The following is a 46,960-nucleotide window of genomic DNA, read 5'->3' as shown; positions in this document are numbered from 1 at the left end:
TTGAGTGCCCACACAGATTGTCTGATAAATTGTTAAAGAGCAGTTGCGACGCGGCTTACAGCTCACCGTCGCGAGGTCACGTATATTACGTTTTCCTCATTCAGAGTCAAGCATTTATTTTTGCTTTTCTCTGTTGGTGTTCATCTCTGAACCCCGCTAACCCGGCGGCTTGTAAGCCGTTGTTCCGTGTCAGTGGAGGCGCATTATAGGGAGTTCTCAGAGGTTGACAACCCCTCTTTTAAAAAAAACGTTCAACCGTCTCTTTTTTGCTCAAAATCGTGCTACAGCGCCAGTTTTTCGAGCGTTTCAAAGCCATAACGGCGTAAAACGGGCAAAAGTTGCTCGGTCTCGTTGGTGATGGCCATACAAAAAGCGATGTTTGCATCGGCAGATTTTGCATCCGGGGCTTCATGTTCCAGCAACCAGGCCGTACGTCGGGCTATAGCCGCCCCCGAATCCACCAGCCGCGTGCCCTCAGGCAGAACTTCTAATAACTCTTCCTGTAATAGAGGGAAATGGGTACACCCCAGCACAACGGTGTCCGGTGGCTCCGGCATCCGCAGCCACGGGCGGAGAATACGGCGCAACTCTTCAAGCGGCACTGCCTTTCCGTGCAGCTTCGCTTCGGCGATCTCGACCAGTTCCGCCGAACCGAGCATCGCAATCTGGCATTCGTTGGCAAAGCGGTCGATTAACTCGCGCGTATAAGGACGCTTCACCGTGCCTCGCGTTGCCAGTAAACCAACAATGCCATTTGCCGTCAGACGTGCGGCAGGCTTTATTGCAGGAACAACGCCTACAACCGGGAACTGGAATTTTTCGCGCAATGCAGGAAGCGATACTGTACTGGCCGTGTTACAGGCGATGACCGCCAGCGAGAGGGGATAACGCTTTTGTACCGCGGTGACGATTTCAACCACACGCTCAACAATAAAGTCTTCACTCTTTTCCCCATACGGGAACGCGACGTTATCAAAGGCGTAAATGTAATGGAGATCCGGCAGAAGATGTCGGATCTCATCATAGACCGAAAGCCCACCGACACCGGAATCAAATACCAGCACGGTGGGACGCGGATTAGAAGGTGTAGCTGCCAGACAAGGTGTATTCCCGTCCTGCAGTTTGGTAGCCATAAACTGTCTCGTAATCTTTGTCGAACAGGTTGGCTATTTTACCACGAACTGTAAGGTGAGAGGTGACAGGATATGAAACTGCGACATCCCACAGGCTTACGCCGCCCATTTTCACCTTTTCAGACGGGTAGGTACCAAAGTCAGTGTCGTAACGTGTTCCCAGGTAGTGGTAAGTCAGGCTCCAGTCGAATTCATAGACCTGCGTATCAAGCTGATACTTCACCTGCTGCTTAGCCCGGCGATCCAATAGCTGGTTTGTTGCCGCATTGCGTGCATCCACGTAATCGTAACCGACCGTATGAGTTAGTGGACCTGTATCAAAGGACGCTGTGGCTTCAACCCCTTTAATACGCGCCTTGCCTACGTTGTAGTATTCCTGAAGGTTGTTATTAAAGTCGATCAGGTTATCAACGTCATTGCGATAGGCCGATACGCGCCAGTTTACGCCAGCCGTCAGGCCTTCGAACGCGCCTTCCCACTGTTTACTCTCCTCAGGATCAAGATGGTCGTTGCCATAGAAACCATATAACTGCCCGAGGTTGGGTGCTTTATAGGCAGTGCCATACGAGGCAATGAATCGATAACCTTCAATGAACTCCCAGCCCGCACTGCTCTGCCAGGTGCCATGGCGACCAAACTGAGAGTTATCGTCGCTACGCGCTGCCCCTTCCAGGGTAAAGTCGCCAAACTGCTGCAGCGCAGTCAGGTAGACGCCGGTGTTACGCAGGTCATAGCCGTTTGTGACATAGCTTGTTCCTGGTTCGGTGCTCTGCTTCTGCCAGTCGACGCCTGCGCCAATATTGCCATGGCCCACCTCAACGGAGTTGGTCCACTGCACGTTGTACTGTTTGATCTCATCCAGCGTGGCATTGGAATCATAACGTCCCAGATGCGGGTCGTAGTTATAATCTTTGCTGTGGCTGTAGCTGGTGAGAAGTTGTGAATGGACGATGTCATTATTAAAGCGCAGCCCAGCGTCCCAGGTCTGGCTATAGAGCTGGCGAGTATCAACCAAAACATCAGGCGTAAATGAACTGTAATAGCCGTCATAGGCGGTACGGTTGCTGTAGCCATAACCGCGAACGAACCCGCTCCACTGATCAGAGAAAGCATGCTCCAGCGCACCGTAGAGGGTTTTATTCATAAAGCCGTCACGATCGGTCTGGGCCAGACCACCGTTGTTGCCATCCGCGACCACGTCAAAGCCTTTGGTATAGGTATAATCACCCGCCAGCGTCACGCGCGTGCTGTCACCCAGGGTTTGCTGGGTGCTACCACCGTAATTTTGGTAGCCATGCGAGCCTACGCCCGCATTCAACGTCGTGCCGTCCTTCGCGCGGGTAGTAATAATGTTCACTACGCCACCAATCGCATCAGAACCATAGACTGCAGAGCGTGGCCCGCGAATATATTCAATGCGCTGCACCAGGGCGATCGGGAACTGACTGAGATCGGACGACCCCGTTACCCCAGCCTGGTTAAGACGGATCCCGTCGACAAGAATAAGAACATGACTGGAATTAGTTCCCCGAATAAAAAGAGAGGAAAGTTGCCCCATTCCGCCGTTTTGGGCGGTATCCACGCCAGGCAAGCGACGCATAACGTCAATGACGGTGTTTGCCTGCCAGCGATCAATATCCTCGCGCGTCACCACAGACGTTGGTGCAAGGACGGTATTAACAGGTTGCTCAAAACGGTTTGCTGTCACTACCAACGAGTCGGCGCTATCCTGCGCCCAGCCCGAAAATGCCGTGACGGACAACGCCGTCAACAGCGATACTTTTTTAATCATTGTTAAAGCATCCACAATATAAGAAGGATGCCGCAGGCTTCATCTATAGCACGCGATGACGAAACCAAATGCGACGTGATCCCGGCAGGTCTTCGGGCTAGGTGGCGTTTTGCGGATGAAGACTTCCCATTTTCACAGTGTCTACAATTCTCATCCCGCCAGTCTTTACCGCTGCGCGTCAGCTCCAGATTTTCACTGGATTCCCTTTTCACTCTCAGGAGACCGGAAACAGAATGCTACAATTAGACACGTATAGATGTCCAGATAGCTATTGGCCATTAAATCTGGACATCCACTGCACAATCCCTACAATCCCCGCGTAATTCTTTATCACTCAGGACGCATCATGACCCCCGAACACCTCCCAACAGAACAGTACGACGCACAGCTGGCAGAGAAAGTTGTCCGCCTGCAAAGTATGATGACGCCTTTCAACGCGCCCGTTCCTGAGGTGTTCCGCTCGCCCGTTAGCCACTACCGCATGCGTGCGGAGTTCCGCATCTGGCACGACGGTGACGACCTGTACCACATCATTTTCGATCAGCAGACGAAGTCCCGCATTCGGGTCGACAGCTTCCCGGCGGCGAGTGAACTCATCAACCAGCTCATGACGCTGATGATCGACGGCGTACGCAACAACCCTGTGCTGCGTCACAAGCTGTTCCAGATTGATTATCTGACCACACAAAGCAACCAGGCGATCGTCTCTCTGCTGTATCACAAAGCGCTGAATGATGAATGGCGCGAGCAGGCAGAAGCGCTGCGCGATGCCCTGCGCGCGCAGAACATCAATGTTCACCTGATTGGTCGTGCAACAAAAACCAAAATCATGCTGGATCAGGATTTCATCGACGAACGTCTGTCGGTAGCGGGAAAAGAGATGGTGTACCGCCAGGTTGAGAACAGCTTTACCCAGCCAAACGCAGCAATGAACGTACAGATGCTGGACTGGGCGCTGAAGGCGACCGAAGGGTCAAAGGGCGATCTGCTAGAGCTGTACTGCGGGAACGGCAACTTCTCCCTGGCGCTGGCGCGTAACTTTGAGCGCGTCCTGGCGACGGAGATTGCCAAGCCGTCCGTTGCCGCTGCACAGTACAACATTGCCGCCAATCACATCGACAATGTGCAGATCATTCGTATGTCTGCAGAAGAGTTCACGCAGGCCATGAATGGTGTACGTCAGTTTAATCGCCTGGAGGGGATCGATCTGAAGAGTTACCAGTGTGAGACGATTTTTGTCGATCCGCCGCGCAGTGGCCTGGACAGCGAAACCGAGAAGATGGTGCAGGCGTACCCGCGTATTTTGTACATTTCCTGTAACCCGGAAACGCTGTGCAAGAATCTCGAAACATTAAGCCAGACGCACAATATTGAACGTCTGGCTCTCTTCGATCAGTTCCCGTATACGCACCATATGGAGTGCGGCGTACTTCTTACCGCGAAGTAACGTGATGGCAGGCAGGTCAACCTGCCTGCAACCCCACTCTCTTACTCCGGCAGCTCGTGCTTGCGGCTACGCATGCGCGAGCCAATCCAGAACACCAGTGCCACAGAAAGTACCGCCGGCAGGAAGTTAGAACCGATATCCGGATACTCTGCACGCACCACAGTGCTATACAGCAACACGCCAAGAATAAAGCAGGCCGCGGCCAACCCAGGCAACCCGACCGGCATGGTGCGGTTCAGGTAACGCTGATGCAGACAGTACACCGTCAGCACCAGCGCAATAAGCGGGAAAATAGAAAATGGAACGATCGAGCTGAACACAGCCGCAAACGTGCCATTAATTGATAAGCCAGCGATCAATGCCAGCAACAGCGTACCCTTATCCTGACCTGACTGTTTCATTACTCACCTTCACTCTTCGGTTTGATGTGCCAGTTTCTCTTGTTCACGGCGATACCAGTAGTACGCGCCTTTGGAGATCATCCTGAGCTGTAATACCAGTCGCTCTTCGAGCTGCTTGCGTTGTTCGATGCTGACATCCAGCGCTTCGGCACCCGCGCTGAAAACAATCGTCACCATCGCCTCAGCCTGTGCTTCAGTGAACGCACGCGGCATATGGTTTTCGAGTTCAAGATAGTCGGCAAGTTCCGCGATAAAATGCTGAATTTCACGCGCCACAGCGGCACGGAACGCGGCTGATGTTCCGGAACGTTCCCGCAACAGCAGGCGAAACGCGTTGGGGTTATTGCCAATAAATTCCATAAAGGTCGACACAGAGGTGCGGATCACGCTCCCCCCTTTAGCGATACGCTGCCGCGCCTGGCGCATAAGCTGACGCAGCATCAGCCCGCTCTCGTCGACCATGGTCAGACCCAGTTCATCCACATCACGGAAATGACGATAGAAGGACGTTGGCGCAATCCCGGCCTCGCGCGCAACTTCACGCAGGCTTAAACTGGCAAAACTACGCTCGGCACTCAGTTGACTGAATGCGGCTTCCACCAGCGAACGCCGGGTTTTCTCTTTTTGTTGTGCTCTTACGCCCATCACGATAGTTGAATCCTTCCAAAGGCCTGATGGCACTATACCAGAGAATAAAATTAATCTGTTTGCCTGGCTTTGTGAATGATTGTTTACGTACGGTTTGTGCTCCACTGCCGGAAAAAAGCACAACGATAATTGGGTTACTCGGGCAATGATGTTATGATTCTGTTGCTTTTATGTATAAGAACAGGTAAGCCTTACCATGCCACATTCCTACGATTACGACGCAATTGTGATAGGTTCCGGCCCCGGCGGCGAAGGCGCTGCTATGGGACTGGTGAAACAGGGAGCCAGAGTAGCGGTGATAGAGCGCTACCATAACGTTGGCGGCGGTTGCACCCATTGGGGCACCATCCCTTCCAAAGCCCTCCGCCATGCCGTTAGCCGCATTATTGAATTTAACCAGAACCCTCTTTACAGCGACCACTCCCGACTTCTTCGTTCCTCCTTTGCTGACATCCTGAATCATGCGGATACCGTTATTAACCAGCAGACACGGATGCGCCAGGGGTTTTATGAGCGTAACCACTGTGAAATTTTGCAGGGCAATGCGCACTTTGTTGATGAACACACCCTGGCGCTCGAATGCCACGACGGGTCAGTCGAAACCATCACGGCGGAAAAATTTGTCATCGCCTGTGGTTCACGCCCGTACCATCCGGCAGACGTGGACTTCTCCCACCCGCGCATTTACGACAGCGATTCCATCCTGAGCCTGCACCACGAACCCCGTCATGTGATTATCTATGGCGCAGGGGTGATTGGCTGCGAATATGCGTCGATCTTCCGGGGTATGGACGTGAAAGTTGATCTGATCAACACCCGCGACCGCCTGCTGGCCTTCCTCGATCAGGAAATGTCAGACTCGCTCTCTTACCACTTCTGGAACAGTGGCGTGGTGATTCGCCACAACGAAGAGTACGAGAAAATTGAAGGCTGCGACGATGGTGTGATCATGCATCTGAAATCGGGCAAGAAGCTGAAAGCAGACTGCCTGCTGTACGCCAACGGCCGTACCGGTAACACTGATTCTCTGGCTCTGGAAAATATCGGGCTCGAAACCGACAGCCGCGGTCAGCTGAAGGTGAACAGCATGTACCAGACAGCCCTGCCGCATGTGTATGCTGTCGGTGATGTTATCGGTTATCCAAGCCTGGCTTCTGCAGCATACGATCAGGGACGCATCGCGGCGCAGGCGCTGGTGAAAGGCGAAGCGACGGCACATCTGATCGAAGATATTCCGACAGGTATTTATACTATCCCGGAAATCAGCTCCGTCGGGAAAACCGAGCAGCAGCTGACGTCAATGAAGGTGCCTTACGAGGTGGGTCGCGCACAGTTTAAACATCTGGCGAGGGCACAAATCGTGGGAATGAGCGTGGGTACGCTGAAGATCCTGTTCCATCGCGAGACGAAAGAGATCCTCGGTATTCACTGCTTTGGTGAACGCGCGGCGGAGATTATTCATATCGGCCAGGCGATCATGGAGCAAAAAGGTGGTGGTAACACCATCGAGTACTTCGTTAACACCACCTTCAACTACCCGACCATGGCGGAAGCCTATCGGGTCGCGGCACTGAACGGCTTAAACCGCCTGTTTTAACGCATTGTCAAAATGGCCATCCATCGAACCACGGATGGCCTCTGCCAGCTGCTCATAGCGGCTGCGCAGCGGTGAACCCGGACGATAAACCAGACCAATGGTACGACGTGGCTCTGGTTTAATGCATGGCAGATAAACCACGCCGTCTCGTTTACGTTCGCGCGGCACGGCCAGTGCCGGCAGCAATGTGATCCCACTGCCCGCCGCCACCATATTCCGCAGCGTTTCAAGGCTGGTTGCGCGGAAATGGGTATCCTCGTCAGCACCCGCTTCGAAGCAGAAGCCCATCGCCTGATCGCGCAGGCAGTGACCATCTTCCAGCATCAGCAGTTTTTCACCGGCCAGATCGGCCATCGGCACGCGATCGCGGTTCGCCCACGGGTGATCTTCATAGATCGCCAGCATCATGGGCTCATCAAACAGCGGCACTTCGATAAAAGCTTCGCTCTCTTTGACCAGCGCCAGAATGGCACAGTCGAGCTTGCCGCTGTCTAACTGCGCCAGCAGCTGATGGGTTTGCGCTTCATGCAGATACATTTCGAGTTTCGGGAACGTCTGATGCAGCATTGGAATGATGTGCGGCAACAGGTACGGGCCAACGGTTGGGATCAGGCCAATATGCAACGGGCCGGACATCGCCTCCCCCTGCTGGCTTGCCATTTCCTTGAGCACTTTGACCTCGCGCAGCACGGTGCGCGCCTGATCCACCAGCAGCAGACCTGCCTGGGTGAACAGTACCTTACGACTGGTGCGCTCCAGCAGCATCACGCCCAGCTCGTCTTCCAGCTTGCGGATCTGGCCGCTCAGGGTAGGCTGGCTGACGTGGCAGGAATCTGCCGCGCGGCGAAAATGGCGGTGCTCGGCTAGCGCTACCAGGTATTCAAGATCACGAATATTCATTATTCATCCTCCGTCGCCACGATAGTTCATGGCGATAGATAGCATAGCAACGAACGATTATCCCTATCAAGCATTCTGTTGAATAATACACCACATAGACGAGGCGGCACGTGTTTGACCCTTGACGTCCCCGCACCGTCAGCGAGTTTCTCTCAAAACTCGAACAACTAAAGCCAACGTGAACTTTTGCGGACCCCGTGGTCCGCTTTTTTTTTGCGTAAAAAAGCCCGGGGATAAAAGCAAAATGGCAACCGAAGTTGCCATTTTTAGTGTTTACGCCCTCTCCCTGTGGGAGAGGCCCGGGATGAGGGCACCAGCCCGCACTCATCAAACCAGCCGGTTTTTCGCATCCGCAATCGCCTGCGCGACCTGCTTCGGTGACACGCCGCCTTTCGCTGCACGCTTATCCAGACAAGACTGCAACGCCAGAATCGGATACACATCATCACCGATAACCGCACTGAATTTCTGCAGGTCGGTCAGCGGCAACGCTTCCAGCGCCTTACCCTGACGAATAGCTTCAACCACCGCTTCACCGACAATATGGTGCGCTTCACGGAACGGTACACCTTTCGCCACCAGGTAATCGGCAAGCTCGGTCGAGTTTGCATAGCCCTGCTGCGCCGCTTCCTGGCAACGCGGGCGTTTCACCTGAATGCCATCCAGCACCAGCGCGCCCATATGCAGGCAGTCCAGCCAGGTATCGAGCGCGTCGAACAGCCCTTCTTTGTCTTCCTGCATATCTTTGTTATACGCCAGCGGCAGCCCTTTCAGGGTCATCATCATGCCGGTCAGCGCGCCCTGCACACGGCCACACTTACCGCGGATAAGCTCCAGCGCATCCGGGTTTTTCTTCTGTGGCATCAGGGAGGAGCCTGACGTCACGCGGTCAGACAGCTCAACAAACCCGGCTTCACCGGAGTTGAAGAAAATCAGGTCTTCGGCAAAGCGCGACAGATGCACCATGCCGATAGACGCATTGGAAAGCAGCTCCAGCACGTGATCACGGTCAGAGACGCTGTCCAGGCTGTTACGGGTGGCTGAAGCAAAGCCCAGCCAGCCTGCCAGCTGGTCACGGTCGATTTCATAGGCCGTCCCTGCCAGCGCACCGCTGCCCAGCGGGCTCACGTCCAGACGCTTCAGGGTATCCTGCAGACGGCTTTCATCACGCGCCAGCATCTCAACGTAGGCCAGACACCAGTGCGCAAAGGTTACCGGCTGCGCACGCTGCAGGTGGGTATAACCCGGCATCACCGCGTCCTGGTTGTTCTGCGCGGTTTCCACCAGCGCGCCCTGCAGCTGACGGTTGGCTGCCAGCAGTTCACCAACGGTATCTTTACACCACAATTTCAGATCAGTCGCGACCTGGTCGTTACGGCTACGCCCGGTATGCAGTTTTTTACCCAGCTGGCCGACTTTATCGATGAGTTTCCCTTCCACCCAGCTGTGAATATCTTCCGCATCGCTGGCGAGGATCTGCTGCGGGTCCAGACGCACCTCTTCCAGCAGGTTATTCAGCGCCTCTTCCAGCTGCAGCTGTTCGTCTGCGGTCAGAACGCCCACGGTGACCAGCGCTTTGGACCAGGCCACAGAGCCGACGATATCCTGCTCGGCCAGGCGGTAGTCGAAGCGCAAAGAGTCGTTGAACTGTTTGAACCGTTGATCCGCTGCCTGTGTAAAACGCCCACCCCAAAGTGCCATAACATGCTTCCTTAATATCTTTGAATTTCATTGCCCGGCTGCGCTGCGCTGACCGGGCCTGCAGAATCGGTAAATTGCTTACGCCAGAATACGCGTGCCAATCGGCGTGCCGTTAAACAACGCCGGGAGTTGCTCCGCGTGGCGCCAGGAGGCGATGTCCACCGGACGTCCGAGCGTACGTGCGGCATCCAGCGCCGCATTGACTTTGACGATCATGCCGTCGGTAATAATGCCCTGCTCGATAAGCTGTTCGGCTTTCGCTGCGGTCATTTCCGCAATACGCTGGCCTTTGCCGTCGAGAATACCGCTTACGTCAGAGAGCAAAATCAGGTCCGCGCCCAGCGTAGCCGCCAGAGCCGTTGCCGCCTGGTCTGCATTGACGTTCATCAGTTCGCCCTCTTCGGTCACCCCGATAGAGCTCACCACCGGCAGGAATCCTCCTTCCAGCAGCATGTTAATCAGCTTAGGCGAACCAGGCTGTGCCAGTCCAACGTGTCCGAGTTCTTCGTCGAGCTGGGTCACTTTTACGCTGTCACCATCACCCAGGCACAGACCGACTGAGGCGATATGGTGTTTCTTCGCCCACGCCAGCAGCGTTTTGTTCGCCGTCCCCGCCAGGGCACCGGTTATAATGTCAATCTGGTCAGCAGGCGTGACGCGCAGGCCATTTTTCTTTTTCACCGGCAGGTTGAGCCCTTTCATCAGCTCATCAACCACGCAGCCGCCACCGTGCACAATCACCAGCGGACGTTGGTGTGATTCGCGATAGTTCACCAGCGCGGTAAAAAGACGCTCCAGCGCTTCTTCGCTGTCCAGCAGTACACCACCGAGTTTGATAATTAATGGGTTCATCATCACACCTTAAATAAGAGCCTGGGTTTCCGGGAAACCGAAACGAATATTTGCACACTGCATTGCCTGTGCGGCAGCGCCTTTAAGTAAGTTATCTTCCGCAGCCACCACAATCAGGTGCTCACCCTGCACGGCAAAGCCGATGTCGCAGAATGGCAGGCCAACCACGTTTTTCAGCGCCGGCACGCCTTTGTCGTACAGACGCACCAGCGGTTTATCCGCATAGGCCTGCGTAAAGGCTTCGCTCACCTGTTCGTGGGTCACGCCGGGTTTCAGGCGGCAGGTGATGGTTTCGAGGATCCCACGCGGGAAGCTGCCCAGATGCGGTGTGAAGATGACATCCGCACCCAGATGCGTCGTGATTTCAGGGTGATGGCGGTGATTGAACACGCCATACGGCTGAAGGCTCACTTCGCAGAAGCTGTTAGCGATAGCGGCTTTACGCCCCGCGCCGCTGACACCACTGGTGGCGTTGATCACCGGCCACTGGTTCAGATCCAGCAGGTCTGCGTCGATCAGCGGCTTCAGAGAAAGCTGTGCCGCCGTCGGATAACACCCCGGCACGGCAACCAGATCCGCTTCCTTCAGTTTATCTGTGCTCCACTCCGCCAGGCCGTATACCGCTTTTTCCAGCAGTTCAGGGTGTTGATGGGTGAAACCGTAATATTTTTCGTAGAACGCGCCGTCATTCACACGGAAGGCGCCGGAGAGGTCGAACACCACACAGCCGGCCGCCAGACATTGCGGAACCAGGTCGTGGCTGACTTCGTGCGCAGTAGCTAAAAACACCACGTCGACGCCGTCGGTGAACGCGCGGATGTCAGACATTGGCTGCAGCGGAAGATCAACAATGCCTTTAAGTTGCGGATGCAAATCGGAAATTAACTTTCCTGCATCATTGCTTTGCGCTGACACGGTCAAAGCGGTTATGGTCATATGAGGATGGCGATTCACGTAGCTTACAAGCTCTGCGCCCGCATAACCGCTAGCGCCTACAATCAGCGTATTCAACATCGGGTTCCTTTATGCTCAACGTTAATGTATTTTTATTCACATTTATTGCATGAATATTGATACTATCACGACCTAAGGTGTGTCAACAATGAAAATGAACTTACCGCCATTTATCGAGATTTACCGCGCCCTGATTGCCACACCCTCCATCAGTGCGACCGAAGAAGCGCTGGATCAGAGCAATGAGTCTTTAATCAATCTGCTGGAAGGTTGGTTTAGCGATATTGGGTTTAACGTTGAGGTTCAGCCCGTCCCCGGAACACGCCATAAATTTAACCTGCTCGCCAGTACCGGACAGGGTGCCGGCGGCCTGCTGCTGGCCGGTCATACCGATACCGTTCCCTTTGACGATGGTCGCTGGACGCGCGATCCGTTCACCCTGACCGAGCATGACAACAAGCTTTACGGTCTGGGCACCGCCGACATGAAAGGCTTTTTTGCTTTTATCCTCGATGCGCTGCGTGACGTGGACGTGGCAACGCTGAAGAAACCGCTCTACATTCTGGCCACTGCCGATGAAGAGACCAGCATGGCCGGGGCGCGCTACTTCTCTGAAAACACCTCAATTCGCCCGGATTGCGCCATTATTGGTGAACCAACGTCACTGCAGCCAATCCGTGCCCACAAAGGCCATATCTCCACGGCGGTACGCGTGCTGGGCCAGTCAGGCCACTCCAGCGATCCGGCGCGCGGCGTCAACGCCATCGAACTGATGCACGACGCCATCGGCCGCATCATGCAGTTGCGCGACTCGCTGAAAGAGCGTTATCACTACGACGCATTCACCGTGCCTTATCCGACGCTGAACCTCGGCAGCCTGCACGGTGGTGATGCATCCAACCGTATCTGCGCCTGCTGCGAACTGCATATGGATATCCGTCCGCTGCCGGGCATGACGCTGAGCGATCTCGACGGCCTGTTGACCGAAGCGCTGGCGCCGGTCAGCGAGCGCTGGCCGGGCCGCCTGACGGTCTCCGAGCTTCATCCGCCGATCCCTGGCTACGAATGTCCACCGGATCATCAACTGGTTGAAGTCGTGGAAAAGCTGCTCGGCGAGAAAACCGACGTGGTGAACTATTGCACCGAAGCACCGTTTATTCAGACCCTGTGTCCTACGCTGGTGCTTGGCCCGGGTTCCATCAACCAGGCTCACCAGCCGGATGAATATCTGGAAACGCGCTTTATCAAACCGACCCGTGAACTGATTACCCAGGTCGTGCATCACTTCTGCTGGCATTAAAATGCCCCTGAGGGTTCCCTCTCCTGGTGGGAGAGGGTCAGGGTAAGGGCAACAAATCCCGCGATCTTCGTCACATTCCCATAAGCATCTCTTATCTGACGCAAAGCGAATTAAATTTCGTAAATTACCCACATTTATTCGTTTGCTGAACCGTTTTCGCAGCAATTGACGACGGGGGTTTTACGTGGCTTTATAAAGGGAGATGACAAAATATTGTCCAAAAGATTTTCGATTGGGCATAAACAAAAATGATGGGGTGACTGGGTTTTTATGAACGAACAATATTCCGCGTTGCGTAGTAATGTCAGTATGCTCGGCAAAGTGCTTGGAGATACCATCAAAGATGCGTTGGGGGAAAACATCCTCGACCGCGTTGAAACCATCCGCAAGCTGTCAAAATCTTCCCGTGCAGGTAACGAGGCCAGTCGTCAGGAGCTGCTCACCACCTTGCAGAACCTTTCTAACGATGAGCTGCTGCCCGTTGCCCGCGCCTTCAGCCAGTTTCTGAACCTGGCAAATACCGCTGAGCAATACCACAGCATTTCGCCGAATGGCGAAGCTGCCAGCAACCCGGAAGTCATTGCCCGTACGCTTCGTAAACTGAAAGACCAGCCAGACCTCAACGAAGACATCATCAAAAAAGCGGTGGAATCCCTTTCGCTGGAGCTGGTTCTGACCGCTCACCCAACCGAAATCACTCGCCGCACCCTGATCCACAAAATGGTGGAAGTGAACAACTGCCTCAAGCAGCTGGATAACAAAGACATTGCTGACTACGAACGCAACCAGCTGATGCGCCGTCTGCGCCAGCTGATTGCCCAGTCCTGGCACACCGATGAAATTCGTAAGCATCGTCCAAGCCCGGTCGACGAAGCCAAATGGGGCTTTGCGGTGGTGGAAAATAGCCTGTGGGAAGGGGTGCCGAACTACCTGCGTGAGCTGAACGAGCAGCTGGAAGCGAATCTGGATTACCGCCTGCCGGTCGATTTTGTGCCGGTGCGCTTCACCTCCTGGATGGGCGGCGACCGTGACGGCAACCCGAGCGTCACCGCGGAAATTACCCGCCACGTGCTCCTGTTGAGCCGCTGGAAAGCAACCGACCTGTTCCTGAAAGATATTCAGGTATTGATCTCCGAGCTGTCGATGGTAGAGGCCACGCCGGAACTGCGCGCGCTGGCCGGCGAAGAAGGTGCCAGCGAGCCGTATCGTTTCCTGATGAAAAAACTGCGTGGCCAACTGATGGCGACGCAGGCCTGGCTGGAAGCGCGTCTGAAAGGCCAGCGCCTGCCAAAGCCGGAAGGCCTGCTGAGCCAGAACGAGCAGCTCTGGGAGCCGCTGTATGCCTGCTATAAATCACTGCAGGCCTGCGGAATGGGCATCATCGCGAATGGCGAACTGCTCGACACCCTGCGTCGCGTGAAGTGTTTCGGCGTGCCGCTGGTGCGTATTGACGTCCGTCAGGAAAGCACCCGTCATACCGAAGCGCTGGGCGAACTGACCCGCTATCTCGGCATCGGCGACTATGAAAGCTGGTCCGAAGCGGACAAACAAGCCTTCCTGATCCGTGAACTGAACTCCAAGCGTCCCCTGCTGCCACGTAACTGGGAACCAAGCAACGAAACCCGCGAGGTGCTCAACACCTGTAAAGCGATCGTTGATGCGCCGAAAGGATCGGTGGCTGCCTATGTGATCTCCATGGCGAAAACACCGTCTGACGTGCTGGGCGTTCACCTTCTGCTCAAAGAAGCCGGTATCGACTATGCCCTTCCGGTTGCACCGCTGTTTGAAACCCTTGATGACCTGAACAACGCCAACGACGTCATGACGCAGCTGCTGAACATCGACTGGTACCGCGGCTTTATTCAGGGCAAACAGATGGTGATGATTGGCTATTCCGACTCCGCAAAAGACGCGGGCGTCATGGCGGCATCCTGGGCGCAGTATCAGGCACAGGACGCGTTGATCAAGACCTGTGAAAAAGCAGGCATCGAACTGACGCTGTTCCACGGACGCGGCGGCTCGATTGGCCGTGGTGGCGCGCCAGCACATGCGGCACTGCTGTCACAACCGCCGGGAAGCCTGAAAGGCGGCCTGCGTGTGACCGAACAGGGCGAAATGATCCGCTTCAAGTATGGCCTGCCGGAAGTGACCATCAGCAGCCTGTCGCTCTACACCAGTGCGATTCTGGAAGCGAACCTGCTGCCACCGCCAGAGCCGAAAGAGTCCTGGTGCCATATCATGGACGAGCTGTCAGATATCTCCTGCGATCTGTACCGCGGTTACGTGCGTGAAAACAAAGATTTTGTGCCTTACTTCCGTTCAGCTACCCCTGAGCAGGAGCTGGGTAAACTGCCGCTGGGTTCACGTCCGGCTAAGCGCCGCCCGACCGGTGGCGTAGAGTCTCTGCGAGCCATCCCGTGGATCTTCGCCTGGACCCAGAACCGTCTGATGCTGCCCGCCTGGCTGGGCGCAGGCGCGGCGCTGCAGAAAGTGGTGGAAGATGGCAAACAGAACGAACTGGAAACCATGTGCCGCGACTGGCCGTTCTTCTCCACCCGTCTGGGTATGCTGGAGATGGTCTTCTCGAAAGCAGACCTGTGGCTGGCGGAATACTACGATCAGCGTCTGGTGAAGCCTGAGCTGTGGACGCTGGGTAAAGAGCTGCGCGAACTGCTGGAAGGCGACATCAAAGTGGTGCTGGACATTGCTAACGACTCGCACCTGATGGCGGACCTGCCGTGGATTGCCGAGTCCATCCAGCTACGTAACATCTACACCGACCCCCTGAACGTCCTGCAGGCGGAGCTGCTGCACCGTTCACGTCTGGCGGAAGAGGAAGGTAAAGAGCCGGATCCACGCGTCGAACAGGCGTTGATGGTGACGATTGCAGGCGTTGCGGCAGGTATGCGTAACACAGGCTAATCCATTGGCTTCATACAGGCCCGGCAGCGCTAACGCTGCCGGGCGATATCCGGTATTCACGCCATGCACCACGACATCAGCACCCTTCTGACCGACCTCATTAATGGCACCGTCGCGCTACGTGACGTACGGTTTGTCGCCCCGCCCGACCCACACTCCCGCACAACGCCTTGCCTGGTCATTAACCTCGATAATGCCTGCGAAGCGTGGTTTTCTTCCTCTGCGGAGGGGTTACTTCATACCGGTCACGCGCTCAGCATCAGCTTCGGTAAACAGCAGCTGTCGCTTCGTCTTTATCGGGATAACGTGCTTATACAGCACCAGCAGGTTGCCCGGCGCGGCCCCCGAACCGGAGCGTTTCTCCTGCAAACGCTGGCCGAGCTGCAGATGCAGCCTGATGAACAGGAAACGGCCAGACTGGTGGTACTGAGTATGCTCAGCCACTGTCGCGATCTTCTTGGCAGCGACATTCATACTGACAGCCGCAGTCGCGCTTTGTTTGAAGCCATCCGGCGCTATCTCGATGAACATCACGCCTCACCGCTGACCCGCGATTCCGTGGCGCGGGCGTTTTATATTTCACCCAACTACCTTTCACATCTGTTTCAGAAGACCGGGAACGTGGGGTTCAATGAATACCTGACCCAAACGCGTCTGGAACACGCGCGCCAGTTGCTCAAGGGTTATGATCTAAAAATCAAAGACATTGCCGCCCGCTGCGGCTTTACAGACAGCAACTACTTCTGTCGCCTCTTTCGTAAACATACCGAACGCTCCCCTTCCGAGTACCGCCGCCAGTATCACAGCCAGCTGACTGCCAAAAACTAGCATTGTGATCGCCCTCTCACTTCACTAAGCACATTACATTTGTCCAGTATTTGGCAAAATTGACCTGTATCCCCGGCCAGCAGCCCCACCTTATCCTTAAGTTAACCTTTCTGACTTAAGGAAAAATAATGGAACTGTATCTGGATACCGCCAACGTGGCAGAGGTTGAGCGCCTGGCGCGCATTTTTCCGATTGCCGGCGTCACCACCAACCCGAGCATTGTAGCTGCCAGCGGCGAAACCCTCTGGAACGTACTGCCGCGTCTGCAAAACGCCATCGGGCCACAGGGTACGCTGTTTGCCCAGACCATGAGCCGTGAAGCCGAAGGGATGGTGGCAGAAGCCAAACGCCTGAGTAACGCCATTCCTGGCATCGTGGTGAAAATCCCGGTGACCGCACAGGGCCTTATAGCGATAAAAATGCTGAAAAAAGAGGGCATAACCACGTTAGGCACGGCCGTTTACAGCGCCGCCCAGGGTTTACTGGCCGCGCTGGCGGGAGCGAAATATGTCGCACCGTATGTTAACCGCGTCGACGCTCAGGGCGGGGACGGCATTCGTATGGTACAGGAGCTGCAATCCCTGCTCGAACGCCACGCCCCAGAAAGCAACGTGCTGGCCGCCAGCTTCAAAACACCACGTCAGGCGCTGGACTGCCTGCTCGCCGGATGTGAAGCAATCACGCTTCCTTTAGATGTAGCGCAACAAATGCTCGGCACCCCGGCGGTAGAGTCAGCCATAGAGAAGTTTGAGCACGACTGGAAAAACGCGTTTGGTAACCTCAACCTCTAAGGGAGATCTGTTATGGACCGTATCATTCAATCGCCGGGGAAATATATCCAGGGCGCTGATGTTCTCACCCGTCTCGGCGACTATCTGAAACCACTGGCAACACGCTGGCTGGTTGTGGGCGATAAGTTTGTGCTGGGTTTTGCACAAGAGACCTTGCTTGAGAGTTTTAAAAAAGCGGAAATTCATGCTGAAATCGCGCCCTTCGGGGGCGAATGTTCGCAAAACGAAATCGGTCGCCTGAAAAAACGGGCCGACGGCGCCGACTGTATGGCGGTGCTCGGTATCGGCGGCGGGAAAACGCTGGATACCGCCAAAGCGCTGGCGCATTTTATGGACGTGCCTGTTGCCATCGCCCCGACTATCGCTTCCACCGACGCCCCGTGCAGCGCCCTTTCTGTCATTTATACCGACAGCGGTGAATTCGATCGCTACCTGATGCTGCCGCATAACCCGAACATGGTGATTGTCGACACCCGGGTGGTGGCTGGCGCTCCGCCGCGTCTGCTGGCCGCCGGGATAGGCGATGCCCTTGCCACCTGGTTTGAAGCGCGCGCCTGTTCCCGTAGTGGCGCGATCACCATGGCGGGCGGAAAATGTACCCAGGCTGCGCTAGCCCTTGCCGAGCTGTGCTACAACACGTTAATTGAAGAGGGTGAGAAAGCGATGCTCGCAGCCGGGCAGCACGTGGTCACACCGGCGCTGGAGCGCATCATTGAAGCCAATACCTATCTGAGCGGCGTTGGATTTGAAAGCGGTGGACTGGCGGCCGCACACGCCATTCACAACGGAATGACCGCCGTGCCGGAGGCACATTCGTTCTATCACGGTGAAAAAGTGGCGTTTGGGACGCTGACGCAACTGGTGCTGGAAAATGCCCCGGTAGAGGAAATTGAAACCGTCGCGGCGCTGTGTCACAGCGTAGGTTTGCCCATCACGCTGGCACAACTGAATATTAAAGAGGATATTCCGCTTAAAATGCGGCTGATTGCCGAGGCTGCCTGCGCAGAGGGGGAAACCATTCACAACATGCCAGGCGGGGTGTCACCTGATCAGGTTTACGCGGCGCTGCTGGTGGCCGATCAGTACGGGCAACGGTTCCTGCGGGAGTGGGCGTAACCGGTATGGCCGGATAATAAAAAAATCCCCGCCGAAGCGGGGATTGTATTTACTGCAGATCAAACCGATCCAAATCCATCACCTTCGCCCAAGCGGCAACAAAGTCGCGGACGAATTTCTCATGGGCGTCGCTGCTGGCGTAAACCTCGGCCAGCGCGCGCAGCACGGCGTTCGAACCGAATACCAGATCGGCACGCGTGGCGGTGTATTTCACTTCACCGCTGGCGCGATCGCTGCCGGCAAACAGCTCGTTTGATTCATCGGTCGCTTTCCACTGGGTATTCATGTCCAGCAGGTTCACGAAGAAATCGTTGCTCAGCACGCCTTCACGATGGGTGAACACGCCGTTCTGACTGCCATCGAAGTTCGCCCCCAGTACGCGCAGACCGCCAGTCAGCACCGTCAGTTCTGGTGCAGTGAGCGTCAGCTGCTGGGCCTTATCAATCAACAGGGACTCGGTAGTGGAGGCATCAACCTGTGCACGGTAGTTACGGAAGCCATCGGCAATCGGTTCGAGCAGGTTAAACATCTCGATATCCGTCTGATCCTGGCGCGCATCAACGCGGCCCGGCGTAAACGGTACATTGACGTAAACGCCGGCCTCTTTCGCCGCCTGTTCAACACCCACCACACCTGCCAGCACGATGATATCGGCCAGTGACGCTTTGTTGGTGGTACGCTGAATAGCTTCCAGGGCGGGTAACGCGCGAACCGCTGCGGCGTTAACTTCCCAGTCGCGCTGAGGTGCCAGTGCCAGACGCGCACCGTTGGCGCCGCCACGCTTATCGCCACCGCGGAAGGTCGATGCAGACGCCCAGGCAACGGAAACCAGGTCGCTCACGGACAGACCCGAGGCAATGATTTCCGCTTTCAGACTCTCTATGTCCTCTTTGGTCGGGTTGAACACCGCCTGCGGCAGTGGATCCTGCCAGATGAGATCTTCTTTCGGCACTTCCGGACCAATGTAACGCGCTTTTGGCCCCATATCACGGTGGGTCAGCTTGAACCACGCGCGGGCAAAGGCTTCGTTAAAGGCCTGCGGATCGTTCAGGAAGCGGCGGGAGATTTTCTCGAACTCGGGGTCAAAACGCAGCGTCAGATCGGTGACCAGCATCGTCGGTTTGCGCTTTTTCGACGGGTCGAACGGATCAGGCATAATGTCTGGTGCATCCACGGCTTCGAACTGAATCGCACCCGCCGGGCTGCGGGTCTGCACCCACTCGTATTTGAACAGGTTCTCGAAGAAGTAGTTACTCCACTGGGTCGGCGTTTGTGACCAGATGACTTCCAGCCCGGAGGTGATCGCATCTGCGCCAACGCCGGTACCGTGCGTACTGGTCCAGCCCAGACCCTGCGCTTCAATTGGCGCGGCTTCCGGGTCGGCGCCGACATGGGTCGCCTCACCTGCACCGTGGGTTTTACCGAGGGTATGACCGCCTGCAATCAACGCAACGGTCTCTTCGTCGTTCATCCCCATGTTGCCAAAGGTGGCACGGATCGCCGCGGCCGCTGACAGCGGTTCACCGCTGGCGTTTGGCCCTTCCGGGTTAACGTAAATCAGCCCCATTTCGGTGGCTGCCAGTGGGCGCTTCGCCAGTGCTTCCGGGTCACGGTGGGTGAGCCAGGCTTTTTCATCACCCCAATTCACGTCCATATCCGGCTCCCAGACATCTTCACGCCCGGCCCCAAAACCAAAGGTACGGAAGCCAGAGTTCTCCAGCGCCACGTTACCGGCAAGGATGAAGAGGTCAGCCCAGGAAATTTTTTGACCGTATTTTTGCTTGATAGGCCACAGGAGACGGCGCGCTTTATCCAGACTTACGTTATCTGGCCAGGAGTTCAGGGGGGCAAAGCGCTGTTGACCGCGCCCTGCGCCACCGCGACCGTCAACGGAGCGATAGGTACCTGCGCCGTGCCAGGCCATACGGATAAACAGGCCCGCATAGCTGCCCCAGTCGGCTGGCCACCACGGCTGAGAGTCGGTCAGAAGTGCTTTGAGATCGCCCTTGAGCGCTGAGTAATCAAGTTTGCTGAATTCTTTGCGGTAGTCAAAGTCTTCACCCAGAGGGTTAGAACGGTTGGAATGTTGATTAAGAAGATCGACGCGGAGTTGTTTTGGCCACCAGTCGCGGCTGCCTGTGCCTGCCCCCGCGCTGTGATCGACGCTGCCCTGATGGAACGGGCACTTGCCGATTGATGCCGCATTATTGCTGTCGTCTGACGTGCTCATCGCTATGCTCCCTTTTACAGTGTTACGGTTACGATATACGCCCTTGTTGATAAGGTATAGTTGAGATAACCCACAGATTCGATAGTTAATTCCGTTTAATTTCCCATTGAAAGTATGTGCGTTCTGTACGTCAAAGGCAGCATTGCTGATATGGCGGGTAAATAAAACCCTTATAAATCAAAAAACCCTCCGAAGAGGGCTTCTATTTGTTATGCGCCAGGCCGAACACCCAGCGTATGGCAAATGGCGTAACTCATTTCCGCGCGGTTGAGCGTATAGAAGTGGAAATCCTTCACCCCTTCACGACTCAAGATCTTCACCATGTCCATCGCGATGTTTGCGCCCACCAGCTTGCGTGTTTCCGGGTCATCGTCCAGCCCTTCGTACATTTTAGACATCCAGTGTGGAATGCGCACATTGGTCATATCGGCAAATTTCTTCGCCTGTTTGAAGTTAGAGACCGGCAAAATTCCCGGGATAATTTCGACGTCTATGCCCGCGGACACACAGCGGTCACGAAAGCGCAGGTAGCTTTCCACATCAAAGAAGAACTGGGTAATGGCGCGGTTCGCACCGGCGTCCACTTTACGCTTCAGGTTAAGCAGATCCGCCTGGGCGCTTTTCGCTTCCGGGTGAACTTCAGGGTAAGCGGCAACGGAAATGTCGAAGTCTGCGACCTCTTTCAGCAGCGCGACCAGATCGGTGGCGTACATGTCCGGTTTACCGCTCCCCGGCGGCAGGTCACCGCGCAGGGCGACGATATGGCGAATACCGTTGTTCCAGTAGTCCTGGGCAATGGCACGCAGCTCATCGCGCGTCGCGTCGATACAGGTCAGGTGCGGAGCCGCTTCCAGACCCGTACGGTCCTTAATGCCTTTAATGATGCTGTGCGTACGGTCACGCTCACCGGAGTTAGCACCGTAGGTGACGGAGACAAACTTCGGTTTCAGGCTGCTCAGGCGATCGATAGAGCTCCAGAGGGTTTGCTCCATTTCACTGGTGCGCGGCGGGAAAAATTCAAAAGAGACGTTAATCTGACCATTTACTTCGGCCAGGCTCTGATTCAGGGCTTCCCGCTGGTTGGCGTGAAAAAAGCTCATACCTTACCTCATCAATCGCGTGTCATTGTGTGTTGTGTTTCGAACTTCTATACGTTTAGACGTCCAGATGTAAAAATGACGGAAAAGCGGAGGGACGTCAACAGAAATAATCGCCAGGAATGGTGAGGAATGCTCAGGGAAGATGAAGGGAGTTCATGATGGCGGGTGAGTACGGTCTGATGCCCTCACCCTGTCCCTCTCCCACCGGGAGAGGGAACAAGAAGGATTACAGCAGTTTAGCCAGACGGTTGATGTCGGACTGGATAGCCCCGGCGGTCACATCGCGCCCCGCACCCGGGCCACGGATCACCAGTGGGTTATCACGGTACCAGCGGCTTTCAATGGCGAAAACATTATCGCACGGCAGCAGTGCCGCCAGCGGATGTTCAGGACGAACCGCCTCGACACCCACACGTGCTTTTCCGTTCGCTTCGAAACGCGCCACGTAGCGCAGCACCAGCCCCATCTCGTTTGCCGCTTCCAGACGTTGCACCATCTGCTCGTTCAGCTCTTCGCCGTTCTCGAAGAAGTGGTCGACAGAGTCGTCCTCACAGCCAGCAGGCACCAGCGACTCAACGCGGACGGCATCAGGTTCGATGTCATAACCGGCTTCGCGCGCCAGGATCACCAGCTTACGCATAACGTCTTTACCGGAGAGGTCAACGCGTGGGTCAGGCTCCGTTAAGCCCTGCTGCCATGCCTGATCCACCAGGTCAGTGAACGGCACGGTGCCATCAAACTGCAGGAACAGCCAGGAGAGCGTGCCGGAGAAGATGCCACTCAGCGCCAGAATGCTGTCGCCACTTTCAATCAAATCACGCACGGTATGGTTAACCGGCAAGCCAGCGCCCACCGTGGCGTTATACAGCCAGTGACGGCCTGTCTTTTCAAACGCGTCGTGGATTTGACGGTACTTGTCCGTGCTGCTCGCCCCCGCCAGCTTATTGGCGCTAATAACATGGAAACCGTGGCTGGCGAAATCAAGATACTGATCGGCAAGCTGTTCACTGGCGGTCACGTCCAGCACCACCAGATCGTCATACGGGTGCGCGCGCATCCAGAGGAACAGCGACTCTTCGTCCTGTTCAACCGCTTCATCGTTAAAGAAGGCCAGCGCCCGGCTGGCATCCAGCCCTTCGTAGTTCAGCAGGCTGCGGCGGCTGTCCACCACGCCCGCGAGAATAAATTCAAACCCCGTACGCGCTGAGAGAGTCACCTGCTCGCGAGCGAACAGCTCCAGCCAGCGTGAGCCGATGTTTCCTTTGCCAAACAGCACCAGTCCAATGCGTTTCTCCGCACGGAACAGAGAGGTATGCAGCCCCTGAATCAGACTCTCGGTAGGTCCTTTACGCAGTACGGCCACAAGGCTAATGCCCTCTTCCGACTGCCAGGTGAATTCAACCGGCTGGCCTTTCAGCTGCTGCCAGAAACGATGGCAGTGCAGCGGGTTGCGGGTAACGCCCGCCCCCACCATCGCCACCAGCGCCAGACCCTGACGCAGGCGAAGCTCGCCCGGCAGGCCCGCTTCATCAAGAATTTTCAGGGCGCTGTCCGCCACTTCAGCGGTGTAGCAGAACTGCAGCAGCTGGCGATCGTTATGCACGCCAACGGCGAGCGGACGCACCTGGGCGCGTTTGAGGATCAGGTCGATGTCTTTGTGTGCCAGTTTGAAATCCTGGCCCGCCGGGACCTGGAACTCAATCAGGCAGATGTCGTCATGGCTGGTCACAATTCGCGCCCCCGTACCGGACGCCAGGACGCGTTCGATACGGGTAGAGCCTTGATCCGGGGTGTAACTACAGCGCAGCTGCAGGTCGATGTCGCTCCCGGAAACGGGCTGTAGCGTACGCGCATGCAGAACCGGTGCCGCCAGGCGTGCCAGCTCGCTGGCCTCGTCCAGACGCAGCAGCGGCAGCAGGCAGGCATCCTTCACTTTACGCGGGTCAGCACTGTAGACACCGGCCACGTCGCTCCAGATGGTGACGCGGGAAACGCCTGCCAGCGCACCAATTTGCGTCGCTGAGTAGTCAGAGCCGTTACGTCCCAGCAGCACGGTTTCACCGGCACTGCTGCGGCTGATAAAGCCGGTCACCACAATACGTTTGCCCGGATGCTGAACCAGCAACTGTTGCAGCAGCGGATATGACAAGCCTTCATCCACCTGCGGCTGAGCGGCGCGTTCGGCGCGCAGGAAGTCACGCGCGTCAAGCCAGGCTGCATCCACGCCCAGGTGTTGCAGCACGGCCGCCATCAGGCGCGCAGACCACACTTCACCGTGACCGACCACCTCGGCATACACCGCGTCGGTAATACCGCTGTCCAGCAGGGCAGCCAGACGCTCAAGGTCATGCGTAAAGGCGCTAATCAATCCGTCCGCGACGTCCGCAGGCAGTAAGCCGGCAATCAGCTCACTCTGGTAACGACGTAAGGACTGTTGCACCTGATGCGCAGAGAGGCGATCGGTCTGACTCAGTTTGAGCCAGCTAATCAACTGGTTGGTGGTGCTGCCAGCCGCGGAGACAACCATCATGTCCCCTGGCTGCGAATACTCTGTCATGATCCCTGCGACACGCAGGTAACACTTCACATCAGCAAGACTACTACCACCAAACTTGTGCAGTTGACGACCCTTCGCCCCTGCCTGCGCTATCACATTCATGATTACCCCTTGGCTGCGACCCGGAAGCCATTTTCCAGATCGGCAATTAAATCTTCAGAATCTTCAATACCGGTCGAGATACGCAGCAGCGTCTCAGAAATACCGGCGGCGGCACGTGCTTCTGGTGCCATACCTGCGTGCGTCATGGTCGCGGCGTGGGAGATCAAGCTTTCAACCCCACCTAATGATTCCGCCAGCGTAAACAATGACAGCCCGCTCAGGAAGCGACGCAGCGTTTGCTCGTCACCGTCCAGTTCAAAACTTAACATCGCGCCAAATCCCTTTTGTTGACGCGCGGCAATCTCGTGCCCCTGGTTTTCCGGCAGCGACGGGTGATAGAGCTTTTTCACCAGCGGCTGGGTCTTCAGGAAATCGACAATCGCCTGAGCATTGCGCTGCGCCACTTCCATGCGCGGCGACAGCGTGCGGATACCGCGCAACAACAGGTAGCTGTCGAAAGCGCTCGCAGTGACGCCAATGTTATTGGCCCACCATGCCAGTTCGGTGACAACGTCGGGATCTTTTGCAATCACCACGCCCGCTACCACATCAGAATGACCGTTCAGATATTTTGTGCATGAATGCAATACCAGATCGGCACCCAGCGCAAGCGGGTTCTGAAGGGCCGGACTGAGGAAGGTATTATCCACTACACTTATCGCTCCCGCATCCCTTGCGCGCTGACAAATTTTCGCAATATCGACGACGCGCAACAATGGATTGCTTGGACTTTCCACCAGCACCAGCTTCGGTTTCTCTGCCAGCGCCTGTTTCAGCGCCTGTTCGTCGTTTTGATCGACAAACAGCACGCGGTAGCACCCGCGTTTTGCGAGGCTGTCAAACAGACGATAGCTACCACCGTAACAGTCGTGCGGTGCCACCAGCAGGTCGCCCGGCTTCAGAAATACCGTCGTCACCAGGTGAATCGCAGACATCCCGGTGTTGGTTAACACGGCGCCTGCACCGCCTTCCAGCTCCGCCAGCGTGCGCTGGGTCACGTCACGAGTCGGGTTGCCGCGACGGGAGTAGTCATGCGCACGGGGTTCATTAAAACCGGTAAAATTGTAAGTACTGGAAAGATGAATTGGCGGGACAACACAGCCGTACTGCTCGTCATCATTTAATCCGCTACGCACTGCGATGGTGGCCTGTTTACGCGTCATGGTGAAGGCTTCCTGGCTAAAAGAGGTGAAAAGTCAGGCACCAGAGTAAACACTGAAAGTATGGACGTCAATACATCTGGACATCTAAACTTCTTTGCGTATAGATTGAGCAATGCGCAAATAGCCGTTAAAATTATATGCTTTAGTGCACGCTGCAGCGGCAATATCCGTGCCACGGTATCGTCTCTACGGTAAACTACGCTGGATTACGGTCAAAACTGGCGATGACGGGTTTTGCACCTTTAGATTAATGACTGAGAGGATTAAAGGTATCTCATGGCTGAATGGAGCGGCGAATATATCAGCCCATACGCTGAGCACGGTAAGAAGAGTGAGCAAGTAAAGAAAATTACGGTTTCCATTCCTCTGAAGGTGTTGAAGATCCTCACCGATGAACGTACGCGTCGTCAGGTGAACAACCTGCGCCACGCGACCAACAGCGAACTGCTGTGCGAAGCGTTTCTGCATGCGTTTACCGGTCAACCGTTGCCAAACGATGAAGATCTGCGCAAAGAGCGTAGTGATGAAATTCCGGAAGAGGCGAAGGTGATCATGCGTGAACTGGGTATCGACCCGGATACGTGGGAATACTGAGAAGCGGATACAAAAAAGGCACCTTGCGGTGCCTTTTTTTCGGGAAACTTACTTAGCGCCCGGGATGCTGAAACGCTTGTTGAAGCGGTCAACACGGCCACCGGTTGCAACATCACGCTGCTTACCAGTGTAGAACGGGTGGCATTTGCCGCACACGTCCAGGTTCAGATCGTGACCCACGGTAGAGCGGATCTGGATAGAGTTACCGCAAGAACAGTTTGCAGTAATCATTTCGTATTTCGGGTGAATATCTTTTTTCATGGGAGAACCTCAGTTAAGGCCGCGTCGCTCTTCCAGCCCTAACGCCAGACACCACGCGATGTTGAATGTAAGTTCTTTGGCGTAAAGTACACCAAAGGCGGCGAATCATACAGAATTTGACCAACGTATGCAAACTGATCCGCACGCCGCTTTCACTAATGTGTATACTAACGCGCCACTTTTCAAGTCAGGAAGATTCGATGCCCGTCGCTCACGTTGCCCTGCCCGTTCCGCTTCCCCGCACCTTTGACTATCTGCTGCCTGACAGCATGAGCGCCAAAGCGGGCTGTCGCGTGACCGTGCCATTTGGCAAACAGCAGCGTATTGGGATTGTGGTGTCGGTGAGCGATAAGAGCGAATTGCCGCTCAATGAGCTGAAAGCCGTCGCAGAGGTACTGGACAGCGAGCCCGTTTTCTCCACCAGCACCTGGCGGCTCCTGCTGTGGGCGGCAGATTACTACCATCACCCCATCGGCGATGTCCTGTTCCACGCCCTGCCTGTTATGCTTCGTCAGGGTAAAAGTGCCAGCCACGCTCCCCTGTGGTACTGGTTTGCCACTGAAGAGGGTCAGGCGGTCGATATCAATAGCCTGAAACGCTCGCAGAAACAGCAGCAGGCGCTGGCGGCCCTGCGTCAGGGGAAAATCTGGCGACATCAGGTTGACGAGCTTGAGGTGAGCGAAACGGCGCTACAGGCCCTGCGCAAAAAAGGGCTGAGCGAACTGGCAAGCGAGGCGCCTGCCCTTTATGACTGGCGGGACAGTTTCTCCGTTTCAGGGGATCGTCTGCGACTCAACACCGAGCAGGCCACCGCCGTAGGAGCCATTCACAGCGCCTCCGATCATTTCTCCGCCTGGCTACTGGCAGGGGTTACCGGCTCCGGCAAAACAGAAGTGTATCTCAGCGTACTGGAAAACGTGCTTGCGCAGGGTAAACAGGCGCTGGTGATGGTTCCGGAAATCGGCCTCACGCCACAAACCATCGCCCGTTTTCGCGAGCGGTTTAATGCGCCGGTTGAAGTGTTACACTCGGGCCTGAACGACAGCGAGCGCCTCAGCGCCTGGCTGAAAGCCAAAAACGGCGAAGCGGCGATTGTGATTGGCACCCGTTCCTCGCTGTTTACGCCGTTTAAAAACCTCGGCGTTATCGTCATCGATGAAGAGCATGACAGCTCCTATAAGCAACAGGAAGGCTGGCGCTATCACGCCCGCGATCTGGCCGTTTATCGCGCCCACAGCGAGCAAATCCCGATTATTCTTGGCTCCGCGACGCCCGCCCTCGAAACGCTGCATAACGTTCGCCAGCGTAAATACCACATGCTGCGCCTGACGCGGCGCGCAGGGAACGCGCGCCCTGCTATTCAGCATGTGCTGGATCTAAAAGGCCAGCAGGTGCAGGCGGGGTTAGCGCCTGCGCTTATCACCCGGATGCGCCAGCATTTGCAGGCCGGTAATCAGGTCATTTTGTTCCTTAACCGCCGCGGGTTTGCCCCGGCGCTGCTGTGTCACGACTGCGGCTGGATTGCCGAATGCCCGCGCTGCGACCACTACTACACGTTCCATCAGGCCCAGCGCCATTTGCGCTGCCACCACTGCGACAGCCAGCGGCCGGTACCACGCCAGTGTCCGTCATGTGGCTCAACGCATATCGTGCCGGTCGGTCTGGGGACGGAGCAACTGGAAGAGGCCCTTAAGCCTTTCTTCCCTGACGTTCCTCTTTCCCGCATCGACCGTGACACCACCAGCCGCAAAGGGGCGCTGGAACAGCAGCTGGCGGAAGTGCATCGCGGTGGCGCACGCATTCTGATTGGCACGCAGATGCTGGCCAAAGGGCACCACTTCCCGGACGTAACGCTGGTCGCCCTGCTGGACGTAGACGGCGCGCTGTTTTCGGCCGATTTCCGCTCAGCAGAACGTTTTGCCCAGCTTTATACCCAGGTTGCCGGACGTGCCGGTCGCGCAGGCAAACAGGGTGAGGTGGTTTTACAGACCCACCATCCTGAACATCCGTTACTGCAAACCCTGCTGCATAAAGGCTATGACGCGTTTGCGGAGCAGGCGCTGGCAGAACGCCAGACGATGCAGCTTCCGCCGTGGACCAGCCACGTCATCATTCGCGCAGAAGATCACAACAACCAGCAGGCACCGCTTTTCCTGCAGCAGCTGAGAAACCTCCTGCAGGCCAGTCCGCTGGTGGATAACCCGCTGTGGATACTGGGGCCGGTGCCGGCGCTGGCACCAAAGCGTGGTGGACGTTTCCGCTGGCAGATTTTGCTCCAGCACCCTTCGCGCATCCGCCTGCAACATATCGTCAGCGGCGCGCTGGTGCTGATCAATACCCTACCGGAAGCGCGCAAAGTGAAGTGGGTGCTGGACGTTGATCCTATCGAAGGCTGAAGACGGATCGAAAAATTTAACGCTCCTCACACTTTTTATGAAAATTCTGTAACCGATTCCATTAACTATCTGTAAAAATGGTGGCGTCAGAAGTTCGGTGTTCAGGCGAGGAGAAGACGTTGAAGTCCAGGAAAGAGGTTGCCACGGCGACCATGAAAGACGTTGCCCAGAAAGCACAAGTCTCTACGGCAACCGTGTCCCGCGCATTAATGAACCCGGATAAAGTCTCCCAGGCGACCCGTAACCGGGTAGAGCAGGCTGCGCTGGAAGTGGGCTATTTCCCGCAGGCGATGGGACGAAACGTTAAACGCAATGAGTCGCGCACCATCCTGGTGATTGTGCCGGACATCTGCGATCCCTTCTTCAGCGAGATTATTCGCGGTATCGAAGTGACGGCGGCAGAGCAAGGTTATCTGGTGCTAATTGGCGACTGTGCTCACCAGAACCAGCAGGAAAAAACCTTTATCGACCTCATTATCACCAAGCAGATCGACGGCATGTTGCTGCTTGGGTCTCGCCTGCCCTTTGATGCCAGCATTGAAGAGCAGCGCAATTTACCGCCGATGGTGATGGCCAACGAGTTTGCACCCGAGCTGGAGTTGCCGACGGTACATATTGATAACCTGACCGCCGCGTTCAACGCCGTCAACTATCTTCAGGAACTGGGGCACAAGCGTATTGGCTGCATTGCCGGCCCAGAAGAGATGCCATTGTGCCACTACCGCCTGCAGGGCTACGTTCAGGCGCTGCGCCGTACCGGCGTCACCGTCGATCCGCACTACATTGCTCGCGGGGATTTCACCTTTGAAGCCGGTGGACAGGCACTGGAGAAGCTGCTGGATCTGCCCGAGCCGCCGACCGCGGTGTTCTGTCACAGCGATGTGATGGCACTGGGGGCATTATCGTATGCGAAGCGCCGCGGCCTGCGCATACCGAAAGATTTGTCGATCATCGGATTCGATAATATTTCGCTGTCAGAATTTTGCGATCCTCCACTCTCGACCGTGGCGCAGCCGCGCTATGATATTGGGCGTGAAGCGATGCTTCTTCTGCTGGATCAGCTGCATGGTCAAACAGTTAACAGCGGCTCGCGGTTGCTGGACTGTGAATTGATTGTGCGCGGTTCTACCCAGGCATTGACTTAAAGTAAATGTCTTTCAGACACCCTTATCTGGTCAAAGCCCCGCCGCTTAAGTAACATGGCGGGCTGACGAACGAATAAATACAGCGAAACGATAGTGGCACAACGAGATTATGTACGTCGCGGCCAGCCGGCACCTTCGCGACGCAAAAAGAGTAGCTCAAGGAAAAAGCAACGTAACCTGCCTGCTGTCTCGCCAGCGATGGTCGCTATTGCTGCGGCTGTAGTCGTGGCCTTTATTGGTGGTCTGTACTTTATCACGCACCATAAAAAAGAAGAGTCCGAGGCGCTTCAGGCCAGCAAGGTTGCCGGAAACGGCCTTCCGCCGAAGCCTGAAGAGCGCTGGCGCTATATCAAAGAGCTGGAAAGCCGTCAGCCTGGCGTACGTGCGCCGACCGAACCTTCAGCGGGTGGCGAAGTGCAAAATGCCAGCCAGTTGACGGATGAACAGCGTCAGTTGCTGGCACAAATGCAGGCCGATATGCGCCAGCAGCCTACACAGCTGAACGAAGTGCCGTGGAACGAGCAGACGCCGGAACAGCGTCAGCAAACGCTGCAGCGTCGTCAGGCGCAGCAGCAGCTCCAACAGCAACAACAGCAACAACAGCAACAACAGCAGTGGGCGCAAACCCAGCCAGTGCAGCAGCCTAAAACGCAGCCGCGGGTGACGGAACAGCCGTATCAGCAGCAAACACGAACGGCGCAGTCCCAGCCAGTGCAGCAACCGCCGAAAGCCCAGCCGCAGAAACAGGCGGCTCAGCCGTATCAGGATCTGCTGCAGACGCCGGCGCATACCACTGCGCAGCAGCCGAAAACGCAGCAGGCCGCACCGGTAACCAAAGAGACCGATGCGCCGAAGCAGACTGCTGAGAAAAAAGACGAACGCCGCTGGATGGTCCAATGTGGTTCATTCAAAGGTGCTGAGCAGGCGGAAACGGTGCGCGCACAGCTGGCTTTTGAAGGGTTTGATTCACGCATTACCACCAATAACGGCTGGAATCGCGTGGTGATTGGCCCGGTCAAAGGCAAAGAAAATGCCGACGGAACCATTTCCCGTTTGAAAGTGGCGGGACACACAAACTGCATTCGACTCGCTACCGGGGGTTGAAACCCCCAAATTCCCCCCCATCTATCATTCTATTCAGCCCTGAGCACAGGCTCAGGGCTTCTGTTTCCCGATTCTGTAACCAGGGGGTCTGCTCGTGACAACAATAGTAAGTGTACGCCGTAACGGCCACGTGGTAATCGCCGGTGATGGCCAGGCCACGCTGGGTAATACCGTAATGAAAGGCAACGTGAAGAAAGTTCGTCGTTTATACAACGACAAAGTGATCGCCGGTTTTGCAGGCGGCACAGCTGACGCCTTCACGCTGTTCGAACTGTTTGAACGCAAACTGGAAATGCACCAGGGTCACCTGGTGAAAGCCGCCGTTGAGCTGGCGAAAGACTGGCGTACCGATCGCATGCTGCGCAAACTTGAAGCGCTGCTGGCGGTGGCCGATGAAACCGCTTCGCTTATCATCACCGGTAACGGTGACGTCATTCAGCCTGAAAACGACCTGATTGCTATTGGCTCTGGTGGCCCGTACGCCCAGGCTGCAGCCCGTGCGCTGTTGGAAAATACCGACATGAACGCGCGCGATATCGCGGTGAAGGCGTTGGATATTGCAGGTGATATCTGCATCTATACCAACCACAACCACACCATCGAAGAATTACCGTCTAAAGCGTAAGGATCTCCCATGTCTGAAATGACCCCACGCGAAATTGTCAGCGAACTGGACAAACATATTATCGGCCAGGACAACGCCAAGCGTTCCGTGGCTATTGCCCTGCGTAACCGCTGGCGCCGCATGCAGCTCGAAGAAGAGCTGCGCCATGAAGTGACGCCAAAAAACATTCTGATGATCGGCCCGACCGGTGTCGGTAAAACCGAAATAGCCCGTCGTCTGGCGAAACTGGCTAACGCCCCGTTCATCAAAGTCGAAGCCACCAAGTTCACCGAAGTGGGCTATGTGGGTAAAGAAGTGGACTCCATCATTCGCGATCTGACCGACTCGGCGATCAAAATGGTGCGCGTCCAGGCGATTGAGAAAAACCGCTACCGCGCCGAAGAGATGGCGGAAGAGCGCATTCTTGACGTCCTGATCCCACCGGCGAAAAACAACTGGGGCCAGGCTGAACAGCAGGCTGAGCCGTCAGCGGCGCGTCAGGCGTTCCGCAAAAAACTGCGTGAAGGCGAGCTGGACGACAAAGAGATTGAGATCGATCTTGCTGCTGCCCCTATGGGTGTGGAAATCATGGCACCGCCTGGCATGGAAGAGATGACCAGCCAGCTGCAGTCCATGTTCCAGAACCTGGGCGGCCAGAAGCAGAAAGCGCGTAAGCTGAAAATCAAAGACGCCATGAAGCTGCTGATCGAAGAAGAAGCGGCGAAACTGGTGAACCCGGAAGAGCTGAAGCAGGATGCTATCGACGCGGTTGAGCAGCACGGTATCGTGTTTATCGACGAAATCGACAAAATCTGTAAGCGTGGCGAATCCTCAGGCCCGGATGTCTCCCGTGAAGGCGTTCAGCGCGACCTGCTGCCGCTGGTTGAAGGCTGCACCGTCTCCACCAAACACGGTATGGTCAAAACGGACCACATCCTGTTTATTGCCTCTGGCGCATTCCAGGTGGCGAAACCGTCTGACCTGATCCCGGAACTGCAGGGTCGTCTGCCGATTCGCGTGGAGCTGCAGGCGCTGACCACTGAAGATTTCGAACGCATCCTGACCGAGCCAAATGCCTCTGTGACCGTACAGTACAAAGCGCTGATGGCAACCGAAGGTGTGAACATCGAGTTCACTGAAGACGGTATCAAACGCATCGCCCAGGCCGCCTGGCAGGTCAACGAAACCACCGAGAACATCGGTGCCCGTCGTCTGCACACCGTGCTGGAGCGCCTGATGGAAGATATCTCTTATGATGCGAGCGACCTGAACGGTCAAAGCATTACCATTGACGCAGAATATGTGGGTAAACACCTGGATGCGTTAGTGGCAGATGAAGATCTGAGCCGTTTTATCCTATAATCGCGGTTACTGCATTCTCATCACGTTTAATGGGGGCTAATGCCCCCATTTTTATTGGCTAAATTACTATGACTGACATCAGCCGTACTCAGGCGTGGCTCGAAAGTCTGCGCCCTAAAACTCTTCCTCTGGCCTTTGCCGCCATTATCGTCGGTACGGCGCTTGCCTGGTGGCAAGGCTATTTCGATCCGCTGGTTGCCGGGCTGGCACTGATTACCGCCGGTCTGCTGCAAATTCTCTCCAATCTCGCCAACGACTATGGCGATGCGGTTAAAGGCAGCGACAAACCCGACCGTATCGGGCCACTGCGCGGTATGCAGAAAGGGGTCATTACCCAGGCGCAGATGAAGCGCGCGCTGATCATCACCGTGGCGCTGATTTGTCTTTCCGGCCTGGCGCTGGTAACGGTCGCGTCTAAAACCCCCAGCGATTTCATTGGTTTCCTGGTACTGGGTCTGCTCGCCATTATTGCCGCCATTACCTATACCGTCGGTACCCGCCCTTACGGGTATATTGGGCTGGGTGATATCTCCGTGCTGGTGTTCTTCGGCTGGTTGAGCGTGATGGGGAGCGGGTACTTACAGGCACATACCCTGATCCCGGCCCTGTTCCTGCCGGCAACCGCCTGCGGCATGCTGGCGACGGCGGTGCTTAACATCAACAACCTGCGCGATATCGACAGCGACCGTGAGAACGGCAAAAACACGCTGGCCGTGCGTCTGGGGCCCGTTAATGCACGCCGTTATCATGCGTGTCTGCTGCTGGGCGCTCTGCTGTGCCTGGCGCTGTTTAACGTTATCTCGCTGCACAGCATATGGGGCTGGCTGTTTGTACTCGCCGCACCGCTGCTGATTAAGCAGGCGCGATTCGTCATGCGTGAACTCAGCCCTGCGGCCATGCCGCCAATGCTGGAGCGTACGGTAAAAGGGGCACTGCTGACTAACCTGTTGTTCGTCATCGGGATTGTCTTAAGTCAGACGCTGGGTTAACTGACAAATATCAATTAACAATTGATGATTTTGCCAACAACGCATTTAGCACGATATACTGAACACATTCGCAGCAACTGAGCGTTAAACCTATGAAATACGATACCTCCGAGCTTTGTGACATCTACCAGGAAGATGTCAACGTCGTTGAACCGCTGTTCTCCAACTTTGGTGGGCGGTCGTCGTTTGGCGGACAAATCGTCACGGTGAAATGTTTCGAGGATAACGGGTTGCTCTATGATCTGCTCGAACAGAACGGCCGTGGCCGCGTTCTGCTGGTTGATGGCGGGGGCTCCGTACGTCGTGCCCTCATTGATGCTGAGCTCGCCCGTCTTGCCGTACAGAACGAGTGGGAAGGCATTGTGGTGTATGGCTCAGTGCGCCAGGTGGACGATCTCGAAGACCTGGACATTGGCATTCAGGCTATCGCGGCCATTCCGGTGGGTGCTGCGGGTGAAGGTATCGGCGAAAGCGACGTGCGCGTCAATTTCGGCGGCGTGACCTTCTTCTCCGGTGACCATCTCTATGCCGATAACACCGGGATTATCCTTTCCGAAGATCCGCTGGATATCGAGTAATAAAAAAAGCCGGGTGGCGGCGACGCCTTACCCGGCCTGTTCTGCATTTCCCGAAAGAAATTACACTTCTTCCATACGCCCCAGCAGCGCCTGCAGACGATCCTGCCAGCCATTCTGCTGTTCACGCAGCTGGTTGTTTTCGCGCTCCAGTTCTTCACGGCTGTGCTGGGCGTTCTGAACTTCCTGCGCCAGGCTGTTGTTCTTCTCTTTCAGCTCTTCAATTTCCATCTGCAGCAGCGTGATGGTGTCAATCGCCTGCTGTACTTTCGATTCCAGTTTCTCAAACACTTCTAAAGACATGATCCTACCTCTCCTGAATTGCAAGGCGACGCTTTAACGTAAACGCGCACAACAGATATGCCGATTGTATGAAGCCCCGTCGCCCCTGTCCAGCGGCAGACCGCGCAGATCGTGGTTTGCAACACTTTTCGGCCTCGTCCTGGTGCGTTCGCGGCATATACCCCTAAATTGTTAACTCATTCGTTAATGAAATGATTCAGCTCACATTTTGCTATTGGTGTAAAAATGCGCTTTATGGCGCGAAAACGCTCATTTTATTGACGCAGACCACACATTTTGATTTCGATATTTCTCGTTTTTGCTCGTTAACGATAAATTAACACTATGTCTACAGGGCATCGTGGCTGTCACGGGCGGTCATGCTAACAATAAACATCAATTTCTTCAGGATTCCGATTATGAGTCAGACATCAACCTTAAAAGGCCAGTGCATTGCCGAGTTCCTTGGTACCGGGTTGTTGATATTCTTCGGAGTGGGCTGTGTTGCTGCACTGAAAGTGGCGGGTGCCAGTTTCGGTCAGTGGGAAATCAGTATTATCTGGGGTCTGGGCGTGGCGATGGCCATCTACCTGACCGCAGGGGTTTCCGGCGCACATCTTAACCCGGCGGTGACCATCGCGCTGTGGCTGTTCGCGTGCTTCGACGGACGCAAAGTTGTTCCCTTCATCCTTTCTCAGTTTGCCGGCGCGTTTTGCGCAGCGGCGTTAGTTTACGGGCTTTATTACAATCTTTTCATCGACTTCGAACAGACACATCATATGGTGCGTGGCAGTGTCGAAAGTCTGGATCTGGCAGGCATTTTCTCAACCTATCCCAACCCGCATATCAATTTTGTGCAGGCGTTCGCAGTTGAAATGGTGATTACCGCTATTCTGATGGGCGTTATCCTGGCGCTGACCGACGACGGAAACGGCATTCCGCGCGGCCCGCTGGCACCACTACTGATTGGCCTGCTGATTGCGGTGATCGGCGCATCCATGGGCCCGCTGACCGGGTTTGCGATGAACCCGGCGCGTGATATCGGACCTAAAGCTTTTGCCTTTATCGCAGGATGGGGCGACGTGGCCTTCACCGGCGGTAAAGATATCCCTTACTTCCTGGTACCGCTGTTTGCACCGGTTGTCGGGGCTGCGCTGGGTGCATTTAGCTACCGCAAATTAATTGGTCGCCATTTACCGTGCGACACCTGTGTGGAAGAGGAGAAGGAAACGACTTCTACCGCACAACAAAAAGCTTCGCTGTAATCTGACTACGGGACACATACCATGACCGAAAAAAAATATATCGTTGCGCTCGACCAGGGCACTACCAGCTCCCGCGCTGTCGTAATGGATCATGACGCGAATATCGTCAGCGTGTCACAGCGCGAATTTGAGCAAATCTATCCTCGTCCAGGCTGGGTTGAACACGATCCTATGGAGATCTGGGCTTCACAAAGCTCCACGCTGGTAGAAGTGCTGGCGAAAGCCGATATCAGTTCCGACGAGATTGCCGCTATCGGTATTACCAACCAGCGTGAAACCACTATCGTCTGGGAGCGCGAAACCGGTAAGCCCATTTACAATGCCATCGTCTGGCAGTGCCGCCGTACGTCAGAAATCTGCGAACAGCTGAAGCGCGACGGTATGGAAGACTATGTACGTAGCGCAACCGGTCTGGTCGTTGACCCGTATTTCTCCGGTACAAAAGTGAAATGGATCCTCGACCACGTTGAGGGTTCACGTGAACGTGCAAAACGCGGTGAGCTGCTGTTCGGTACCGTCGATACCTGGCTTATCTGGAAGATGACCCAGGGGCGTGTCCACGTCACTGATTACACCAACGCCTCGCGCACCATGCTGTTCAACATCAATACCCTGGAGTGGGATGACAAGATGCTGGACGCGCTGGATATCCCGCGCGCGATGTTGCCAGAAGTCCGTAAATCTTCTGAAGTTTACGGTCAGACCAATATCGGCGGCAAAGGCGGCACGCGTATTCCAATTGCCGGTATTGCCGGTGACCAGCAGGCGGCGCTGTTTGGCCAGCTGTGCGTTAAGGAAGGGATGGCGAAAAACACCTACGGCACCGGCTGCTTTATGCTGATGAACACCGGTGAGAAAGCGGTGAAATCAGAAAACGGCTTGCTGACCACCATCGCCTGCGGTCCACGCGGTGAAGTGAACTATGCGCTGGAAGGTGCGGTGTTCATGGCAGGTGCGTCTATTCAGTGGCTGCGTGACGAGATGAAACTCATCAGCGATGCGTTTGACTCCGAGTATTTCGCAACCAAAGTGAAGGACACCAACGGCGTGTATGTGGTTCCGGCCTTTACCGGTCTGGGCGCCCCCTACTGGGACCCGTATGCACGCGGCGCGATTTTCGGCCTGACCCGTGGGGTAAACTCGAACCACATTATCCGCGCGACGCTGGAATCCATTGCTTATCAGACGCGCGACGTACTGGAAGCGATGCAGGCTGACTCCGGCATTCGTCTGCATGCCCTGCGCGTGGACGGCGGCGCCGTTGCCAACAACTTCCTGATGCAGTTCCAGTCCGACATTCTGGGCACCCGCGTAGAGCGCCCGGAAGTACGTGAAGTCACCGCGCTGGGTGCGGCGTACCTTGCAGGTCTGGCTGTCGGCTTCTGGCAGAATCTGGATGAACTGCAGGAAAAAGCGGTTATCGAACGCGAATTCCGCCCTGGCATCGAAACCACTGAGCGTAACTACCGCTACAGCGGCTGGAAGAAAGCGGTGAAACGCGCCCTGGCGTGGGAAGAGCACGAGCAGTAATTTCTCCCCTCACCCTTCCCCTCTCCCCGCCGGGGAGAGGGGACCGACCGCACCCACCCCCACTCTGTGATAAACTTCGTGCAATTCCTTTTGATTGCACGAGTACCTCATGAAACGTGAACTGGCTATCGAGTTTTCCCGCGTTACCGAAGCTGCCGCACTGGCGGGCTATAAATGGCTCGGCCGTGGCGACAAAAATACCGCAGACGGTGCGGCTGTCCATGCCATGCGCATTGTGCTTAACCAGGTCAATATCGATGGCACCATCGTCATTGGCGAAGGCGAGATCGACGAAGCGCCAATGCTCTATATCGGTGAGAAAGTGGGCACCGGCAAAGGTGATGCCGTGGATATCGCGGTTGACCCGATTGAGGGTACCCGCATGACGGCAATGGGCCAGGCCAACGCGCTGGCCGTGCTGGCGGTAGGGGACAAAGGCTGTTTCCTCAACGCACCGGATATGTACATGGAAAAGCTGATTGTCGGCCCCGGCGCCAAAGGGGCTATCGACCTGAGCCTGCCGCTGGAAGAGAATCTGCGTAACGTTGCCAGGGCGCTGGAAAAACCGCTTAGCGCGCTCACCGTGACTATTCTGGCGAAACCGCGCCACGATGCCACCATTGCCCAGTTGCAACAACTCGGTGTTCGCGTCTTTGCCATCCCGGATGGCGACGTGGCAGCGTCTATCCTGACCTGCATGCCAGACAGCGAAGTGGATGTGCTTTACGGCATTGGCGGCGCGCCGGAAGGTGTGGTCTCCGCCGCGGTGATCCGCGCTCTGGATGGCGACATGCAGGCCCGTCTGTTGCCCCGTCACGAAGTCAAAGGCGACAGCGAAGAGAATCGCCGTATTGGGGAAGAAGAGCTGGCACGCTGCGAAGCGATGGGTATTGAAGCCAACAAGGTGCTTGCGCTGGATGACATGGCGCGCAGCGACAACGTTGTCTTCTCCGCAACCGGCATCACCAAAGGTGACCTGCTGGATGGCATCACCCGTAAGGGCAATATGGCCACCACCGAAACCCTGCTGATCCGCGGTAAATCGCGCACCATTCGCCGCATTCAGTCTGTTCACTATCTGGATCGTAAAGACCCTGACGTGCAGGCGCACATTCTGTAAAACCGTTTGATCGATAGAGCTTTCCGGCCCAAATGGGCTGGAAATCTTCACCACAAGTCCGGAAGATAGAACAGAGAAAAAGCACAGGAGAAGATCATGGCGGACTGGGTAACAGGTAAAGTCACAAAGATACAGTTCTGGACCGATGCGCTATTTAGTCTCACCCTGCATGCTCCCGTCCATCCGTTTACGGCCGGGCAATTTGCGAAGCTGGGGCTGGATGTTGACGGCGAGCGCGTGCAGCGCGCCTATTCCTACGTTAATGCCCCCGATAACCCGGATCTCGAGTTCTATCTGGTCACCGTCCCGGACGGCAAACTCAGCCCACGCCTTGCCGCGCTTAAGCCCGGTGACGATGTGCAAATTGTGAGTGAAGCGGCCGGTTTCTTCGTGCTGGACGAAATCCCGGACTGCGACACCCTCTGGATGCTGGCAACCGGCACGGCCATTGGCCCCTATCTCTCTATTTTGCAGTACGGCAAAGACCTTGAGCGCTTTAAAAACATCGTGCTGGTTCACGCCGCGCGCTATGCCGCAGACTTGAGCTATCTTCCGCAGATGCAGGCGCTGGAAAAGCAGTACGGCGGGAAACTGAAAATTCAGACCGTGGTCAGCCGCGAAACCGCAGCAGGCTCACTGACGGGCCGCGTACCGGCATTGATTGAGAGTGGTGCACTGGAAGACGCAATTGGCTTGCCGATGAGCGCTGAAACCAGCCATGTCATGCTGTGTGGCAACCCGCAGATGGTTCGCGACACGCAGCAGCTTCTGAAGGATACCCGGCAGATGACGAAACATCTTCGCCGCCGGCCGGGCCATATGACTGCCGAACACTACTGGTGATCAGCGGTATTTCACCTCAAGGGTGTCTTTGCCGTATTTGTTTTCGCTCTGGGTGCCGATAAACGCGCCCAGATCGACCACCATCATGACAAAAATAATGGTTGGTAGCAGTCTGCCCACCACCCAGGGAAGGATGGACGGAAGTATCGACCAGTTCCCGGCCACCAGCATCCACGCCAGAATAATCAGAAAAGCCCACGCGCCGGAACGGCCGCGATCGTGCAGACGTTTCACCACCACGGCCGCGGTTGGCCACAGTAAACAGACCAGCGCAAACGCCGCCGTTTGTGTGCTGAGCCATGCGTTGAAGGCCACGAAAAACAGAAGCAGCATGGCAACGATCCACGTCGCCATCCAGATCCAGAAGTCACGGCGTCCAATACGCCCTTTGAATGAAAACAACCACTGCTGTATGGTCATGTAAGGTTCCTTATTATCATATAGCGCGCATTTTACCCTGGAGTTGTGACCTTTTGACAAGCCGACCAGATATCGATTTAATCATGAACACTTACGGCCAGGGGCAATGTTGATGAAAAGTTCGGCACGTTCTCTTTTCCTGTGTTTAGCGATGCTCATCGCGGGTGTTCCCCTGCACGCCGCCGAAACCACTGCCCCGACGACAGCCCCCTATCTGCTGGCAGGTGCGCCCTCGTTCGATCAGTCAATCAGCCAGTTTCGTGAAACCTTCAATAAAACCAACCCCACGCTACCGCTGGATGAATTCCGCGCCATTGACAGCTCCCGGGAGACGCCAACCCTGACCCGGGCTGCGAGCAAGATCAACGAGAATTTATATGCCTCCACTGCGCTGGAGCGCGGCACGCTAAAAATCAAAAGCATGCAGATAACCTGGCTGCCGATTCAGGGGCCAGAGCAGAAAGCCGCTAAGGCAAAAGCGCTCGAGTACATGAGCGCGATACTGCAGGCTTTTACGCCCGCGCTGACCAAAAAGCAAAGCCAGCAAAAGCTGCAAAAACTTCTCACCGCCGGTAAAAACAAGCGTTACTACGCCGATACCGAAGGGGCCATACGCTATGTGGTGGCAGATAACGGCGAAAAAGGACTGACCTTCGCTGTTGAACCGATTAAGCTGGCACTATCAGACACACTCGGAGGGGCGAATTAATGACAAAAAGCAAAGCCTTTCGAGGGAAAATCTCTATACTGATTCACAGACCATGCTGCCCGACAGGGCGGCCATATTCCTTAATTCGCTAATTTAGCGTGGAGAATTGAAATGCGACATCCTTTAGTGATGGGTAACTGGAAACTGAACGGCAGCCGCCACATGGTAAACGAACTGGTTGCGAACCTGCGTAAAGAGCTGGCGGGCGTGACGGGCTGCGCGGTTGCTATCGCTCCGCCGGATATGTACCTGGATCTGGCTAAACATGCCGCTGATGGCAGCCACATCATTCTGGGCGCACAGAACGTTGACGTTAACCTGTCAGGCGCATTCACCGGTGAAACCTCTGCTGAAATGCTGAAAGATATCGGCGCGAAATACATCATCATCGGCCACTCTGAGCGTCGCACCTACCACAAAGAATCCGACGAATTTATCGCGAAGAAATTCGCGGTGCTGAAAGAGCAGGGTCTGATCCCGGTTCTGTGCATCGGTGAAACCGAAGCCGAAAACGAAGCAGGCAAAACGGAAGAAGTGTGTGCTCGTCAGATCGACGCCGTGCTGAAAACGCAGGGTGCTGCAGCATTCGAAGGCGCGGTTATCGCGTACGAACCCGTCTGGGCGATCGGTACCGGCAAATCAGCGACCCCTGCGCAGGCACAGGCGGTTCACAAATTTATCCGTGACCACATTGCTAAAGCGGACGCGAAAGTGGCTGAGCAGGTAATTATTCAGTACGGCGGTTCCGTTAACGCATCCAACGCTGCTGAGCTGTTCACCCAGCCAGACATCGATGGCGCGCTGGTTGGCGGTGCATCCCTGAAAGCTGACGCTTTCGCGGTGATCGTTAAAGCAGCAGAAGCGGCTAAACAGGCGTAAATACCGACTTCCCTCCCCCACCGGGGAGGGAAATTACACTTTCCCCAGCACGCTAAACCACAGATAATCCAGCGGCAGCAGCACCAGATACGTTGCAATCGCCAGCGCCAGACAGAGCAACATCCCCGCCTTTGCAGGCACCTTCCCTAAACCCATTGCCACCACAATCGGCGACGCCTGATACGGCAGCAGCGGCGTGGAATACCCCAGTACCTGAATCATGATCACCGACAACAGCGGGAAACCGGTGGCGTCCGAAAAACTCTGTGCCAGCGTGGTGTACAACGCCGGTACACCGTTCGCGGTCATAATGAAGTTGAGCGCCGTGGTAATACCGGTAAGCGCCAGGAAGCTGGTGAACGGTCTGTTGGCATCAAGCGGCATAATCCGCAATAACGCCTCCCCCACCGCGGAACCGATACCCGTTTGGGTCACTACAATCGCCAGCCCGAGAATCCCCGCCACGTAAATGCAGGTGCGCATGTTCACTCCCGCAGAAAACTCTTCACCGGTGATAAACCCGACGCGTGGCAGCATGACGATGACCGACGCCGCAAGACCCGTCCACGCCGGTCCAATGCCATGCCAGCTCTCTGTCACCCACATCCCCAGCACCACCGCCAGCAGCCAGGCGAGACGCTTTTCATCCCGGCCCATCGGTTCAGGCGGCGTAAGATCGGTGGCCGGTTTCGGGTTGCCGGGGAACAACCAGCAGATCAGGCCGATCAGAATGCCCCCTTTCAGGATCCCGAGGACGGGTGTATGCAGCAGCAGATACGGGACATAGTTCAGATGGATCCCGTACGAGCCCTCCGCGGCGCCACTCATCACCAGATTCGGCACGTTGGCAGGCAGGATGGTCGCCGAGAGCTGGAAGGTTCCGAACCCGACGGCCAGCGCCAGGCCATACCACGCGCGGGAACCGTCGGGGATGGCGGCCCTTTTGGCCATGGCGGCGACAATCGGCATCAGCAGCGCGATACGGCCCATATTCGACGGCATCACAAACGCCAGCGCGTAGCTTAGCCCCACCACGCTTGCCACCATCAATACCCACGAATCCGTGAGTTTTGCCGACAGCGCCCGTGCGGCCCTGTCCGCCAGACCGGTTTTACGGATTGCCACCCCCAGCACGAAGCCGCTAAACACTAACCAGAATGCAGACGAGGCAAAACCACCAAAAATCACCTCCGCCGGGGCGATTCTGGCGGTCATCGCTGCCGTGAAAAACAGCAGCGCGGTGATAAATTCCGGCAATAGCGACGTCGCCCACAGCACGATGGTGACGCCGACTATCAATGAGGGCACAAACAGAGGATGCGTTAACCAGAGCGACATTCCTGTCTCCTGTCGTTTTTTTCAGCAAGTCTACGGCGACAGGCAAGACGAGTAAACGCTATTTATGGTGATGTCACTTCAGGATATCGCATTGATGATCCTGCAATTCCTCAGCCGACGCGCGATTCAGGGTCAGCAAGTTACGTTCGGTCGCCAGTAAGACAAACGATCCATCCGACTGCTGCGCCATGGCCAGCGCGAAGCGCCCCATATGGTCACGCGCTTCCGGCAGCTCTTCAGCCAGCATCATAAACGGACTGCGCTGTACCAGCTCATTTTCCGTCACGCGACGGGCGAGGTACTCATGCCCTTCCAGCCCGCCCGGGAACGGTAACCACTGGGTACTGATTTGCCCCTGCGCGGCATTAAGCTTCTCGCGCACGTCCGGGCGCAGGCAGGAGATATGGATATGAAAATGGTTCTGCGTACGGCCTGTCGGGGAGTTAATGGTGAGCGAAATTGCGCTGTCCGGCACCTCGGCCCCGCGCTTCATGCTCATAAAGTTGCGTGACTGCCAGGCCAGCCAGAAGAAGTTGGGCGTATTCGGTTCGGTCAACAGCGGGCTTTCGGTTCCTTTGATACGGTAAGTCGGCATCAGGAGATACTGCAGCGGCCCGTTGCGGTCTTTAAACACCACATAACCCGCATCAGGCTTCACCTGCGCGCACGGGGCCGGGTTACGGTGCTGGAGTTGATTCGGCAGACACTGGTCGAGAACGATATGACGCAACGCATTCGGATTACCCGCTTTCATCCAGTACCAGCCACCTGCGGCAAGAATGATGACAACCAGAATCAGTAATAGTATTTTTTTCACAATGCGTTCCCTGTTTTCGATAGTGGCGAAAGAGTAACGCAAAATGATGACCAAATAAAAAACCCGGCGGATTTCTCGCGCCGGGTCACCGTGTCTGTCCTGCTAACGTTTAGCGCTTGCTGATCTGGTCGAAAGTTCCGCCGTTAGAGAAGTGCTCTTTCTGCGCTTTCGCCCAGCCGCCGAACTCTTCATCAATGGTGAAAAGCTTCAGTTTCGGGAAGACGCTTTCATATTTCTTCGCCACTGCCGGATCGCGTGGACGATAGTAGTTTTTCGCCGCAATTTCCTGGCCTTCTGGCGAGTAGAGATACTTCAGGTACGCTTCCGCCACCGTTTTGGTCTCTTTCTTCTCAACCACTTTATCAACCACAGAAACGGTAGGTTCAGCGAGGATAGATTCGCCTGGCGTAACGATCTCGAACTTGTCTTTACCCAGTTCGTGGGTGGCGAGCAGGGCTTCGTTTTCCCATGCGATCAGCACGTCGCCAATCCCACGCTCAACGAAGGTATTCGTGGCACCGCGTGCGCCAGAGTCCAGCACCTCAACGTTTTTATACAGCGCTTTCACGAACGCCTGGGCTTTCGCCTGGTCACCGTTGTTGTGATGCAGCGCGTAGCCCCAGGCCGCCAGGTAGTTCCAGCGTGCGCCACCCGAGCTTTTCGGGTTCGGGGTGATAATGGAAACGCCCGGCTTAACCAGATCGTTCCAGTCATGAATTTGTTTTGGGTTGCCCTTACGCACCAGGAAAACAATGGTCGAGGTGTAAGGCGCTGAGTTGTCTGGCAGGCGTTTGATCCAGTTTTTATCGATACGCCCACGCTCGGCGATGGCGTCGACGTCATAGGCCAGCGCCAGGGTAACCACGTCGGCTTCAATCCCGTTGATTACCGAGGTCGCCTGCTTACCGGAGCCACCATGCGACTGACGCACCACCACGTTGTCGCCGGTTTCCTGTTTCCAGTGTGCCGCGAAGGCTTTGTTGTACTGCTCGTACAGCTCACGCGTCGGGTCGTATGACACGTTCAGTAACTGGATGTCCTTAGCCAGAACGCTGGTCGATGCCAGCAATAATGTTAACCCCACGCCCCATTTATTCATCGCCCGGATCTCTTGTGTAGTGTTTTGATGCTTGCAGCGTGCCAGAAAGCTAACCAATGATTAAAGAATAAAAAAAGATTGGCTATAACGTAGAGGAATAAAAAACGAGCAGGCATAAAAAAGCCGGGCGGCGATATCGCCTTACCCGGTCTTTATGAGCGTGGACTGCGGACCCGGTTAACTCAGCGCGACCGGGGGAAAGTCACCGCTCAGTACAGTTTTTTTGCGCAGTCCAGCCAGTCACCCTTGAACGGACGCTTCATGTTTTCAATGGCGTCGATGATGTCATGGTGAACCAGTTTTTCGTTCTGAATACCCACGCAACGACCGCCATGACCCTGCAGCAGCAGTTCAATGGCGTATGCACCCATACGTGATGCCAGGATGCGGTCGTATGGACCCGGGGAACCCCCACGCTGGATGTGGCCCAGAACGGTAGCGCGCGTTTCACGTTTGGTTTCGGTTTCGATGTACTTCGCCAGCTCGTCAACGTCACAGATATGCTCGGTGATGGCTACGATGGCGTGTTTCTTGCCTTTTGCGATACCCGCTTTGATTTCAGCCACCAGATCTTCACGGCTGAATTCCACTTCCGGAACCACCACGAACTCACAACCGCCGGCGATGGCCGCAGCCAGCGTCAGGTCACCACAGTAACGGCCCATCACTTCCACGATGGAGATACGCTGGTGGGAAGAAGAGGTGTCGCGCAGGCGGTCAATCGCTTCAACAACGGTGCCCAGTGCGGTGAAATAGCCGATGGTGTAGTCAGTGCCTTTGATGTCGTTGTCGATCGTACCCGGCAGCCCGATGCACGGGAAGCCCATTTCAGTCAGACGTTTTGCACCCATGTACGAGCCGTCACCACCAATAACAACCAGTGCGTCGAGGCCACGTTTTTTCATGTTCTCAATAGCCACTTCACGGACGTGTTCATCACGGAATTCCGGGAAGCGCGCAGAACCGAGGAAGGTACCGCCACGGTTGATCATGTCGGACACGCTGTAACGGTCGAGCTGAACCATGCGATCTTCATACAGGCCCAGATAACCATCATAGATACCAAAAACTTCCAGGCCTTCCGTCAGCGCTGAACGGACAACCCCACGAATTGCCGCGTTCATGCCCGGCGCATCACCGCCGCTTGTCAACACACCGATTTTCTTAATCATGACTACCTCTGAACTTAGGAATGCAAAATTGAAATCTGTTGCCGGAAGAATTTATCGACCAACGAATACTGCAAATAGTATATCAATCACTTCCAGCTGAATTGATTCAGGTCAGACCAAATGGCGGTAATTTATACACAAAATGCTGGCCTGGCTCACTTTTTTACAACCAATTACGAAAGCTCAACATGTCCGGGTACAACCGAGCAGGGATCCTGGTGAATAATGACGTCTGAACCAGGAAAACGCTGCAAAATCGCCTGCTCGACCTGCTCAGCAATAACGTGAGCCTGAACCAGTGGCAGGTTGTCTTCCATTTCAATATGAATCTGAATAAAGCGGGTCGGCCCTGACTGCCGCGTTCGAAGATCGTGTGCACCTCTGACACCAGGCCAGGAGGTCACGATAGAAAAAATTTCATTACGTTCTGAGTCCGGGAGGGCGCGGTCCAGAAGCGATTGCACCGCTTCATACCCCATCCGTAAGGCGCTATATAAAATATAGATGCCAATCCCTAACGCAAACAACGCATCGGCCCGATGCCAGCCATACCAGGCCAGACCGAGCGCAATAAGAATAGCGCCATTCATCATAACATCAGATTGATAATGAAGCATATCCGCCCGTACAGCCTGGCTTTGCGTTTTGCGAACAACCCAGCGCTGGAACGTTACCAGAACAAGTGTGCATATAAGTGCCACAATCGTCACGACCACGCCCACGCCGGGATCGTTCATCGGTGACGGCGAGACGAGATGCTGAATACCGGTTAAAAACAGAAACAGCGCGGAGCCGGAAATAAACATGCTTTGCGCCAGCGCGGCCAGCGATTCGGCTTTCCCGTGCCCAAACGTGTGTTCTTCATCTGCCGGTTGCAGCGAGTAACGCACAACCAACAGGTTCGTCAGCGAGGCGGCAATAT

General features: G+C 55.7%; 41 protein-coding genes and 1 riboswitch (1 of these 42 running past the window's edge). Of the genes, 21 read left to right on the top strand and 20 right to left on the bottom strand.

Going from position 1 to position 46,960, the window contains the following annotated elements:
- Positions 1-281: 281 nt before the first annotated feature.
- Complete coding sequence (murI, locus tag QMG44_RS22425; protein WP_020883936.1) at positions 282-1,133, bottom strand: glutamate racemase; 852 nt, start codon at positions 1,131-1,133, stop codon at positions 282-284.
- On the bottom strand, positions 1,078-2,925 hold the full coding sequence (gene btuB, locus QMG44_RS22420; RefSeq protein WP_020883937.1) for a TonB-dependent vitamin B12 receptor BtuB: 1,848 nt from the start codon (positions 2,923-2,925) through the stop codon (positions 1,078-1,080). The genes murI and btuB overlap by 56 nt, the downstream gene beginning before the upstream one ends.
- A gap of 65 nt (positions 2,926-2,990) precedes the next feature.
- Positions 2,991-3,167, bottom strand: a riboswitch (cobalamin riboswitch).
- 104 nt (positions 3,168-3,271) lie between these two features.
- On the opposite strand from btuB, the gene trmA reads away from it, so the two are divergent.
- On the top strand, positions 3,272-4,372 hold the full coding sequence (gene trmA / locus QMG44_RS22415; protein ID WP_020883938.1) for a tRNA (uridine(54)-C5)-methyltransferase TrmA: 1,101 nt from the start codon (positions 3,272-3,274) through the stop codon (positions 4,370-4,372).
- 41 nt (positions 4,373-4,413) lie between these two features.
- Here the strand turns inward: trmA and QMG44_RS22410 are convergent, their stop codons facing one another.
- Positions 4,414-4,773 carry a YijD family membrane protein gene (locus QMG44_RS22410; RefSeq protein ID WP_020883939.1) on the bottom strand — a complete coding sequence of 120 codons (360 nt, stop codon included), beginning with the start codon at positions 4,771-4,773 and terminating at the stop codon, positions 4,414-4,416.
- Positions 4,774-4,782: 9 nt separating this feature from the next.
- Entirely contained in the window at positions 4,783-5,421 is a 639-nt protein-coding gene (gene fabR / locus QMG44_RS22405) for an HTH-type transcriptional repressor FabR (RefSeq protein ID WP_008501784.1), read from the bottom strand.
- A 196-nt stretch (positions 5,422-5,617) separates the two neighbouring features.
- Here fabR and sthA point away from each other — a divergent pair, with 196 nt between their 5' ends.
- The gene (sthA, locus tag QMG44_RS22400) at positions 5,618-7,018 is read left to right on the top strand and encodes a Si-specific NAD(P)(+) transhydrogenase (protein ID WP_014172175.1); all 1,401 of its coding nucleotides are present in this window, start codon (positions 5,618-5,620) and stop codon (positions 7,016-7,018) included.
- On the opposite strand, the gene oxyR is transcribed toward sthA, so the two are convergent.
- From oxyR to argC, 4 genes are all read right to left on the bottom strand, one after another.
- Positions 7,001-7,918, bottom strand: a complete 918-nt coding sequence (gene oxyR, locus QMG44_RS22395) for a DNA-binding transcriptional regulator OxyR (protein WP_014172176.1) — start codon at positions 7,916-7,918, stop codon at positions 7,001-7,003. The genes sthA and oxyR overlap by 18 nt on opposite strands.
- A 327-nt stretch (positions 7,919-8,245) precedes the next feature.
- Positions 8,246-9,619, bottom strand: coding sequence for an argininosuccinate lyase (argH, locus tag QMG44_RS22390; protein WP_014172177.1), 1,374 nt, complete (start codon positions 9,617-9,619; stop codon positions 8,246-8,248).
- A 78-nt stretch (positions 9,620-9,697) separates the two neighbouring features.
- Positions 9,698-10,474 (bottom strand): acetylglutamate kinase, encoded by a 777-nt coding sequence (gene argB, locus QMG44_RS22385; protein WP_086462987.1) that lies wholly within the window; start codon positions 10,472-10,474, stop codon positions 9,698-9,700.
- Between the two features lie 6 nt (positions 10,475-10,480).
- Positions 10,481-11,485 (bottom strand): N-acetyl-gamma-glutamyl-phosphate reductase, encoded by a 1,005-nt coding sequence (gene argC, locus QMG44_RS22380; protein ID WP_020883941.1) that lies wholly within the window; start codon positions 11,483-11,485, stop codon positions 10,481-10,483.
- Between the two features lie 88 nt (positions 11,486-11,573).
- Here argC and argE point away from each other — a divergent pair, with 88 nt between their 5' ends.
- From argE to QMG44_RS22355, 5 genes are all read left to right on the top strand, one after another.
- Positions 11,574-12,725, top strand: coding sequence for an acetylornithine deacetylase (argE, locus tag QMG44_RS22375; protein WP_232937898.1), 1,152 nt, complete (start codon positions 11,574-11,576; stop codon positions 12,723-12,725).
- 270 nt (positions 12,726-12,995) lie between these two features.
- On the top strand, positions 12,996-15,647 hold the full coding sequence (gene ppc, locus QMG44_RS22370) for a phosphoenolpyruvate carboxylase (protein WP_086533019.1): 2,652 nt from the start codon (positions 12,996-12,998) through the stop codon (positions 15,645-15,647).
- Positions 15,648-15,710: 63 nt separating this feature from the next.
- Complete coding sequence (locus tag QMG44_RS22365; RefSeq protein ID WP_040018280.1) at positions 15,711-16,475, top strand: AraC family transcriptional regulator; 765 nt, start codon at positions 15,711-15,713, stop codon at positions 16,473-16,475.
- 128 nt (positions 16,476-16,603) lie between these two features.
- Positions 16,604-17,266, top strand: coding sequence for a fructose-6-phosphate aldolase (gene fsa, locus QMG44_RS22360; protein WP_086533020.1), 663 nt, complete (start codon positions 16,604-16,606; stop codon positions 17,264-17,266).
- 12 nt (positions 17,267-17,278) lie between these two features.
- Positions 17,279-18,382 carry a glycerol dehydrogenase gene (locus QMG44_RS22355; protein ID WP_086533021.1) on the top strand — a complete coding sequence of 368 codons (1,104 nt, stop codon included), beginning with the start codon at positions 17,279-17,281 and terminating at the stop codon, positions 18,380-18,382.
- A gap of 49 nt (positions 18,383-18,431) precedes the next feature.
- Here the strand turns inward: QMG44_RS22355 and katG are convergent, their stop codons facing one another.
- From katG to metB, 4 genes are all read right to left on the bottom strand, one after another.
- Positions 18,432-20,612, bottom strand: a complete 2,181-nt coding sequence (katG, locus tag QMG44_RS22350) for a catalase/peroxidase HPI (RefSeq protein WP_086533022.1) — start codon at positions 20,610-20,612, stop codon at positions 18,432-18,434.
- A 209-nt stretch (positions 20,613-20,821) separates the two neighbouring features.
- Complete coding sequence (gene metF, locus QMG44_RS22345; RefSeq protein WP_014172187.1) at positions 20,822-21,712, bottom strand: methylenetetrahydrofolate reductase; 891 nt, start codon at positions 21,710-21,712, stop codon at positions 20,822-20,824.
- A 226-nt stretch (positions 21,713-21,938) separates the two neighbouring features.
- Positions 21,939-24,371 carry a bifunctional aspartate kinase/homoserine dehydrogenase II gene (locus QMG44_RS22340; RefSeq protein WP_086533023.1) on the bottom strand — a complete coding sequence of 811 codons (2,433 nt, stop codon included), beginning with the start codon at positions 24,369-24,371 and terminating at the stop codon, positions 21,939-21,941.
- A gap of 2 nt (positions 24,372-24,373) precedes the next feature.
- Complete coding sequence (gene metB, locus QMG44_RS22335) at positions 24,374-25,534, bottom strand: cystathionine gamma-synthase (RefSeq protein WP_014172189.1); 1,161 nt, start codon at positions 25,532-25,534, stop codon at positions 24,374-24,376.
- Between the two features lie 276 nt (positions 25,535-25,810).
- On the opposite strand from metB, the gene metJ reads away from it, so the two are divergent.
- The gene (metJ, locus tag QMG44_RS22330) at positions 25,811-26,128 is read left to right on the top strand and encodes a met regulon transcriptional regulator MetJ (protein ID WP_007369220.1); all 318 of its coding nucleotides are present in this window, start codon (positions 25,811-25,813) and stop codon (positions 26,126-26,128) included.
- 48 nt (positions 26,129-26,176) lie between these two features.
- On the opposite strand, the gene rpmE is transcribed toward metJ, so the two are convergent.
- Positions 26,177-26,389: a 50S ribosomal protein L31 gene (gene rpmE / locus QMG44_RS22325; RefSeq protein ID WP_003862040.1), complete on the bottom strand. Its 213-nt coding sequence runs from the start codon at positions 26,387-26,389 to the stop codon at positions 26,177-26,179.
- A 200-nt stretch (positions 26,390-26,589) separates the two neighbouring features.
- Here rpmE and priA point away from each other — a divergent pair, with 200 nt between their 5' ends.
- The 7 genes from priA (at position 26,590) to rraA (ending at position 34,567) form a co-directional block, all read left to right on the top strand.
- Complete coding sequence (gene priA, locus QMG44_RS22320) at positions 26,590-28,785, top strand: primosomal protein N' (RefSeq protein WP_032679240.1); 2,196 nt, start codon at positions 26,590-26,592, stop codon at positions 28,783-28,785.
- A gap of 119 nt (positions 28,786-28,904) precedes the next feature.
- Complete coding sequence (gene cytR / locus QMG44_RS22315) at positions 28,905-29,930, top strand: DNA-binding transcriptional regulator CytR (protein ID WP_020883949.1); 1,026 nt, start codon at positions 28,905-28,907, stop codon at positions 29,928-29,930.
- Between the two features lie 93 nt (positions 29,931-30,023).
- Positions 30,024-31,034 (top strand): cell division protein FtsN, encoded by a 1,011-nt coding sequence (gene ftsN, locus QMG44_RS22310; protein WP_047356277.1) that lies wholly within the window; start codon positions 30,024-30,026, stop codon positions 31,032-31,034.
- 94 nt (positions 31,035-31,128) lie between these two features.
- Positions 31,129-31,659 (top strand): ATP-dependent protease subunit HslV, encoded by a 531-nt coding sequence (hslV, locus tag QMG44_RS22305; protein ID WP_014172194.1) that lies wholly within the window; start codon positions 31,129-31,131, stop codon positions 31,657-31,659.
- Between the two features lie 9 nt (positions 31,660-31,668).
- On the top strand, positions 31,669-33,000 hold the full coding sequence (gene hslU / locus QMG44_RS22300) for an HslU--HslV peptidase ATPase subunit (protein ID WP_014172195.1): 1,332 nt from the start codon (positions 31,669-31,671) through the stop codon (positions 32,998-33,000).
- A gap of 68 nt (positions 33,001-33,068) precedes the next feature.
- Entirely contained in the window at positions 33,069-33,989 is a 921-nt protein-coding gene (menA, locus tag QMG44_RS22295; RefSeq protein ID WP_014172196.1) for a 1,4-dihydroxy-2-naphthoate polyprenyltransferase, read from the top strand.
- 92 nt (positions 33,990-34,081) lie between these two features.
- Positions 34,082-34,567: a ribonuclease E activity regulator RraA gene (gene rraA, locus QMG44_RS22290; protein ID WP_014172197.1), complete on the top strand. Its 486-nt coding sequence runs from the start codon at positions 34,082-34,084 to the stop codon at positions 34,565-34,567.
- 60 nt (positions 34,568-34,627) lie between these two features.
- Here the strand turns inward: rraA and zapB are convergent, their stop codons facing one another.
- Positions 34,628-34,867 carry a septal ring assembly protein ZapB gene (gene zapB, locus QMG44_RS22285; protein WP_008501806.1) on the bottom strand — a complete coding sequence of 80 codons (240 nt, stop codon included), beginning with the start codon at positions 34,865-34,867 and terminating at the stop codon, positions 34,628-34,630.
- Positions 34,868-35,265: 398 nt separating this feature from the next.
- On the opposite strand from zapB, the gene QMG44_RS22280 reads away from it, so the two are divergent.
- The 4 genes from QMG44_RS22280 (at position 35,266) to fpr (ending at position 39,604) form a co-directional block, all read left to right on the top strand.
- Positions 35,266-36,111 (top strand): MIP/aquaporin family protein, encoded by an 846-nt coding sequence (locus QMG44_RS22280; protein WP_014885705.1) that lies wholly within the window; start codon positions 35,266-35,268, stop codon positions 36,109-36,111.
- 21 nt (positions 36,112-36,132) lie between these two features.
- A complete protein-coding gene (glpK, locus tag QMG44_RS22275) occupies positions 36,133-37,641 on the top strand; it encodes a glycerol kinase GlpK (protein WP_014172201.1) in 1,509 nt (502 codons plus the stop codon).
- A 109-nt stretch (positions 37,642-37,750) separates the two neighbouring features.
- A complete protein-coding gene (glpX, locus tag QMG44_RS22270) occupies positions 37,751-38,761 on the top strand; it encodes a class II fructose-bisphosphatase (RefSeq protein WP_044858132.1) in 1,011 nt (336 codons plus the stop codon).
- Between the two features lie 96 nt (positions 38,762-38,857).
- Entirely contained in the window at positions 38,858-39,604 is a 747-nt protein-coding gene (fpr, locus tag QMG44_RS22265) for a ferredoxin--NADP(+) reductase (protein ID WP_014172203.1), read from the top strand.
- On the opposite strand, the gene QMG44_RS22260 is transcribed toward fpr, so the two are convergent.
- Positions 39,605-40,024 carry a DUF805 domain-containing protein gene (locus QMG44_RS22260; protein WP_025202755.1) on the bottom strand — a complete coding sequence of 140 codons (420 nt, stop codon included), beginning with the start codon at positions 40,022-40,024 and terminating at the stop codon, positions 39,605-39,607.
- Positions 40,025-40,136: 112 nt separating this feature from the next.
- On the opposite strand from QMG44_RS22260, the gene QMG44_RS22255 reads away from it, so the two are divergent.
- Both QMG44_RS22255 and tpiA read left to right on the top strand, forming a co-directional pair.
- Positions 40,137-40,733 (top strand): DUF1454 family protein, encoded by a 597-nt coding sequence (locus tag QMG44_RS22255; protein ID WP_079231569.1) that lies wholly within the window; start codon positions 40,137-40,139, stop codon positions 40,731-40,733.
- A 111-nt stretch (positions 40,734-40,844) separates the two neighbouring features.
- Complete coding sequence (gene tpiA / locus QMG44_RS22250; protein ID WP_014172206.1) at positions 40,845-41,612, top strand: triose-phosphate isomerase; 768 nt, start codon at positions 40,845-40,847, stop codon at positions 41,610-41,612.
- 33 nt (positions 41,613-41,645) lie between these two features.
- Here tpiA and QMG44_RS22245 read toward each other — a convergent pair whose 3' ends face one another.
- From QMG44_RS22245 to fieF, 5 genes are all read right to left on the bottom strand, one after another.
- Positions 41,646-42,950, bottom strand: coding sequence for an SLC13 family permease (locus tag QMG44_RS22245; protein WP_232937904.1), 1,305 nt, complete (start codon positions 42,948-42,950; stop codon positions 41,646-41,648).
- A gap of 73 nt (positions 42,951-43,023) precedes the next feature.
- Entirely contained in the window at positions 43,024-43,767 is a 744-nt protein-coding gene (locus QMG44_RS22240) for a CDP-diacylglycerol diphosphatase (RefSeq protein WP_025202751.1), read from the bottom strand.
- Positions 43,768-43,876: 109 nt separating this feature from the next.
- A complete protein-coding gene (locus QMG44_RS22235; RefSeq protein ID WP_032679243.1) occupies positions 43,877-44,866 on the bottom strand; it encodes a sulfate ABC transporter substrate-binding protein in 990 nt (329 codons plus the stop codon).
- A 209-nt stretch (positions 44,867-45,075) separates the two neighbouring features.
- Positions 45,076-46,038 carry a 6-phosphofructokinase gene (pfkA, locus tag QMG44_RS22230; RefSeq protein ID WP_014172210.1) on the bottom strand — a complete coding sequence of 321 codons (963 nt, stop codon included), beginning with the start codon at positions 46,036-46,038 and terminating at the stop codon, positions 45,076-45,078.
- A 173-nt stretch (positions 46,039-46,211) separates the two neighbouring features.
- A protein-coding gene (gene fieF, locus QMG44_RS22225; protein ID WP_020883958.1) for a CDF family cation-efflux transporter FieF crosses the window boundary here: on the bottom strand, positions 46,212-46,960 show its 3' portion. 145 nt of this gene lie beyond the right edge of the window; only the last 749 of its 894 coding nucleotides appear in the window; its start codon lies off the right edge, out of view; it ends in the stop codon at positions 46,212-46,214.

The sequence above is a fragment of the Enterobacter sp. 200527-13 genome, from assembly GCF_027924865.1.
Lineage (GTDB): Bacteria > Pseudomonadota > Gammaproteobacteria > Enterobacterales > Enterobacteriaceae > Enterobacter > Enterobacter ludwigii.
This window is presented reverse-complemented; position numbering and strand designations above follow the sequence as displayed.

Excerpts from the sequence above, each read along its gene's own strand:
- murI (WP_020883936.1), bottom strand. The coding sequence starts at position 1,133 with ATGGCTACCAAACTGCAGGACGGGAATACACCTTGTCTGGCAGCTACA.
- btuB (WP_020883937.1), bottom strand. The coding sequence starts at position 2,925 with ATGATTAAAAAAGTATCGCTGTTGACGGCGTTGTCCGTCACGGCATTT.
- trmA (WP_020883938.1), top strand. The coding sequence starts at position 3,272 with ATGACCCCCGAACACCTCCCAACAGAACAGTACGACGCACAGCTGGCA.
- QMG44_RS22410 (WP_020883939.1), bottom strand. The coding sequence starts at position 4,773 with ATGAAACAGTCAGGTCAGGATAAGGGTACGCTGTTGCTGGCATTGATC.
- sthA (WP_014172175.1), top strand. The coding sequence starts at position 5,618 with ATGCCACATTCCTACGATTACGACGCAATTGTGATAGGTTCCGGCCCC.
- oxyR (WP_014172176.1), bottom strand. The coding sequence starts at position 7,918 with ATGAATATTCGTGATCTTGAATACCTGGTAGCGCTAGCCGAGCACCGC.
- argH (WP_014172177.1), bottom strand. The coding sequence starts at position 9,619 with ATGGCACTTTGGGGTGGGCGTTTTACACAGGCAGCGGATCAACGGTTC.
- argB (WP_086462987.1), bottom strand. The coding sequence starts at position 10,474 with ATGATGAACCCATTAATTATCAAACTCGGTGGTGTACTGCTGGACAGC.
- argC (WP_020883941.1), bottom strand. The coding sequence starts at position 11,485 with ATGTTGAATACGCTGATTGTAGGCGCTAGCGGTTATGCGGGCGCAGAG.
- argE (WP_232937898.1), top strand. The coding sequence starts at position 11,574 with ATGAAAATGAACTTACCGCCATTTATCGAGATTTACCGCGCCCTGATT.
- ppc (WP_086533019.1), top strand. The coding sequence starts at position 12,996 with ATGAACGAACAATATTCCGCGTTGCGTAGTAATGTCAGTATGCTCGGC.
- QMG44_RS22365 (WP_040018280.1), top strand. The coding sequence starts at position 15,711 with ATGCACCACGACATCAGCACCCTTCTGACCGACCTCATTAATGGCACC.
- fsa (WP_086533020.1), top strand. The coding sequence starts at position 16,604 with ATGGAACTGTATCTGGATACCGCCAACGTGGCAGAGGTTGAGCGCCTG.
- QMG44_RS22355 (WP_086533021.1), top strand. The coding sequence starts at position 17,279 with ATGGACCGTATCATTCAATCGCCGGGGAAATATATCCAGGGCGCTGAT.
- katG (WP_086533022.1), bottom strand. The coding sequence starts at position 20,612 with ATGAGCACGTCAGACGACAGCAATAATGCGGCATCAATCGGCAAGTGC.
- metF (WP_014172187.1), bottom strand. The coding sequence starts at position 21,712 with ATGAGCTTTTTTCACGCCAACCAGCGGGAAGCCCTGAATCAGAGCCTG.
- QMG44_RS22340 (WP_086533023.1), bottom strand. The coding sequence starts at position 24,371 with ATGAATGTGATAGCGCAGGCAGGGGCGAAGGGTCGTCAACTGCACAAG.
- metB (WP_014172189.1), bottom strand. The coding sequence starts at position 25,534 with ATGACGCGTAAACAGGCCACCATCGCAGTGCGTAGCGGATTAAATGAT.
- metJ (WP_007369220.1), top strand. The coding sequence starts at position 25,811 with ATGGCTGAATGGAGCGGCGAATATATCAGCCCATACGCTGAGCACGGT.
- rpmE (WP_003862040.1), bottom strand. The coding sequence starts at position 26,389 with ATGAAAAAAGATATTCACCCGAAATACGAAATGATTACTGCAAACTGT.
- priA (WP_032679240.1), top strand. The coding sequence starts at position 26,590 with ATGCCCGTCGCTCACGTTGCCCTGCCCGTTCCGCTTCCCCGCACCTTT.
- hslU (WP_014172195.1), top strand. The coding sequence starts at position 31,669 with ATGTCTGAAATGACCCCACGCGAAATTGTCAGCGAACTGGACAAACAT.
- menA (WP_014172196.1), top strand. The coding sequence starts at position 33,069 with ATGACTGACATCAGCCGTACTCAGGCGTGGCTCGAAAGTCTGCGCCCT.
- rraA (WP_014172197.1), top strand. The coding sequence starts at position 34,082 with ATGAAATACGATACCTCCGAGCTTTGTGACATCTACCAGGAAGATGTC.
- zapB (WP_008501806.1), bottom strand. The coding sequence starts at position 34,867 with ATGTCTTTAGAAGTGTTTGAGAAACTGGAATCGAAAGTACAGCAGGCG.
- QMG44_RS22280 (WP_014885705.1), top strand. The coding sequence starts at position 35,266 with ATGAGTCAGACATCAACCTTAAAAGGCCAGTGCATTGCCGAGTTCCTT.
- glpK (WP_014172201.1), top strand. The coding sequence starts at position 36,133 with ATGACCGAAAAAAAATATATCGTTGCGCTCGACCAGGGCACTACCAGC.
- glpX (WP_044858132.1), top strand. The coding sequence starts at position 37,751 with ATGAAACGTGAACTGGCTATCGAGTTTTCCCGCGTTACCGAAGCTGCC.
- fpr (WP_014172203.1), top strand. The coding sequence starts at position 38,858 with ATGGCGGACTGGGTAACAGGTAAAGTCACAAAGATACAGTTCTGGACC.
- QMG44_RS22260 (WP_025202755.1), bottom strand. The coding sequence starts at position 40,024 with ATGACCATACAGCAGTGGTTGTTTTCATTCAAAGGGCGTATTGGACGC.
- QMG44_RS22255 (WP_079231569.1), top strand. The coding sequence starts at position 40,137 with ATGAAAAGTTCGGCACGTTCTCTTTTCCTGTGTTTAGCGATGCTCATC.
- tpiA (WP_014172206.1), top strand. The coding sequence starts at position 40,845 with ATGCGACATCCTTTAGTGATGGGTAACTGGAAACTGAACGGCAGCCGC.
- QMG44_RS22245 (WP_232937904.1), bottom strand. The coding sequence starts at position 42,950 with ATGTCGCTCTGGTTAACGCATCCTCTGTTTGTGCCCTCATTGATAGTC.
- QMG44_RS22235 (WP_032679243.1), bottom strand. The coding sequence starts at position 44,866 with ATGAATAAATGGGGCGTGGGGTTAACATTATTGCTGGCATCGACCAGC.
- pfkA (WP_014172210.1), bottom strand. The coding sequence starts at position 46,038 with ATGATTAAGAAAATCGGTGTGTTGACAAGCGGCGGTGATGCGCCGGGC.